This is a genomic window from Paenibacillus sp. FSL H7-0442 (genome assembly GCF_038593105.1).
Lineage (GTDB): Bacteria > Bacillota > Bacilli > Paenibacillales > Paenibacillaceae > Paenibacillus > Paenibacillus polymyxa_D.
Window position 1 is genome coordinate 2,250,931 of record NZ_CP151963.1, and the last position, 57,671, is coordinate 2,308,601.

Annotated in this window: 52 protein-coding genes and 3 pseudogenes (2 of these 55 only partly in view); 44 read left to right on the top strand and 11 right to left on the bottom strand. The window is 45.6% G+C overall.

The window, feature by feature from the left end; all coding sequences use genetic code 11:
• Positions 1-296: the 3' portion of a helix-turn-helix transcriptional regulator gene (locus MHH57_RS10350; protein WP_013310011.1), read on the top strand. Its footprint begins 67 nt before the window's first position; the window shows 296 of its 363 coding nt (coding positions 68-363); its start codon lies off the left edge, out of view; its stop codon occupies positions 294-296.
• Positions 297-315: 19 nt separating this feature from the next.
• Positions 316-1,320 carry a Gfo/Idh/MocA family oxidoreductase gene (locus MHH57_RS10355; protein WP_061830313.1) on the top strand — a complete coding sequence of 335 codons (1,005 nt, stop codon included), beginning with the start codon at positions 316-318 and terminating at the stop codon, positions 1,318-1,320.
• A 114-nt stretch (positions 1,321-1,434) separates the two neighbouring features.
• Here MHH57_RS10355 and MHH57_RS10360 read toward each other — a convergent pair whose 3' ends face one another.
• Positions 1,435-2,004, bottom strand: coding sequence for a TraR/DksA C4-type zinc finger protein (locus MHH57_RS10360; RefSeq protein ID WP_340955275.1), 570 nt, complete (start codon positions 2,002-2,004; stop codon positions 1,435-1,437).
• 144 nt (positions 2,005-2,148) lie between these two features.
• Between MHH57_RS10360 and MHH57_RS10365 the strand changes: the two genes are divergently transcribed.
• From MHH57_RS10365 to MHH57_RS10395, 7 genes and pseudogenes are all read left to right on the top strand, one after another.
• Entirely contained in the window at positions 2,149-2,526 is a 378-nt protein-coding gene (locus MHH57_RS10365) for a DivIVA domain-containing protein (protein WP_023988297.1), read from the top strand.
• 97 nt (positions 2,527-2,623) lie between these two features.
• Entirely contained in the window at positions 2,624-3,058 is a 435-nt protein-coding gene (locus MHH57_RS10370) for an Rrf2 family transcriptional regulator (RefSeq protein WP_342435065.1), read from the top strand.
• A 24-nt stretch (positions 3,059-3,082) separates the two neighbouring features.
• Complete coding sequence (locus tag MHH57_RS10375; protein ID WP_342435066.1) at positions 3,083-3,583, top strand: metallophosphoesterase family protein; 501 nt, start codon at positions 3,083-3,085, stop codon at positions 3,581-3,583.
• 35 nt (positions 3,584-3,618) lie between these two features.
• A complete protein-coding gene (locus MHH57_RS10380; RefSeq protein ID WP_061830316.1) occupies positions 3,619-3,945 on the top strand; it encodes a (2Fe-2S) ferredoxin domain-containing protein in 327 nt (108 codons plus the stop codon).
• Positions 3,946-4,075: 130 nt separating this feature from the next.
• Positions 4,076-4,354, top strand: a complete 279-nt coding sequence (locus MHH57_RS10385) for a hypothetical protein (RefSeq protein WP_342435067.1) — start codon at positions 4,076-4,078, stop codon at positions 4,352-4,354.
• A gap of 106 nt (positions 4,355-4,460) precedes the next feature.
• Positions 4,461-5,063 carry a nitroreductase family protein gene (locus tag MHH57_RS10390; RefSeq protein ID WP_342435068.1) on the top strand — a complete coding sequence of 201 codons (603 nt, stop codon included), beginning with the start codon at positions 4,461-4,463 and terminating at the stop codon, positions 5,061-5,063.
• Between the two features lie 295 nt (positions 5,064-5,358).
• Positions 5,359-6,223 (top strand): annotated as a pseudogene (locus MHH57_RS10395) (NAD(P)/FAD-dependent oxidoreductase).
• 10 nt (positions 6,224-6,233) lie between these two features.
• Here the strand turns inward: MHH57_RS10395 and MHH57_RS10400 are convergent.
• Together MHH57_RS10400 and MHH57_RS10405 are read right to left on the bottom strand one after the other, a co-directional pair.
• Positions 6,234-6,563, bottom strand: coding sequence for a hypothetical protein (locus MHH57_RS10400; protein WP_342435069.1), 330 nt, complete (start codon positions 6,561-6,563; stop codon positions 6,234-6,236).
• 142 nt (positions 6,564-6,705) lie between these two features.
• Positions 6,706-7,026 carry a helix-turn-helix domain-containing protein gene (locus MHH57_RS10405; protein ID WP_007430161.1) on the bottom strand — a complete coding sequence of 107 codons (321 nt, stop codon included), beginning with the start codon at positions 7,024-7,026 and terminating at the stop codon, positions 6,706-6,708.
• Between the two features lie 290 nt (positions 7,027-7,316).
• Between MHH57_RS10405 and zwf the strand changes: the two genes are divergently transcribed.
• The 8 genes from zwf (at position 7,317) to MHH57_RS10445 (ending at position 15,174) form a co-directional block, all read left to right on the top strand.
• Positions 7,317-8,819 carry a glucose-6-phosphate dehydrogenase gene (zwf, locus tag MHH57_RS10410; RefSeq protein WP_069010238.1) on the top strand — a complete coding sequence of 501 codons (1,503 nt, stop codon included), beginning with the start codon at positions 7,317-7,319 and terminating at the stop codon, positions 8,817-8,819.
• Positions 8,820-8,871: 52 nt separating this feature from the next.
• Positions 8,872-9,765 (top strand): phosphogluconate dehydrogenase (NAD(+)-dependent, decarboxylating), encoded by an 894-nt coding sequence (gnd, locus tag MHH57_RS10415; protein WP_069010237.1) that lies wholly within the window; start codon positions 8,872-8,874, stop codon positions 9,763-9,765.
• Between the two features lie 159 nt (positions 9,766-9,924).
• Complete coding sequence (locus tag MHH57_RS10420) at positions 9,925-10,599, top strand: SOS response-associated peptidase (protein ID WP_209948064.1); 675 nt, start codon at positions 9,925-9,927, stop codon at positions 10,597-10,599.
• A 380-nt stretch (positions 10,600-10,979) separates the two neighbouring features.
• Entirely contained in the window at positions 10,980-12,188 is a 1,209-nt protein-coding gene (locus MHH57_RS10425; protein WP_069010235.1) for an MFS transporter, read from the top strand.
• 55 nt (positions 12,189-12,243) lie between these two features.
• Positions 12,244-12,690 (top strand): OsmC family protein, encoded by a 447-nt coding sequence (locus tag MHH57_RS10430; protein WP_069010234.1) that lies wholly within the window; start codon positions 12,244-12,246, stop codon positions 12,688-12,690.
• 69 nt (positions 12,691-12,759) lie between these two features.
• Entirely contained in the window at positions 12,760-13,845 is a 1,086-nt protein-coding gene (locus tag MHH57_RS10435; RefSeq protein ID WP_039273468.1) for a lactonase family protein, read from the top strand.
• 490 nt (positions 13,846-14,335) lie between these two features.
• Positions 14,336-14,491, top strand: a complete 156-nt coding sequence (locus MHH57_RS10440) for a hypothetical protein (protein WP_023988309.1) — start codon at positions 14,336-14,338, stop codon at positions 14,489-14,491.
• A gap of 173 nt (positions 14,492-14,664) precedes the next feature.
• Positions 14,665-15,174 (top strand): hypothetical protein, encoded by a 510-nt coding sequence (locus MHH57_RS10445; protein ID WP_029519055.1) that lies wholly within the window; start codon positions 14,665-14,667, stop codon positions 15,172-15,174.
• Between the two features lie 147 nt (positions 15,175-15,321).
• Here the strand turns inward: MHH57_RS10445 and MHH57_RS10450 are convergent, their stop codons facing one another.
• Positions 15,322-15,948 (bottom strand): FMN-dependent NADH-azoreductase, encoded by a 627-nt coding sequence (locus MHH57_RS10450; protein WP_029519056.1) that lies wholly within the window; start codon positions 15,946-15,948, stop codon positions 15,322-15,324.
• Between the two features lie 291 nt (positions 15,949-16,239).
• Between MHH57_RS10450 and murI the strand changes: the two genes are divergently transcribed.
• Together murI and MHH57_RS10460 are read left to right on the top strand one after the other, a co-directional pair.
• Positions 16,240-17,043: a glutamate racemase gene (gene murI / locus MHH57_RS10455; RefSeq protein WP_029519057.1), complete on the top strand. Its 804-nt coding sequence runs from the start codon at positions 16,240-16,242 to the stop codon at positions 17,041-17,043.
• A 98-nt stretch (positions 17,044-17,141) separates the two neighbouring features.
• Positions 17,142-18,005, top strand: a complete 864-nt coding sequence (locus MHH57_RS10460; RefSeq protein ID WP_069010233.1) for an aminoglycoside phosphotransferase family protein — start codon at positions 17,142-17,144, stop codon at positions 18,003-18,005.
• An 84-nt stretch (positions 18,006-18,089) separates the two neighbouring features.
• Here MHH57_RS10460 and MHH57_RS10465 read toward each other — a convergent pair.
• Both MHH57_RS10465 and MHH57_RS10470 read right to left on the bottom strand, forming a co-directional pair.
• Positions 18,090-18,320, bottom strand: a pseudogene (locus MHH57_RS10465) (MFS transporter); the annotation flags it as partial.
• 112 nt (positions 18,321-18,432) lie between these two features.
• Positions 18,433-19,446 (bottom strand): LacI family DNA-binding transcriptional regulator, encoded by a 1,014-nt coding sequence (locus tag MHH57_RS10470; protein ID WP_165147398.1) that lies wholly within the window; start codon positions 19,444-19,446, stop codon positions 18,433-18,435.
• A gap of 306 nt (positions 19,447-19,752) precedes the next feature.
• Between MHH57_RS10470 and MHH57_RS10475 the strand changes: the two genes are divergently transcribed.
• The 6 genes and pseudogenes from MHH57_RS10475 to MHH57_RS10500 all read left to right on the top strand — a co-directional run bounded on the left by MHH57_RS10475 (position 19,753) and on the right by MHH57_RS10500 (position 24,864).
• Positions 19,753-21,141, top strand: coding sequence for a glycoside-pentoside-hexuronide (GPH):cation symporter (locus MHH57_RS10475; RefSeq protein WP_039273459.1), 1,389 nt, complete (start codon positions 19,753-19,755; stop codon positions 21,139-21,141).
• 417 nt (positions 21,142-21,558) lie between these two features.
• Positions 21,559-21,732 (top strand): annotated as a pseudogene (locus MHH57_RS10480) (metallothiol transferase FosB); the annotation flags it as partial.
• Positions 21,733-21,809: 77 nt separating this feature from the next.
• Positions 21,810-23,204: an MATE family efflux transporter gene (locus MHH57_RS10485; RefSeq protein ID WP_069010230.1), complete on the top strand. Its 1,395-nt coding sequence runs from the start codon at positions 21,810-21,812 to the stop codon at positions 23,202-23,204.
• Positions 23,205-23,405: 201 nt separating this feature from the next.
• A complete protein-coding gene (locus MHH57_RS10490; RefSeq protein WP_029519069.1) occupies positions 23,406-24,386 on the top strand; it encodes a S8 family peptidase in 981 nt (326 codons plus the stop codon).
• Between the two features lie 149 nt (positions 24,387-24,535).
• Positions 24,536-24,718: a tetratricopeptide repeat protein gene (locus MHH57_RS10495; RefSeq protein ID WP_029519070.1), complete on the top strand. Its 183-nt coding sequence runs from the start codon at positions 24,536-24,538 to the stop codon at positions 24,716-24,718.
• Positions 24,715-24,864, top strand: a complete 150-nt coding sequence (locus MHH57_RS10500) for a hypothetical protein (protein WP_239645263.1) — start codon at positions 24,715-24,717, stop codon at positions 24,862-24,864. The genes MHH57_RS10495 and MHH57_RS10500 overlap by 4 nt, the downstream gene beginning before the upstream one ends.
• Positions 24,865-25,020: 156 nt before the next feature.
• Here the strand turns inward: MHH57_RS10500 and budA are convergent, their stop codons facing one another.
• Together budA and alsS are read right to left on the bottom strand one after the other, a co-directional pair.
• The gene (gene budA, locus MHH57_RS10505) at positions 25,021-25,767 is read right to left on the bottom strand and encodes an acetolactate decarboxylase (protein WP_029519072.1); all 747 of its coding nucleotides are present in this window, start codon (positions 25,765-25,767) and stop codon (positions 25,021-25,023) included.
• A 163-nt stretch (positions 25,768-25,930) separates the two neighbouring features.
• On the bottom strand, positions 25,931-27,640 hold the full coding sequence (gene alsS, locus MHH57_RS10510; protein WP_029519073.1) for an acetolactate synthase AlsS: 1,710 nt from the start codon (positions 27,638-27,640) through the stop codon (positions 25,931-25,933).
• Between the two features lie 517 nt (positions 27,641-28,157).
• On the opposite strand from alsS, the gene uxaC reads away from it, so the two are divergent.
• From uxaC to MHH57_RS10525, 3 genes are all read left to right on the top strand, one after another.
• Entirely contained in the window at positions 28,158-29,582 is a 1,425-nt protein-coding gene (gene uxaC / locus MHH57_RS10515; protein WP_342435070.1) for a glucuronate isomerase, read from the top strand.
• Positions 29,583-29,757: 175 nt separating this feature from the next.
• Positions 29,758-31,158, top strand: coding sequence for an MFS transporter (locus tag MHH57_RS10520; protein WP_029519077.1), 1,401 nt, complete (start codon positions 29,758-29,760; stop codon positions 31,156-31,158).
• Between the two features lie 87 nt (positions 31,159-31,245).
• Positions 31,246-32,250, top strand: a complete 1,005-nt coding sequence (locus MHH57_RS10525) for a LacI family DNA-binding transcriptional regulator (RefSeq protein ID WP_029519078.1) — start codon at positions 31,246-31,248, stop codon at positions 32,248-32,250.
• A 99-nt stretch (positions 32,251-32,349) separates the two neighbouring features.
• Here MHH57_RS10525 and poxB read toward each other — a convergent pair whose 3' ends face one another.
• Positions 32,350-34,074, bottom strand: coding sequence for a ubiquinone-dependent pyruvate dehydrogenase (gene poxB / locus MHH57_RS10530; RefSeq protein ID WP_029519080.1), 1,725 nt, complete (start codon positions 34,072-34,074; stop codon positions 32,350-32,352).
• Positions 34,075-34,388: 314 nt separating this feature from the next.
• On the opposite strand from poxB, the gene MHH57_RS10535 reads away from it, so the two are divergent.
• The 4 genes from MHH57_RS10535 (at position 34,389) to MHH57_RS10550 (ending at position 39,010) form a co-directional block, all read left to right on the top strand.
• A complete protein-coding gene (locus tag MHH57_RS10535; RefSeq protein WP_340955290.1) occupies positions 34,389-35,882 on the top strand; it encodes a tagaturonate reductase in 1,494 nt (497 codons plus the stop codon).
• A gap of 17 nt (positions 35,883-35,899) precedes the next feature.
• Positions 35,900-37,399 carry an altronate dehydratase family protein gene (locus MHH57_RS10540; RefSeq protein ID WP_069010226.1) on the top strand — a complete coding sequence of 500 codons (1,500 nt, stop codon included), beginning with the start codon at positions 35,900-35,902 and terminating at the stop codon, positions 37,397-37,399.
• Positions 37,400-37,524: 125 nt separating this feature from the next.
• Positions 37,525-37,971, top strand: coding sequence for an acetyltransferase (locus MHH57_RS10545; protein ID WP_029519084.1), 447 nt, complete (start codon positions 37,525-37,527; stop codon positions 37,969-37,971).
• Positions 37,972-38,152: 181 nt separating this feature from the next.
• Positions 38,153-39,010 (top strand): DNA-binding protein, encoded by an 858-nt coding sequence (locus tag MHH57_RS10550; protein WP_165147354.1) that lies wholly within the window; start codon positions 38,153-38,155, stop codon positions 39,008-39,010.
• A gap of 245 nt (positions 39,011-39,255) precedes the next feature.
• On the opposite strand, the gene MHH57_RS10555 is transcribed toward MHH57_RS10550, so the two are convergent.
• Positions 39,256-40,146 (bottom strand): hypothetical protein, encoded by an 891-nt coding sequence (locus MHH57_RS10555; protein ID WP_029519087.1) that lies wholly within the window; start codon positions 40,144-40,146, stop codon positions 39,256-39,258.
• Between the two features lie 253 nt (positions 40,147-40,399).
• Here MHH57_RS10555 and MHH57_RS10560 point away from each other — a divergent pair, with 253 nt between their 5' ends.
• The 6 genes from MHH57_RS10560 to MHH57_RS10585 all read left to right on the top strand — a co-directional run bounded on the left by MHH57_RS10560 (position 40,400) and on the right by MHH57_RS10585 (position 47,649).
• A complete protein-coding gene (locus MHH57_RS10560; protein ID WP_029519088.1) occupies positions 40,400-41,362 on the top strand; it encodes an ABC transporter permease subunit in 963 nt (320 codons plus the stop codon).
• Positions 41,363-41,376: 14 nt separating this feature from the next.
• Positions 41,377-42,264: a carbohydrate ABC transporter permease gene (locus tag MHH57_RS10565; RefSeq protein ID WP_029519089.1), complete on the top strand. Its 888-nt coding sequence runs from the start codon at positions 41,377-41,379 to the stop codon at positions 42,262-42,264.
• A 26-nt stretch (positions 42,265-42,290) separates the two neighbouring features.
• Positions 42,291-43,937, top strand: coding sequence for an extracellular solute-binding protein (locus MHH57_RS10570; RefSeq protein WP_029519090.1), 1,647 nt, complete (start codon positions 42,291-42,293; stop codon positions 43,935-43,937).
• Between the two features lie 46 nt (positions 43,938-43,983).
• On the top strand, positions 43,984-45,945 hold the full coding sequence (locus MHH57_RS10575; protein ID WP_341070762.1) for a sensor histidine kinase: 1,962 nt from the start codon (positions 43,984-43,986) through the stop codon (positions 45,943-45,945).
• Positions 45,917-46,705, top strand: a complete 789-nt coding sequence (locus MHH57_RS10580; protein ID WP_341070763.1) for a response regulator — start codon at positions 45,917-45,919, stop codon at positions 46,703-46,705. Before MHH57_RS10575 ends, MHH57_RS10580 begins: the two co-directional genes overlap by 29 nt.
• Positions 46,706-46,836: 131 nt before the next feature.
• Positions 46,837-47,649: a DUF3891 family protein gene (locus tag MHH57_RS10585; protein WP_069010222.1), complete on the top strand. Its 813-nt coding sequence runs from the start codon at positions 46,837-46,839 to the stop codon at positions 47,647-47,649.
• A gap of 104 nt (positions 47,650-47,753) precedes the next feature.
• Here the strand turns inward: MHH57_RS10585 and MHH57_RS10590 are convergent, their stop codons facing one another.
• Positions 47,754-47,891 carry a hypothetical protein gene (locus MHH57_RS10590; RefSeq protein ID WP_023988334.1) on the bottom strand — a complete coding sequence of 46 codons (138 nt, stop codon included), beginning with the start codon at positions 47,889-47,891 and terminating at the stop codon, positions 47,754-47,756.
• A 255-nt stretch (positions 47,892-48,146) separates the two neighbouring features.
• Here MHH57_RS10590 and MHH57_RS10595 point away from each other — a divergent pair, with 255 nt between their 5' ends.
• The 6 genes from MHH57_RS10595 to MHH57_RS10620 all read left to right on the top strand — a co-directional run.
• Positions 48,147-49,292, top strand: a complete 1,146-nt coding sequence (locus MHH57_RS10595; RefSeq protein ID WP_029519096.1) for a glucose-1-phosphate adenylyltransferase — start codon at positions 48,147-48,149, stop codon at positions 49,290-49,292.
• A 23-nt stretch (positions 49,293-49,315) separates the two neighbouring features.
• Positions 49,316-50,419, top strand: a complete 1,104-nt coding sequence (glgD, locus tag MHH57_RS10600; RefSeq protein WP_029519097.1) for a glucose-1-phosphate adenylyltransferase subunit GlgD — start codon at positions 49,316-49,318, stop codon at positions 50,417-50,419.
• A gap of 45 nt (positions 50,420-50,464) precedes the next feature.
• Positions 50,465-52,918: a glycogen/starch/alpha-glucan phosphorylase gene (locus MHH57_RS10605; RefSeq protein ID WP_342435071.1), complete on the top strand. Its 2,454-nt coding sequence runs from the start codon at positions 50,465-50,467 to the stop codon at positions 52,916-52,918.
• 190 nt (positions 52,919-53,108) lie between these two features.
• Positions 53,109-53,660 (top strand): DUF2062 domain-containing protein, encoded by a 552-nt coding sequence (locus tag MHH57_RS10610; protein ID WP_049817076.1) that lies wholly within the window; start codon positions 53,109-53,111, stop codon positions 53,658-53,660.
• 210 nt (positions 53,661-53,870) lie between these two features.
• Positions 53,871-56,546 carry a YhgE/Pip domain-containing protein gene (locus tag MHH57_RS10615; RefSeq protein WP_342435072.1) on the top strand — a complete coding sequence of 892 codons (2,676 nt, stop codon included), beginning with the start codon at positions 53,871-53,873 and terminating at the stop codon, positions 56,544-56,546.
• A 403-nt stretch (positions 56,547-56,949) separates the two neighbouring features.
• Positions 56,950-57,671, top strand: the 5' portion of a protein-coding gene (locus tag MHH57_RS10620) for an aldo/keto reductase (protein ID WP_029519103.1). It continues 253 nt past the right edge of the window; only the first 722 of its 975 coding nucleotides appear in the window; the start codon lies at positions 56,950-56,952; the stop codon falls past the right edge of the window.

Genomic DNA, 57,671 nt, shown 5'->3' on the forward strand with positions numbered 1-57,671 from the left:
GCGGTTATGGATATCAGATGCTCGAATCGATGAAGGATGAGTTTAGTGGCTTTGGATATGTTCCGCCTCAGAGCGAGGTTTATCGGGCGCTGCATGAGCTGGTACAGGAAGGCGTTTTTTACCGTACCAAGCGATTGAAAGGAACAGACCCGCGCGTGGATTTTCAGGAGATTGTACTCTATCACTTTACAGATGATGGGGAGGAGAAAGCCCGACTGTACAAGAAGCAGGTCAAAGCTGATTTGGACCGTTGCTTAGGTATGCTGCATAAAGCGGAACAAGACAACTATTCCTAACCACGAAAGGATGAGAATGATGGGTAGAAAGCTGAAATGGGGAATTTTAGGCACTGCGGAGATCGCCCAAATCGCTGTAATTCCTGCGATTCAGCAATCCGAACGCGGAGAAGTGCTTGGGATTGCTAGCCGTAATGCGGATAAAGCCGCTGAGGCCGCCCGGGAGTTCGATATTCCAAAAAGTTATGGAAGCTATGATGAACTGTTGGCTGATCCCGAAATCGGAGCGGTGTACATTCCGTTGCCGAACCATCTGCATGAAGAGTGGACCATTCGGGCGGCGGAGGCTGGGAAGCACGTTTTGTGTGAAAAACCATCTTCTCTTAGCTCGGCCGGTACAAGCCGCATGATTGAAGCATGTCAACGTGCAGGAGTGATCTTTGCAGAGGCTTTTATGTATCGCTATCATCCCAAACATCGAAGAATTAAGGAAATTATCAATAGTGGGGAAATTGGTGACATTCGCGGCATCCATTGCACGTTTACGTTTAACAATACCGATCAGGCAGATAATGTACGCTTTAATAAAAACATGGGCGGCGGCTCGCTATATGATGTGGGCGTCTATCCAATATCAGCCGCTCGTATGTATTTGGATCGGGAGCCAGAGGCAGTGACGGTACATGCCTTATTTTCCCCGGAGCATGACAACGTCGATATGATGGCTTCCGGCTTGCTGGAGTTTCCAGGTGGAGTTAATCTTACTTTCGATTGTGGCATGTGGGCAGCCAATCGTTCCAACATGGAAATTCTCGGTAGCAAGGGTACGATTGCGATGCCCAAAATGTTCGGTTGGGAAAGAACGTCTGTGGTACCGCAAATTTTCGTCCACGTCGGTTCGGTTACGCGTGAGGAACGTCTGAAAGGTTTTAATTCCTTTGAACTGCAAGCGGATGCTTTTGCTAAAGCAGTGCTTGACGGTGTCCCGTTGCCGTATGAGCCGGAAGATGCGGTGAGCAATATGAAGGTGATCGATGCTTGTATTGAGTCAGCTCGCAGTCGGAAACGGATAGAAATTGGATAAGCGGTGTACCGTATTCCTAGAAGACATAAAAAAGCAGCCTTGTCAAAAGGACAAGCTGCTTTTTTAGATGACAAATACATAGGTATTTTCAATGAGTCTTTGGACATTCGAGCATCACATATTTTCATCATAATCTGTGACATCACGCTTGGCGGAAGTTGCAGGCGAATTCGATGTACCGTATTTTTCCACGGCGTCCCATGCGCCTGCATCGTCAAATCGTCCTGCATTCCGTTGGCGAACCTCACCTGCACCCTTGGGCGGCGGAGTCATGACCTGTTCCTCTACCGGACGGTCATTCGATAATTCTCGAGTTGGCGTGTGCTCGACGGTATAGGCTGTATATGGAATGGCTTGTAACCGTTCAAAAGGAATTTCTTCCCCGCTCTCCACACATATTCCGTACGTCCCGTCCTTTATCCGCTGAAGGGCTGCATTGACTTGCTCCAGCTCGTTTTGCAGCGAATCATTAATCGCCAGATCACGGGACCGTTCAAAGGTTTCTGTCCCTATATCAGCGGGGTGATTGTCATAGGACGAGAGCTCACCTGTGGAATCTGTCAGTGTTTCTCCCAATTGAGTGTTTGCCTGACCGTTTTGTTCAAAATGCTTTTCTAAATCCTTTTTCTGCTCCAACAACATATGTTTCAGCTCTGCAAGCTGCGGATCGTTCAAATGATTCATGATCATCTCTCCCCTTCGTGGTCTGTATAAGTGACACGTATGCTCTTTTATACCCGTTCATAGGGCCGGGCAATCAGCAGAGACTTTTATTCCCAGCCTAGAATGTGATATAAAAAGAATAGTGTGTTAAGGAGGGAATAACCGATGGATGAACATATGAAGCGTCGTCTGGATAAGCAAAAGCAGTTGTTTAAACAACTGGGCATTCAGCTGGACGCGCTCTCCATTCATGAGAAACAGTTTAAGAATAAAATGCGGGGCTATGATCCGGACGAGGTAGATGCCTTTCTGGATGAAGTGATCAAGGATTATGAACGCTTTTATGCGAATATAGCCGACCTGATGGACAAGTGGCAGGAGCAGCAGGCAACCATACGTGATTTGAAAAATGCACCCAAGCCAGCGGCCGACCTTAATGGACTTGACCGTCGTCAACTGGAGGATATCGTAAAACAGTTGGAATATAGTGTGCGCCAATTAAAGGTGCGAGTACGTCCTGAAAATGACTATTTTCCGGAGTAAGGTGCAGTTAGCACTGTGTTGGTGCCTCTATTGTGGTATGATGGAAACAAGTATTTTATCAAACATTTAATGAGGCACACACATAAAGGTGGTTAACATGAGTACCCATTTTTCCGTTAGTATCCATTGTCTGCTTCTTCTGGCTGAAGGGGCACCGGAGCGAATGATATCGTCACTTATAGCTTCCAGCATCAATACAAACCCGGTAGTTGTGAGAAGGATTATGAGCCGACTCAAGCAAGCGGGTTTGGTTGATTCATCGCCTGGAGCACGCGGCTTTCGTCTAAGCATGTCCAGTTCAAACATCAATCTGAAAATGATCTATGAAGCGACTAAGGATGAAGGTCCGTTGTTCGCCATCCACACCGATAGCAATCTTAATTGTGAGGTAGGCAGGAACATAGACGCATTGTTGGATGGTTTATATACCGTGGCAGAGCAGAAAATACAGACGTTTTTCGAGACCGTTACGCTGCGAGATTTGGAGCAGGCACTTCAGCAGCGCGTGGGGCAACAAAGTTCATCTGTGTAAAGACGCTGGTAAGGAGCAATTAATATGAAAATCATCGTACTTTCAGACACTCATATGCCGCACAGAGGCAAAACACTGCCTAGTCGACTGGTACAGGAGTTAAAAGGCAGTGACCTCATTCTCCATGCCGGAGACTGGACGGATTGGTTCGTATATGAACGTCTAGCTGAGTTTGCGCCTGTGCAAGGCATTGCCGGAAACAATGATGGAATGGACATCGTGGAGCGTTTAGGCTATCAGCGAATCGTTGAAGCCCAAGGCAAGCGGATCGGTATGGTTCACGGTCACGGCTGGCGAGGAACGACAGAAAATATCGCATTGAATACGTTTAAGGGAGAAACGCTGGATTGTCTGATTTATGGACATTCGCATATTCCGGTGGTCAAAACGATTGACGGTCAGCTTGTCCTTAATCCGGGGTCTCCGACGGACAAACGTGGCGAAGACGAATATTCATTTATCGTGCTGACGATTGAAGCTGATCAGATGGAAGCACAGCTTGTTCTTTATCCAGATAAACATTGATTTAAAACCAACAACTGTTGATTAAAGGGGAAGCTATGGCTATTTTTGAATTAGAACCAATGAAGCATCATGTGTTGATCTGCAATGGAGGCACATGTATGCGACATGAGGGTGAAGAAGTTACACAGGCAATTCGGGATGAAATTCGTAAACAAAATGCAGAAGCATATATTCACACGACCAGAACTCGCTGTAATGGGCGTTGTCATGATGCTGCGGTTGTGATCGTATATCCTCAAGGGGACTGGTATGGTCAAATGACCCCCGACTCGGGGACTCAACTGGTGCAGAAGCTCGTAACGGGAGAGAAGCTGGAACCTCATCTTTTTCATGAGTGTACAGGTCAATCCAGTTCGGAATAATTCAATCAACCATCTATAAGTACATGAGTAGAGAAAATCTTTGCAGAGATTTTCTCTTTTTTGCGTTTAATCCCCGATGTGAAAGGTAAAAGTATACTGTGGACACCAATCCGATAGGGAGGGAAGTAAAATGGCCCCATTTGAAGATAACCTGTACGATCAGAATCAGCAGAAAGGACAGACGGGGAAAGGAACAACGGAGTCTAAACATCAGAAACAGTCGATCAATCGAGATCATGCAGAGCAGTATCCGACAGAGCAGGAAAGCTTGTTCGACCGTTTTGAGATCGAGCAGACGGTAGACGCCATTCCTGTAGAGGATTTGAAGATGGAAAGACAGGAGGAGAGAAACAAGGATGCAACCAAGCACACCTCTTCCAGTGAGAAAAAATATAATAGTGGCGTATAATTATCAACTAACTGGTAATATTTAAAAAGAAAACTCTTGACTTTAAGATATATGTAATATATATTAAGTTACGAAAAGTAATTAATTTTTCTCAGGAGGTAACAAAATGGCTAAAGACTTCTTCACAGCTCTGAAAGACAGACGCTCCTATTATGGTATTAGCAAAGAACAGGTCATTTCTGACCAACGAATTCAAGAGATTGTAGAGGAAGCTGTAAAGTACACACCTACCTCGTTCAACTCCCAAACTTCACGCGCCGTAGTGTTGCTTGGAGAACATCATGACAAACTGTGGAATATTACAGAAGATATTTTGCGGGAAGTGGTAGGCAATGAAGAACAATTCAAATCTACTGCTGAGAAAATGAACGGTTTCCGCAGCGGTTACGGAACGGTCTTGTTCTTTGAAGACAATAACGTGATAGCTGGTCTGCAACAACAATTCGAAGCCTATGCGGACAATTTTCCAATCTGGGCTAACCAATCTAATGGTATGTTGCAATTGGTTGTATGGACAGCTCTGGAACAAGAAGGATTGGGCGCATCCCTTCAGCATTACAACCCTTTGATTGATGAAAAAGTGAAAAACGAATGGAACATTCCTGAGCACTGGAAACTGATTGCTGAAATGCCATTTGGTAAACCGACATTCCAACCAGGTGAAAAAGAATTCCAGCCTATTGAAGAACGTGTAAAAACATTTAAATAATTTTCACGATAAAATGACGTTTCAAGTTCAGCCTGATTAGAGCACTGTGGGTATCTACAGTGCTCTTTGCCATTCCATTTTTAAGATATGTAAGCTTTGATATATACAGACACAGCGGTTAATTCATCCGTTAGTGGGTGATATTATGTTTAAAATTGGATGAGAAGTTTACATAGATGTGATTGCGGTTTTATGCAGCTGTCTAGGATAACGCGCATTCAAAGGAGGAAAAGTGATGAACTATGATTGCATTATTGTTGGCGGGGGAATTGCCGGTTTGCAAGCAGCCATTCAATTGGGAAGATACAGCAGTCATCGGGTGCTGGTAATAGATTCCGGCTATGGTCGGTCTACGCTGTGTCATCAATATCATAATATTTTGGGATTTCCTGAGGGAATTTCTGGTGAAGAGCTGCGACGGCGTGGACGTAGCGAGGCTACGAAACTAGGAACTGAGTTTGTTGAAGAAAAGGCGGTCAAAGCCGTCAAAAGGGATGAGCTTTTTGACATTCAAGTGGAGGAAGGCTCCATGTATTCGTCAAAGACGCTGCTGTTGGCGACAGGGCTAACGGATCGTTTTCCAAAACTGGATGGGTTACAAGCTTGCTTGGGCAACAGTGTATATGTGTGCCCGGATTGTGACGGTTATGAGGTTCAGGATCGCAGTACGGTCGTCATGGGGGCTGGCAAAAGCAGGAGCTTCCATGGCTCTGATTTTATCAGAGCGCACCGATCAACTTGTATATGTCAATCATGAGCGTTCAGAGGTGCCGGACGAGCTGAGCGAAAAGCTGTGGGAAAAAGGGATTGGCTATAAGGAAGCCGCTATTTCTGAGATTATAACCGGAGAACCGGGCTGTTTTGAAGGAGTGCGACTGGCTGATGGACAAGTAGTTCGAGCAGAGCGGGGCTTTTTAGCTTTTGGCAGCAATCATGTTCATTCAGAGCTGGCAGAGCAACTGGGTGTACATCTGCTGCATAATAAGCACATTGAAACTCATCCTCGCAGCAAAATGACAAATGTGGAAAATGTGTGGGTAGCCGGGGACTTAGGAGTTCATGCCGAGCAAGCGACTGTGGCGATGGGAGAAGGAGCTATGTCAGCGATTTGGATACACAAGGTATTAACGGGTATGAAAACAAAAGTACCGCAGCTCTGAGAGCTGCGGTTTAGAACGATGGGCGTGTACTCGTTGGAAGATGAAGTTCAAAGCGTTTTAATTGATCGCTCATGCCGTACTTACGTAAAATTTCTGTCTGTTTGTTGCCGATAAGATCAAAATGCGGATAGGCCTGACGTTGATGAATATATTGGGGGTCCAATCCGTTATGGTTGCACCATAAGCGCAGCTTGTCCAAATTAGAACATCCCACCTTGGTGACGGTTGTAATGCCTGGAAAGCGATCATCCAGCCAGTAATGTGTCAGAAAAGCAATTTCACCACGACTGACCTCTCTTTTCCAGGCCATAAGCTCCTGCCGGGTAATGCCAAATGCCATCGTTCTCTTCCCTCCTTGGCTCAGACTGAAATCATGAGCTGCTGCGTGGTTGTTCCATTATTTTCGTACTGTAGTCTGTATTATGATCCACATGGGGTAACACAATAACAGGAGACCATGTGTGACGATCTCCTGTTAGAAGTTAAAGCCATCTCTCGGCCCAGCTCTCCACACCATTCAATGCATCACCTAGCTCTTTACCCTTGCGTGTCAGCGAATACTCGGTACGCACAGGCCGCTCTGTGATGACATTGCGAAGGATCAGGCCGGAAAGCTCTAGTTCCTTGATGCGTTCGTTCAGCATGCGTTTGCTAAGATCGGGTATGGAGACGTGAATTTCACTAAATCGTTTGGGATGTTCCATCAAAGTATGAATGATGAGAGCGGTCCATTTTTTGCTGATGATCTGAAAGGACTGTTCCACCTTACCGCACAAAAGCTTAGGCTGCCTGTCGTCGCTCATCTGAATCCCCTCAATTTCATTGTTGTTTTAAACAGTATACTAAAAGTAACTCTGTATACCAATAGTAACTATAACGCTTTGTGTCAACTGTGACATATTTAACATTTTTTTCTCTTTCCTTTCGTCAATCATACCACAGAAAACGTTATCATTACAGGATATATCGAATGTTCACGATTTCGCTAAAATTTGATTGACTTGCCCCTTATTTTGGGTGTATTATGGGTTACGTTAATTCCTCAGGTAACTTTTAATAACCTCATCTTTATAATGGGAAGAAGGAATATTTCATGGATTCAATGACATTTGTCTTATTTGGAGCGACAGGGGATTTGGCTAAACGCAAAATTTACCCTGCCTTGTATAATTTGTTTGTAGAAGGTAAAATTCCGGCTTCCTTTTCTGTAATTGGGATGGGGCGTCGTGAAGTGGCAGACGAGCAATTTCAAAGTAATGTAGAGCAATCCATTAAGGATTTTTCCAGACACGTGAATGAAGACCGTGCACAGATGGATCAGTTCTTAAGTGCTTTCCGTTACAGCGCATTGAACGTCAACCACCCGGAAGATTATAAAAAGCTGCTACAGCTTGCTGAGCAACGTGAAAATGACTTGGGAATTCCGGGGAACCGCATGTTTTACTTATCGGTGGCACCGGAATTTTTTGATGTGATTGCCCTCAATATTCGAGAGAGTGGTTTAGCTGAAACAAAGGGTTGGAAACGGCTCATTATCGAAAAACCATTTGGTCACGATCTGGAATCCGCACGTGAGTTGAATGATCGTCTGAGCAGAACCTTTGCTGAGGATGAGATTTATCGTATTGACCATTACTTAGGCAAGCCCATGGTTCAAAACCTTGAAGCCTTAAAATTCGCTAATCCGTTGCTTCAAGGAATATGGAACAATCAGTACATCGCCAATGTGCAAATTACCGCTTCTGAGACTGTAGGAGTAGAGGAGCGAGCAGGATACTATGATCACTCCGGCGCTATTCGTGATATGGTACAAAATCACATGCTGCAGGTATTGATGATGGCGGCTATGAACAAGCCGGGACATGTCACGGCTGACCAGGTGCGTGACGAAAAAAGCAAGGTTATGGACGCGCTTCGTGCACTTGATCCTTCTGATATTGCTTCCAGCGTGGTTAGAGGCCAATATACCAACGGTGAGATCAACGGAAAAGCAGTTCCTTCCTATAAAGAAGAGCCGGATATCGGACCTGATTCGCAAAATGATACTTTCATTTCAGCTCGCCTATGGATTGACAACGAACAATGGTCGGGTGTGCCGTTCTATATTCGTACCGGCAAACGCATGAAAGAAAAATCTACTCGTATCGTCGTGGAATTCAAAAAGGACAGCACAGATCCTTATGCCGCTCAAGGGCAACCGACTGACCCGAACCTGCTGATCATCCATGTTAACCCGGATGAAAAGGTAACGCTGCGTCTGAACAGTAGAGACCCGCTGAACAATGGTCAACTGGAGACGGTTCTGATGAATTATCATTCCGAGGCCAAGGATGTACCAGAAGCCTATGAGCGCCTCATCTTTGATGCGCTACGCGGCGATTCCACCTTTTTTGCTCATTGGAACGAAGTTGAGCTTTCGTGGGTGTGGGTTCAACCTGTACTGGAAGCTTTTGCTCGTGGTGAGGTTCCACTTCACACGTATGCAGCAGGCTCTTACGGTCCAGAAGCTTCAGATCAATTGTTAGAGGAGCAAGGCTTTACATGGTGGTTGGATGAAAAGTCCGAAAGCTCTGAGAAAGCAGTCGTTCGTTCTTAACACTTTAAGAAAGTATATACAAAATATGTTTCTATGGCAGGAGGCCTTTACTATGCAAGTAGGATTAATTGGTTTGGGAAAAATGGGCTTGAATCTCGGAAAAAATTTGATCGATCATAAGCATGAACTTGTCGCTTACGACGTCAATGCAGCCGCAATCCAAGAAATGAAGGATTATGGAGCTAAAGGTGCTTCTACATTGGAAGAGCTTGTACAGGCAACTCAATCCCCTAGAGTATTGTGGATTATGGTTCCTCACCAAATTGTTGACTCTGTGCTGGATCAGCTTCAACCGATGTTGTCCAAAGGGGACATCATTATTGAAGGTGGTAATTCCCATTACAAAGAGTCAATTGCTCGTCATGCCCGTCTAAAAGAATATGGTATCAGCTTCATGGATGCCGGAACCTCAGGCGGGATGGAAGGCGCACGCAATGGCGCTTGTTACATGATCGGTGGCGATCCGGAAGCTTGGGCGGTTGTTGAGCCTGTTTTCCGCGACACAGCAGTGGAAAATGGATATCTGTATGCAGGTAAATCCGGAAGCGGACATTTTCTGAAAATGGTTCATAACGGTGTGGAATACGGCATGATGGCTTCCATCGGTGAAGGATTTGAAGTGCTAGAAAAAAGCAGCTTTGACTTTGATTATGAACAAGTAGCGCGTGTGTGGAACAACGGTTCTGTTATTCGCTCTTGGCTGATGGGCTTGACTGAACGTGCATTTTCCAAAGATGCAAACCTGGACGAAATTCGTGGGGTTATGCACTCTTCTGGTGAAGGAAAATGGACGGTTGAAGAAGCGTTGGACATTCAAGCTGCAACTCCAGTCATTGCTTTGTCCCTGCTGATGCGCTATCGTTCTCTTGATGCGGACACGTTCAACGGGAAAGTGGTTGCTGCGCTGCGCAATGAATTTGGCGGTCACGCGGTAGAAAAGAAGTAATAACAATATAAGCTAGTATCTATCCCCGTAGTAGCTTCACAACTGCGGGGATATTGCTATGTGTTTTGGCGTTTATTGGATTTTAGCAAAACCTGTATATGCATATTTTTCCTTGTATATCCGCACAATAGGTGAAAAAGGCGGAAGGATGAATAGCAAATGTGCAAAAGGTTTTCGTTATCGGCTGATTTGGATGAGGTAAGGGATCACTTTGGTATACAACGGGTGCTGTATTATTACAAAACACGCTATAACATGAGTCCCACTCAGCATGTACCAATTGTGCTGCATCAGGATGGAGAACGGGTACTTGATGAATTTCGCTGGGGATTTATTCCCTACTGGGGCAAGGATTGTGTCAATGCAGATTTGAATACGGTTCGGGTAAATCCGAGTTATCGCAAGATGGCCGAAACCCGGCGCTGTATCATTCCATGCAATGGATTTTATTACTGGAGAAAATTGGGTAAACGCATGTGTGCTGTACGGGTGGTACTGCCGGAACAGAAGATGTTTGCGGTCGCGGGGCTATATGAAGTATGGCAGGATAGTCGTAAGGAGCCTTTACGCACCTGTACGATGATGACCGTTCAGGCCAATACGGATATACGTGAATTCGATACCCGTATGCCAGCTATTTTGGAAGCTGATCATATAGATTCATGGCTAGATCCGTCTGTCCAGAACATAGATGAGCTGTTGCCTCTACTGCGCACGTATGAGCAAGGCGACATGAGCATCTATCCAGTGACCCCACTGGTGGCCAATGATGAACATGATAACCGTGAATGTATTCAGGAAATGGATTTGCAGTGGTCCTGGATTAAACCTTAAACGTATGAAGATTTTCATCCATTATTGATCATAAGCTTCCCGCCACCTGCATAGGTATGTATTGGGGAACAAGCGTCATGATCCGGGGAGAGGGGAAACGGCCGAAGGAGTATCTCATATGGGATGGAGGCGATTGGAATGAGTAACGATACACTCATCCAGCTGCTGGTGCTCATGGTGACGATCATCGGTCTGGTCCAAAACCGGTAAGTGGCAGGTTCCAGAAGGCGGGAGAATTGCCGTAGGCAATCTTCCGTTTTTTTCTGTGTTAAAAAGCTCGCAGATTAAGGAAGCTTACGGTACAATAGATGCTAGGCTACAGGTGACAAGACACCTGAATATACGTCTACATACGATATATTTTTAAGGGAGAGCAAATCATGAGTGAATTAACTTCATTACCACCAGCCAAAAAAAGAAAATTGCTGTTTAGCGCAGGGCTTAGCTGGTTGTTTGATGCTATGGATGTGGGGCTGCTTTCATTTATAGTCGCAGCGTTGGCAAAGGAGTGGCATCTGGGATCTGAGCAAATTGGACTGCTGACTGCAATGAATTCGATAGGAATGGTGTTCGGAGCCGCTATGGCGGGGATTTTGGCTGATCGTTACGGCAGACGCGCCATTTTAGTGTGGACATTGTTGATCTTTTCTATTGCCAGCGGCTTATCAGCTTTGGCGACAGGCCTCGGAATGCTGCTGGTGCTGCGTTTTATTGCTGGTGCAGGCTTGGGCGGGGAATTGCCGGTTGCTTCGACGCTGGTGTCAGAATCAGTGCCTGTGAAAGAACGAGGGAGAGCGGTTGTGCTGCTGGAAAGCTTCTGGGCGGCAGGCTGGATCCTTTCGGCTCTTATTGCTTATTTTGTTATTCCAAAGTATGGTTGGCAAATGGCATTTATTCTCGGCGCAGTACCTGCGCTGTACGCTCTTTATCTGCGTAGAGCTATTGATGATTCACCGCGTTACAAGCTGCAAAGCGTTAAACTTCCGCTGCGTGCACGATTGGCTTCGATTTGGTCGGGACCTAATCGCAAGTCTACGCTGATGCTGTGGATTTTATGGTTCACAGTTGTATTTTCATACTACGGCATGTTCCTGTGGCTGCCTAGCATTATGTTTATGAAAGGCTTCGAACTGGTTAAAAGCTTTGAGTATGTGCTGATCATGACGCTTGCCCAACTCCCAGGTTACTTTACCGCCGCCTATCTAATTGAAAAGCTGGGCCGCAAATTCGTACTGATCATCTACTTGCTGCTCACAGCCGTGTCTGCCATTTGGTTTGGCACCTCGGAAACGGCGGGAATGCTGCTAGCTGCTGGTATCTGCTTGTCCTTTTTTAATCTCGGTGCATGGGGAGCCATGTACGCCTATACACCAGAATTGTACCCGACATCCGTCCGTTCAACCGGTGTGGGTATGGCGGCTGCGTTTGGTCGTATTGGAGGCGTTATCGGGCCTTTTGCAGTCGGTATACTCGTAGGACAGGGCGTAGCGTTACCATCTATCTTTGTGATTTTCTTCGTAGCTATCTTGATCGGAGCAGCGGCTGTATGGTTGCTGGGTACGGAAACCAAAAATCAAGAGATTGACTAACCTTTACATTCACCTGTGTGAAGATTCATAATATAAGAGAGAGGAGTGACCTGAAATGGAGCATACCTTTCTGCTCAAGGCAGACTGGAACGGGGGGCGCAACAGTGACGGTCGTATTGAGGCTGGACAGTTGCGGACTGCAATTTCGATCCCGGCCGAGATGGGAGGCCCTGGTGTGGGCACCAATCCAGATGAAATGCTGCTCGGTGCCGCCGCTACCTGCTATTTGATTACTTTGGCGGCGATGATGGAGCGCGCGAGTCTCCCGGTGGCGTCACTGGCGCTGAAATCCGAAGGGATTGTCGATGTAACGAACAATATTTTTACATATCGCCGAATTGTGCATCGTCCGCAGGTTCAATTGGCCGCCGATGCGACAGAATCGCAGATCGAACAAGCATTGCGACTGGCAGAGCAGGCAGAAACCTCATGCATGATCTCGCGTGCTGTAGCGGGAAATGTGACGTTGTCCACAGAGCCCGTGGTGGAGCGCGCCTCTTAAAGCGATATCTGTAACAGGAGCAATCATTCTAATTGCCCATCATTTTTTTAATCCAAGGAGGACACAACCATGACAGCGCAACAAAAATTGCTCGTATTCGCAGGCTCTTACGCCGAATTGGAAGGTAACGGAGTTTATTCGTATACTTTTAATGAACAGACAGGAGCACTTACACTACAGGATGAGTTCTCCGGCTTGAAAAATCCTACATTCCTGAATGTGGACGTCAAAAATCGGAAGCTGTATTCCATTGGGGAGACGACTTCTGCTGCAGGAGCAAAAGTAGGCGAAGCTTCTGCTTTCGAAATTGATCCAGTTAAAGGAACATTTACATTGCTGAATCGTGCGGAAAACGTGGGTGCAACAACTTGCCACATTCAGCGTGATCCATCTGATCGTTACCTTATTGTAGTCAGCTACCACGGAGGTATGGTGGGACTGGTGTCTCTGACTGAGGACGGACGTATTGGTGAGTTGCTGGATGTTAAACAGCACGAGGGCAAAGGAGCGCACCCTGAACGTCAGGATCGTCCACATCCACATTCCAGTTTCTTTAGTCCAGATGGTCGCTTCCTGTTCGTACAAGATCTCGGTCTGGATCTGATCCGTGTTTATACCATTGATGACAGCAAAGGACAACTGGTGCTTCATGGTGAAACGAAAACCCATGCAGGTGCAGGTCCACGTCATTTGACGTTCCACCCAAATGGTAAATTTGCTTTTGTCATTAACGAAGTGGATTCTTCCATTACTTCTTTTGCATATGATGCAGAGGCTGGTAAGCTCACTGAGCTTGAGAGCGTACCGACATTGCCGTCTGACTTTACAGGTGAAAACACAACTGCTGAAGTTGCAATTTCGGAGGATGGAGCTTATCTGTACGGTTCCAACCGTGGGCATGACAGCATTGTGGTATACGCTGTAGACGGAGCAACTGGCAAGCTGAGCTTGGTGGAGCATGTATCTGCCGAAGGAGAGCATCCACGCCATTTTGCATTGACTCCAAATGGTAACCATATGCTCGTGGCCAACCGCGACACCAATAACATCGTTACGTTCAAAGTGGACAAGGCAAGTGGACGCTTGACCTACACCGGGCAACAAGTAACCGTGTCCAAGCCAGTATGCGTACAGCCTTTTTACTTTTCTGTATAAAAATTAGGAAATGCCCCCAGATTTCTTGTTTGTAATGTTCAAGGGTAGAAATCCAGGGGCAAAGGCGAACGCTCCGCTGCTTTAATGCTTTGACAGCCATTGAATATGTATATGTTGATGGTACTAATAGATTAACCAAGCATAGTAAAATTGTTAGTGAAAACGGCTCGTAGGATAACCTACAGCCGTTTTTATTTTAGGGCTTAGTCATTTCTAAAGAAGTCACTAACTACGAAAATAAACTAAAATTTTAAGGTTACAAATAAGATACGAATAATATCGGTAGGAAAAGGGTACATATGTTATAAGCGGGACAAGAAGCCCTCAAGCACTCCGATAATGTAAATCTAGGACAAGCATTGCGAGTTCCATATAAGAGGTAGAGGCTTTAAATAAAAGTATTATATTTGACCTACCATCTGTTCGCGTAGTGGGCCACACAAATCGACAGCGTTGGATTGCATGTATTTCTACAGGAGGAGGAATTCTCATGAAAATTATCATTACACAAAAGGAAGCCGTCGACAAAGGAATATGGACAGAGATCATGGGGATGTTTGCTGTAACCAAAGAGGACGAAGTATGGCAAAATGAGGAGTTTATTCTCACCGAAGAACAGGCACGTCAGGTCGGGTTATTAAGATAGCAAAGATAAATAGGACATGTTATCAAGTTTTAAGACCAAGTCTTAAAAAATCGTAACTTCTTTTTTATGTATCTGATACACTTTTTAACCGTGCAACGTTTATGATAAGTACACAAGGGTAATGAAGCTTACAGACACCGTGTACATACCCAAACGGCAAGGAGAGATCAGACATGATGAAACTAGCTTCGAAATGGACCGTATTGGCTTTAATGATGATGCTGATTACGACGGCAGGAGCAACAGCGCAAGGCTACACGCCTGTCGCAGCTGCTGAAAATCAGGAGACCGTATATATAAACCAAATGGAGATTCGTGACGGACAAATTTATTTGTCGGCAGACCCGATTGAATGGTATGAAGGCGCGGCGGCAGACAAAGCATTTGTGGAGCATGAAGGAAATACAGGATTGGATGGAGCGCCGGATGGCTACTACATCGTAAACAATTCCGTGCAAAATGACGTGTATCAGGTTGCACCAGATGCTTCGGTAGAGGTGCAGATTTATGATCACACGGGTAACATAGAAGATACAGACGTACAATGGAACGAATCGATTCCGCTGACACAGTTTGAGAAGGATTTTGCAAAAAAGGACGTTCTGGACCTCAGTCAATTTCCATACCATGTTACGCTTCGTGACGGTAAAGTTGTAAAAATCGTGCAGCAATTCATTCCTTAAAATAGAAGTAATCGTAATCTCATATCACAAACACGTGCTTCACTTGATTACAGATCAGGGGAGCACGTGTTTTTATATTTTATAACAAAAAAGAGGATATCCAGCCCATATAGGGCGCGGATATCCTCTTCCCTTCATAATATATGATTAGAACGATTTTGCTGTGTCTACTGCACGTTGTACAGCAGAAGCAACGATTTCTTGTGCTTGATCTGGAGCTTGGTTATGTCCTTCCAGTACAACCTTCACGATGTCTTTCACGCCGAAGAAGGTTAAAATGTTACTCATGAAGTTCAAGGACATTTCAGCTGCAGCAGCTGGTCCTTCGGAATAAACGCCGCCTCTTGCATTCAACAGGGCTACTTTAGTTTCAGTTACAAGACCCACAGGACCCTCAGCAGTGTATTTGAATGTTTTACCAGCTTGGTTCAGGTAGTCAATGTACGTATGCAGTACAGCTGGAATCGTCATGTTCCAGAGCGGGAAAGCAAATACGACTTTGTCTGCTGCCAGGAATTGATCCAGGTAGCCATTAGCGATGTTTGCCAGGCGAGCTTCTTCTGCGTTCAGCTCCATGCCTCTAGCGGATTTGAACGTGCCGTTGATCATGTTAGCGTTCAAATAAGGAAGCTCGACGGAGAACAGGTCCAGCTCAGTGATTTCATCAGATGGGTGGGAAGATTTGTAGCTTTCCACGAATGCGTTATACAATTTAACTGTTGCAGATTCTTCAGCTGTACGATCATTAGCTTTGACAAATAATACTTTAGACATAATTTATTTCCCCCTAAGTAAGTTGAATAAGTAAGTTAAGTTAGTAAGTTACCATGTAATATTACAATATAAAGATAATATCTGTCAACGCTTTTATATTAAATTTACTTTGAAAAGCTACTTTATTTTTTACACTGTAAAATTCAAGTGTTTCTTTTGCAAAATATCAGTTTTGCGGTAAAATTTAAATGTAAAGTCTAATGAAGAGAATAGTTTAAGTAGGCGAAGAAGGAAATGAACATGGTGCCAGCAAGATTTGGCACCATAGTTGAATGAAAAAAGGTGAGTAGCTTGAAGATAGGTTTTTTTGATTCAGGATTGGGTGGAATTACAGTATTGTCCGAGGCACTAAGACGTTTGCCAAACGAAAATTTTGTATACATGGCGGATACCCTTCATGTGCCTTACGGGACGAAAACTCCCCAAGAGGTGCTTGGTTATGTCAAGGCTTCAGTGCAAACGATTCTAAAAGAAGATGTTAAGGCACTGGTGATTGCCTGCAATACGGCTACAAGTATCGCGGTTGCGGAGCTAAGGAAGGAATATCCTATTCCGATTATTGGTATGGAGCCAGCTGTGAAGCCAGCGGTCGAGATGAACCGGGCTAATGGTAAAAGAGTTCTGGTGTTAGCCACACCATTGACGTTGAAACAATCTTGTTATGCAGCACTCGTATCCAGAGTTGACGATCATGGGAGCGTGGACTCACTACCTCTGCCGGAGCTAGTACATTATTGCGAACAGTTGAATTTTGACCGGGCAGAAATGTCCGCATATTTTAACCGTGAGTTGTCTTCGTTCAATCTCGACATATATGGTACGGTGGTATTGGGATGTACTCATTATCCTTTTTATAAGGAAATTCTAAGGGAACTACTGCCTTCTCATATTCAGTTAATTGACGGGAGCCAGGGAACAGTTAGACGGTTGAAACAGGTGTTGTCTGAGCGTAATTTGCTGGAACCTTCGCCAAAATCCAGTCCATCGCAGGCGGGACACATTACATTTCTATGTTCTAGTCAGGATGAGGCCTATGTGCGTAAGATGGAGCGGGCGCTTGAAATCTATACGGAGCATGAAAAGATTTATTTTTAAAAGAAGAGCGGCTGGCGAACGTGTGGGATTATCTTAATGAAATTATCCAAAAAATCGCCAGCCGCATTGTGGATCAGACTCACGGAGGGAGGCGTGAAATGGACGTTCAACTAATCCTGAATGAGCTTTATGCAGCAGGCGTGCTTGAAGGCCATATGCAAAATCTCAAACCGCTGACCGGCGGTACTTCGAGCGAAGTGGTTGTTGTCATGGATGGTACCAGGCCTCGATATGTGATTAAGCAAAATGATCATGTGATTGTAAAAGCCGAGGCGGAGTTTTTACATACCTATGTACAGATTGAGAAACTATCGCGTTTGGTTTATGTAGATCCGTTGCACCGTTATTTGGTATACACGTTCAGGTCAGGGCTCACACAGTATCATGGACGAAACAAAAGCAATTTGTTGCTTCATCTGGCGACGGAGGTGATCTCGCACTATAAGCCTTTTGGTGAGGAACGTCATTATGGTTATCCGGACCACCCGTTTGTGGAATGGAAAGATTTTCTGCTGCACAGAACGAAGGAATCTGGAAAGATCATACAAGACATTTTACCCCGTGAGGATCATCGTTTCGTTCATACCCTTGTGGCTGGATCGCCGCAACGGAATATTAAATATTTGCTTCATGGCGACTGTGGAGTACATAATTTTGTGTTTAACGAAAATGGCACATTGACGGGTATTATTGATCCTGATCCCGTGGTGGGAGAACCCCTATATGATCTGATATACGCCTTTTGTTCTTCACCGGATAGGCTGACCATCGATACCATTTTGCCTTCCTTAGAGAAGCTTGAGCCGGAGATGACAGGGGAATACGAGCTAAACAGGGAAGTGTTACTGGGACTATACTTTCGTATAGCTACCTGCATTCGTCATCATCCGGAAGATCTCGATCAATATACAGAAGCGTGGGCCTATTGGCTGAACAGGATTCGCTGTAAGGAAGAGGGATAAAAGCATACAAGGAAGGATCATATTTTCTTTTCGGTACATCAAAAAACTTGATTTTTAACCCAATGCAGATAGATGCAAGCACAGAAATAATACTCCACTCCAGGTAATCAGGTGTGTTCCCATCTGTGATAGAAACCATCCGCCTAAGGTGGTGCCAATCGTGACACCTAAATTTGCAAAGGAGACAAACAAGCTATTAGCAAATTCAGGTGCTTCTGAGGCCTCCGAAGTTAACCAAGTTTGACTTACAATCAGGCCGCCGGTAAAAAAAGCCCCCCATATAATTATTATTATAATCATGGGAATGTAGTAAGCTCTTTTGGGAAAAACTTTGCAAGAGAACGTTTCCATTATTCAGCGTCGGAGCTGACAAAATCCATCCTAGCCGGTGAAGCACTTCCAGCAACCGCGTAGGAACATGCAAAGATTAGGATACCCCATGTTTTACACTGCTGTCCCGAATTTCTAACTGATGCGATATGGACCAGTGGACAGCCGCCAATTCCTCTCCTTTAATAAGCTTAATGAGATTGCGGGCGGCGACCATGCCCAGTTCGGATGCTGAATATCGGACAGTTGACAATTTAGGCCGGATTATTGTAGCCATATCAATGTCGTCAAATCCCAAGAAAGAGACCTGTTCAGGTATTTTCACCCCATTCTCGGTCAGAAAGTTCATAGCGCCTATGGCAATTCGGTCCGTCGCGCAGAACACCGCACTGGGCAATGGGCCTGAATGATAAAGTTTTCTCATAGAGGTTACGCCGTCTTCAACTGAAAAGCCGCTTTCCAACACACGTTCAGGACGTACTGGCAGGTGAGCGGCCTTCAATGCCTGTTCATAGCCCAAAAAACGCTGACTGCCCACTGAAATATCTCCCGCAGCTCCCCGCAGCATCGCGATATCCTGATGTCCCTGCTGAATTAGATAAGTTACCGCTTCAAAAGCAGCCGTTATGTTGTCAACATGTACGGAAGGAATGGATTTGTCTCGAAAATCCCGTCCGACAAGGATGCAGGGAATTCCCGCCGCTTCAATGAGCGCGTATAGCGCATCCCGGATTCCGTCTACCGATATGATAATTCCGCTCGCCTGCATTTCACGGAACATATTGTAATAGTGTATTTCAGAGTCCGCGTCCCCCCCTGACAAGGCGATTATGACATCGAAGCCGTATAGATGCGCTACTTGATTGATGCCTTCAACCATGTTATCAAAGACATTGTTTTTAATCTCGGGCAGAAGTACTCCAATCAGAGATGTATTATTCTTTACCAGTGTCCGCGCTATGGCATTTGGACGGAATTGAGTGGCTTCAAGGACATCTAGAACTCGTTTGCGTATTTCACTGTTCACCGTCTGGCTGTTATTGATCACTCTGGAAACCGTTGAAATGGAGACGTTGGCCATTCGAGCCACATCTTTTATAGTCATTTTCATTGTACACACCGACTTTCAAGCAAGTATTTATTTAGAAAAAGGTTCTCAAAGTCAATTGAATTTATTATATCAGTTTATTGAGTTTAACAAAGATTCCAGAGCAAAGAAAGCGCTTGACCTTGGTTTATAGGGGGAGTATAATCAACTCCGGAAAACGTTTTCTAGTATTTTCTGGAGATAAATGATTGTTTTTACCAAATAACTAGCTGAATTCAAGGTATTTCGGCTTGTTTTTTTGATTATCAAGAAAACGTTTTCCTTATGGCTTGGGATTGTAGAGAATAACAAGGGAAAAGGAGCATGAGCATGAGAAGTTCGAGCGATATTGTTGTAATGGGAAATGAGGCTTCAAAGCAAACCGATTCAAATATTACGCTGAAAGAAAAGATGGGTTATGGATTCGGTGATTTTGCCAGCCAGTTGCTGTTTGCCGCCGCAATGACTTTTCTGTCCTACTTTTACACAGATGTAATCGGGATCAGCGCCGGGGTCATTGGTACTTTAATGCTAGTTGCGCGTGTACTGGATGCGTTTATTGATGTCGCGATTGGGGCTTTGATCGATAAAACGAAGAGCAGACACGGGAAAGCCCGTCCTTGGTTACTGTGGATGTCCGGGCCATTTGCGTTGTCTGGAATTCTCTTGTTCACGGTTCCAAGTGGAAATATGACGATCACTATTCTATACATTTACGTTACCTATCTGCTGATGAACATTATCTATTCCAGCATTAATGTCCCTTATGGTGTGCTTAATTCCATGATAACGCAGGATTCTTACCAGCGCTCTCTTCTTAATATTTTTCGTATGTCTCTGGCGAATATTGGTGCCTTGTTAATTAATTATTTCACCCTTCCGTTAGTGAAGTCGTTCGGCGGCGGTCAAAAGGGGTGGATTTTCACCTTTATTCTGTTTGGTTTGCTCGGAACCTTCTTATTTCTCGTTACCTTCTTCAGTACCAAAGAAAGGGTTACTCCATCTGTTGTACAGAAGCCAATTCCGTTTGGACGTGCTTTTGGAGCGCTGATGCGTAATAAGTATTGGAAATTGATTCTTGGGTTTGCTGTGGTCTATTTCATAAATAACTCACTGGGCACAGGTATGAATATTTACTACGCACGTTATGTGTTAAAAGACGCCAATCTGATTGGGGTGCTCGGCATATCCTTACTCCTTCCTTCCCTGCTTGGTTATCTGTTATTGCCACCCGTCGTCAAGCGGATCGGGAAACGAAATTCATCCATTATCGGAAGTATCCTCCTGATTGTGGGATCGCTTGTTATTGCCGTCAGTCCCGCAAGTCTTATGGCGGTCTGCCTGGGACTCGTTATTAAAGCGCTTGGACATGCCGCTATTCTCGGAACCTTCTTTGCCATGTTGTCAGATACCATTGAGTATGGCGAATGGAAGACAGGGATGCGCACCGAAGGACTGGTGTACAGTGCGGGTAGTTTCGGCACAAAAGCGGGAGGCGGTTTCGGAGCGGCACTCATCGGTTGGGGACTGGCATTGGGAGGATATGCTGGTGGACAAGCTACAATCAGTGCCACAGCGCTAGCGTCTATTCATTTCATGTTTATCTACGTTCCAATTATCTTGGCTGCCCTGCAAATTGTATTGCTGGCATTTTACAACCTAGATAAATTATTTCCCGGTATTGTCAAAGAGCTTGAATTCTTAAAAAACGCTAAATAAGGAGAGGAAAGCAAATGGAGAAGAAATGGTGGAAAGAAGCCGTATTCAAACCATTATCCACTAAAATTTTTCCTGAATTCTTTGCTTCCTTTTCAGTTTCTATTCTTTGAATCTCATATTTATCAGAACTACAAGGTAGGTCAACTAAGTTTATGAAGCTCATTGTCTGAGAAGCCCATACTTTAGGCTTAGGAAACGTTAGCTGAATTAAAGAGCGGTAGTCTAGAATTTAACTATGAAAACCAAGATGTTTTTTTCTTGACCAGTTTTAAAAAAAGGACTATAACATCAATCTTGATGATGTTATAGTCTTTTTTTGATAAGAAATTATTATTTTAACGAGGTCTACCTGAACGAAAACCACAAGAAGGACGTTCTGCAATGGACAATCGAATCATGTTGAATACCACGCTTATCAAGCTGAGAACTTTTAATGTCATCATTTTGTCCGGACGAGAACGGAATGAACAGGACAAAAGGCCAGTCTATTTTACAGATCCAGACGGACATAAGTATGAATTCCACACAGGACAATTGCGGGACCGCCTGGAATATTATAAAATGAAAAAGCATATGACTTTTTTTGAATGAGTAATTGTTATCGATATAAATGATATAAGTAATAAGTAAGTAATGATTGGGTTCGCATTTAGGAGGAATACGAAAGGATGTCACTGTCTCAGGAAAACGCTTCCAAGCAAGCGCAAGTCGTTAAAACGATGACGGTTTTTGCAATCACTTGGCCGATCTTTATAGAGATGTTGTTTCACATTTTGATGGGTAGCGTGGATACGTTCATGCTAAGCCATGTTTCTGATGAGGTTGTATCGGCTGTGGGTGTGTCCAGACAGTTGATTGAATTTACGATTATACTTTTCAATCTGCTTGGTCTTGGTGTAGGTGTGATCATTGCTCAGCTATTGGGGGCGCAAAAGCATGTGGATGCAAGCCGTGTTACGGCTTCGGCACTAACCTTTAATCTGGTGTTTGGTCTGGCATTGAGCTTGATGTTTATTGTCAGTCGGGATTTTTTGCTATCCTTTTACCATATTACTCCGACGATTAAGGAAAATGCAGAGATTTATATGATGCTGGCAGGGGGTTCGCTGTTTCTGGAAGCGCTCATGCTAACCGCGGGTCCGGTTATTCGATCGCATGGTTTTACTAAAGATACGATGATCGTGGGCATTGGTATGAATATTTTACATATTACAGGAAATGCATTGCTCATTTATGGCTGGTTTGGTCTGCCGCAGATGGGAGTGGCGGGAGCAGCGATTTCAACGGTTATTAGCCGTGTTGTAGCATGTGTCTGGATTTTTCTACTGCTGTACAAGCGTGTAAGTGCGCCGATTCGCATCCGGTATTATGTACAGCTACAATGGAGTAAGCTGGTAGCCATTCTGAAGATTGGTATTCCTGCCGGGCTGGAATGGTTGTCTTATCAGCTTAGCCAAATGATGGTGACCCGGTTTGTCAGCTTTATGGGTACAACGGCAATCGCAACCCATTTTTATTCGAATACAATTGTGTACTTTTTTATGGTATTTGGAATGGCTGTAGGGGAGGGGACGGAAATTATTGTTGCCCGCCTGATTGGAGCAGGAGACAAGGAAAAGGCCTATCATCAACTTTTACGGAGCCTGAAATGGTCTTTGATCATTACGATTGCTGTAATCGTGGTAGTATCCTTTTTCCGATATGAAGTGATGGCGATCTTTACAGATGAGCCGGCGATCATTCAATTAGGGGCAGCGATTTTGCTTTTCTGTATATTGCTGGAGCCGGGCCGAGTGTTTAATCATGTTGTCATTAACTCCTTGCGAGCAGCGGGAGATGTTCAGTTCCCGTTAATGATGGCCATAATTTCAATGTGGGGGATTAAAATCCCGTTAGCATATGTGCTGGGCATTCATATGGGATATGGAGTGCTGGGTGTGTGGATTGCACATGCCTGCGATGAGTGGGTACGAGGCATTTTCCACTATTTACGCTGGAAGGGCCGGAAATGGCAGCACAAATCGCTGTTATCCAAGGCTGAACTTCAGGCGGAATCCGTCTAAGGCTGATAGAGAACCTACAACAGACATTCTCCAAGTGAATTGGGGGATGTCTGTTTTTTTACAAAAATAAGCAAAATGGGGATGTTCAAAGTTTTCAAAAATTGCTAGAATATAGTAACCTCGAATGTAGTAGAGGTTTTCAAAGTTTCATAGTTTCAAAGACGGGTGGTTTCCGATTGAATCCATGAAGGAGGGAATAGGATGGAACGTAAAGTGCATATCATTCCTTACCAAGTGATCAAGCAGGAGCAACAAGTGAATGAAATACCGCGAGGTGTAGAGCTGATTCAGGCTCCTGCGGTATGGAACCAGACTCGAGGCCAAGGCGTGAAGGTGGCGGTGCTGGACACGGGCTGTGATTCGGACCATCCTGATTTGAAGGCGCGCATTATTGGCGGACGGAATTTCACGGATGATGATCAAGGTGATCCGGAAATTTTCAAGGATTATAACGGTCATGGCACGCATGTGGCAGGAACCATTGCGGCAGCAGAAAATGCGGATGGTGTCGTGGGTGTTGCTCCAGAGGCAGACCTGCTCATCATCAAAGTGCTAAACAAGCAGGGCTCCGGTCAATATGACTGGATTATTCAAGGCATCTATTATGCGATTGAGCAAAAGGCAGATATCATATCGATGTCACTTGGCGGTCCTGAAGATGTGCCAGAGCTGCATGAAGCAGTAAAAAAGGCTGTAGCTAGCCAAATCTTGGTCATCTGTGCAGCTGGAAATGAGGGAGACGGTGACGACAGAACGGACGAGCTTGGCTACCCCGGCTGCTATAATGAAGTGATTAGCGTAGGCGCTATCAATTTTGACAGGCACGCCTCAGAATTCAGTAATTCTAATAATGAGGTGGATTTGGTTGCACCCGGAGAAGATATTTTGTCCACCGTTCCGGGCGGCAAATATGCGACTTTTAGCGGAACTTCGATGGCTACTCCGCACGTAGCAGGTGCATTGGCGTTGATTAAGCAGCTGGTAAGTGCGAGCTTTGAGCGTGATCTCACCGAACCGGAATTATATGCACAACTCATCAAACGCACGATTCCACTTGGCAATTCTCCTAAGCTGGAAGGCAACGGTCTATTGTACTTGACGGCAGTAGAGGAGCTCTCGCGTATTTTCGACGCACAGCGTGTAGCAGGAATACTAACTGCAGGATCATTGAAGGTTAAATAAACCGTAACTTCGGATATATAGCGGCTCTCCTGTAAGGAGAGTCGTTTTTTTGGATTTTAAATCTTAGGAAAAACTCCATTTACATTGCATTCAAATGTCGGGTAACATATATCTCAAAGATAGGCATGAGTCAGAAGTGGAGGATTAATATGAACGATATCATGGCGCAAGCTGGCGAGCTTAGACGAACAGGGCAAGCAGAGGAAGCACGAAAGCTTCTTTTGAAGGCATTAGAACAGCAGCAAAATGATGCAGAATTGTGGTATCAGACCGCTTGGACACAGGAATGGACGAATTTCCGGATTACAGACCGTTTCGGGTATTTTACGTGATGGTATTATATAATCTGGGGGAATTCGGGAAAGCCATGCAGGAGCTGCTAATGGAGGTGGCTGAGACGACCTCGGATTTATCTACACAGGAGTACTCACGTGCCATTCAATATTATGCAGATAAACTGGATCAGATCGAGACATAGGTGGACCGGAGTGAGAGCATAAGCAGTAACGTATATATACGCTCGTACATAAAAAGATCACAGTCAGAGAGCAGTAATTCTCTTTCCTGACTGTGATCTTTTGCTGTTTATTGTTTGGCTATAGGGTCTGTAAATTGATGAGTTAAATAGCTGCGATTACTGCGCACCTTCAGTAACGGCGATTTCCTTCTCCAGGTTTTCTCTGGACAGGTTGGCCTTCAAGTAATCCGGGGTATCGGGCAGGACCAGGTGCAGATTGGATTTTTGACAAATGCGGATGGTGCACTTTTCGACGATAAAATCAAAGACATGCCCACCCCCAGTGCGTTCATCGTTAATAAAATGCAGATGAAATCCGGCTACCCCAATACCTTGAGCATAGGCAGGTGTCCAAAAACCTGTAATCACCCCAGAAGCGTCGTTAAAAGAGAACGTAGGCTGAGATTTGGTCGCTTCGATAAAAGGTTTGTAAGGCTTCACCTGGTGAGGGACGGTACGTGTCTTTACTTCACGAAAAGTGCCATCCATACGGAAGGCATAGAACAGATTACGGCTTGGAAACAACTTTAACAGCAGAGCTTCCAGCTCTTCACGATGCATGGGGCGGTCAATAGTATATGTGAAATCTTCATGGAAAAAGGTGACGGTGGAAAAAGGTGTGGTTTCTTCCGGTTTTACGCGATGGGCCGTACCGTCTGGAAGCAAGTGATAGAATTCACCATCGAACGCGATCATCTCGCCATTCAGTTGATCAAAGGTACCAATCCCAAAATCCCCGTGCTTTTGCAACTCCTCAAAGGCAACAACTCCGTCATAAAGACCATCTAATAGAGCGAGCATAGTGGACGTTTGGTAAATATCATGGTCAGTTTCTTGCTTGGTTTCCAGTCCTGCAACGGTCATGGTAATACACTTCCTTTTGTAATTGTATGCATTTATTTTCTTTCTTTTTCAATAATAAACGTAAATTTTCAGTAAATAACGAGAATAACTCAAAAAAATCATAAAAAATAACGTTTTGCTCCATAATTGTCACGAAAACGTCACGAGTAAGTCTTGGTAAAGGTTAGTTTAATTGATTTGGCAGCAGTTTACGTCCCAACTGGATATTATCTTGATAATTAATCGGGATATCAACAACCACAGGACCATCCGTATGAAGTGCCTGCTGCAATACACTTTCCAGTTCTTCAGGAGAGTGCACGCGTAATCCGGTGGCCCCGAAGCTTTCAGCATATTTCACTACATCAACATCTCCAAATTTTACACCGGAAGTTCTGCCATATTTAATCTGTTGTTGAAATGCGACCATGTCATAGGTACCATCTCTCCATACGATATGCACTAGCGGAGAGTTAAGACGTACAGCGGTTTCGAGCTCCATGGATGAAAACAGAAATCCTCCGTCTCCAGAAATAGAAACGACTTTTTGACCGGGGTTGACGAGTGTGGCAGCAATCCCCCAAGGCAGTGCTACGCCCAACGTCTGCATTCCGTTGCTGAATAGAAGGCGCCGCGGTTCATACGAACGGAAATATCGTGCCATCCAAATGTAGTGTGAACCAACATCACAGGTGACAGTGACATTATCGTCGATCAGGCTGCGCAGTGTACGAATAAATTGTAATGGATGAATCAGATAATCGTGACTGTGTACAGGAACAGCTTCTTGCTCGTTTAGATCATGACGAAGACGATTTAATTGGTCGCAGGAGGCTTTAGGTAGCTTTAAGGTAGGCAATTCTTCTGCAAGGCCACTCACAATCAGGGCTATATTCCCGATAAGCTCGTGATCAGGTTGATAATCATGATCAATATCTGCTTGATGATCATCCAGATGAATAAGGGTTCGGTTCGCAGGAATATTCCAGTTTTTTGGATCATATTCAATAGGATCATAGCCAATCGTCAGTACCAGATCTGCCGCTCCAAGAAGCATGTCACCCGGCTGATTATGGAACAGACCGACTCTCCCAAAATAGTGGCTTTCCAGCTCCCGGGAAATGGCTCCAGCGGCCTGAAAGGTTTCAACCACAGGCAAATCCGTGTTTCGAATCAGTGCACGGATGGCTGCTGTAGCTTCGGGTGTGCTGGCTTTCATACCGAGAAGGAGTACGGGCAGCTTGGCTTTTTTGATTTGGCCTGCAACTTGTTTGATGAGCTCGGCGGGTGCGGTTCCAAGCTGGGGAAGGGAAACCTTCTCAATGGCGGTTACTTCGGATGACGAAGTCAACACGTCCTGCGGCAGACTGACAAATGTGGCTCCAGGCTGGGCTGAGGTCGCAATCCGAAATGCATTAGTAATTGCTTCCGGTACACTATCAGGATGTTCTACTTCTACACTGTACTTGGTGATGGGTTCGAAAAGTCCGGCGTTATCCATAGATTGATGCGTGCGTTTCAGGCGTTCTGATCTTGGGACTGCACCAGCAATGGCGACGACAGGATCACTCTCTGCATTAGCGGTGACAAGTCCTGTCGCCAAGTTAGACGCGCCTGGACCGGAAGTAACAATGCATACGCCCGGTTTACCTGTTAAACGACCGACCGCTGCTGCCATAAAGGCGGCATTTTGTTCATGACGGCATATGATCAATTCTGGACCCCGATCTTGAAGAACATCAAAAACAGAATCGATCTTGGCACCTGGAATGCCAAAAATATGCGTAACCCCTTGCTTGATCAAACAATCGACAACAAGGTCGGCTCCTTTTGTATCGGATTTGGTTTTAGTTTTAGTTTGAACAGCTTGAACTTTGGTACTCAATGCTACCACCTCTTCTTTTCATCTTTGAAATAAACCAATGAAATACTTTCAATGTAAAACAATGGATGTATATTACAATTATAATGCAATAACTGGTATTTTCAAGAAAGAAATTTTCTGAAAAAAGAGAAAAACACATAAAACGTTTTCAAAGTTTGATTTATCGGGGAAAATTAAAAATTGTAGAATTTTCTTTTGGTATCAGCTATCGGGAAAATATAGAACAGATCTGCTCCAAATGGCAGTAGGCCATTTTTTTTATTCGCTCACATGATAAAAATCACTTTCGTCTACAAAGGATAGCGGTTACAATGTAATTGTTGTTAACGTAAACATTAAATTTAAAGTGAAGTAATCCGGCTTGAAATGATGTGCAGGTATCGTATTACAGCTATATCATCTTGCCTAATCACGAGATCTGCTATGTGGTGGAGAATGCTATTATTGAAAACGAGTACAGTACAAGCATTTTTGTTAACGTTAACAATTTGTTGAGAAACACGATTATAGAAGGGATGAGAAAGTAATGACTAAAGCGTTTTTAGACGAAAACTTTTTGTTGAGCAATCCAACGGCTGAAATCTTGTATCATCAGTACGCCAAGGATATGCCGATTATTGACTATCATTGTCATTTAAGTCCACAAGAAATTTATGAAAATAAAGCGTTCAAGAATATTACGGAAGCTTGGTTGTACGGAGACCATTACAAGTGGAGACTTATGCGGGCCAATGGGGTTGAGGAACGCCTGATTACGGGGGATGGCGAAGATTATGACAAGTTTATGGCTTGGGCCAAAACCGTACCTACACTAATCGGCAATCCGCTGTACCATTGGACGCATTTGGAGCTTCAACGCTTTTTTGGTGTCTTTGAGCTGCTGAATGAACAGAACGCACCAGTGATCTGGGAAAAGGTAAACCAAAAGCTGCAGGGAAAAGGCTTTGGCGCACGTGATCTGATTGTGAACTCGAAGGTAACTGTGGTGTGCACCACGGATGATCCGACAGACCATCTCGAATACCACAAACAAATCAGCAAGCTGACCGATTTCCCAGTCGCAGTGTTGCCAAGCTTTCGTCCCGACAAGGCTTTGGAGATAAATCGCGAAACTTTCCGGCCTTGGGTGGCTCGGTTGGGTGAAGTCAGCGGACTGGATGTTTCTGGCCTGGAAGGATTTTTGAATGCGCTGGCGAGCCGGGTGCGCCATTTCCATGCTGCCGGAGGCCGAGTATCTGATCATGCGCTGGATACTGTAGTCTATGAAGAAACGACACGGGAGGAAGCTGCAGCCATATTCAATAAGGCGCTGGAGGAAGGCCATGTGACTCCTTTAGAGGAGGCGAAATATAAATCGTACGTTCTGGTTTTCCTTGGCAAACAGTATGCAGAACATGGCTGGGCTATGCAATACCATATCCACGCACTGCGTAATAACAACACTACTATGTTCCGTCAATTGGGACCGGATACAGGCTACGATGCCGTAAATGATGGCTCTATCGCTCGTCCATTGGCGGCATTGCTGGACGCACAGGAGCTGGCAGGAGGATTACCGAGGACCATTTTGTATTCGCTTAATTCGGTTGATTATCCAGTACTGGCAAGTCTCGCGGGTTGTTTCCAATCCGGTGGAAATGTGGGGAAAATCCAGTTTGGCACGGCATGGTGGTATAACGACCATATCGAAGGTATGCAAGAGCAGATGAAGTTGCTGGCTAACTACGGGGTGCTGTCCCGCTTTATTGGTATGCTGACGGATTCCCGCAGCTTCCTCTCCTACACACGCCATGAATATTTCCGCCGTATACTCTGTGACTTAATTGGAACGTGGGTTCAGGAGGGTAAGGCGCCTGAGGATCTGGAGCTGCTCGGAGCCATGGTACAAAACATTTGCTACAACAACGCCGAGCAATATTTTGATTTCCCAACGGTTGTTCATAGTAAGTGAAACTACGCCCTAAGGCGAGGACTCACTAACTTCATAAGAAAGGGCTCTTGCCGGGAGCTTGTTTCAAAACTCCCGGCAAGAGCAATTAAAAATAAAATAGTTATCAACTGGGGATTTTGCAAAATCCAGAACTAATTTTGTGAAATTAATTACAAACATAGGGGAGTGTGTAGGTATGGGAGTGCCTATCGTGCAGGAGAACGTCCAAACTGACAACAAGACAGGCGAGCATATTAGCCTGAAAGAAAAGATTTCGTATGGTATGGGTGACTTTGGAAACGGATTCATGTTTGATTTGGGGCAGTTGTATTTGCTGAAATTTTTTACAGATGTAGCAGGGGTTTCTGCAGGAGCCGCCGCAGGCATTTTCTTGGTCAGCAAGCTATTTGCCGCCGTCTGTGATCCCATTGTCGGGTCCTTTGTTGATTATCGCAAACATATCGGTACACGTGGAAAATTTAGACCTTTTCTTATTGTTGGAAGCGTTATCCTTGCAATTCTTACGGTTCTAACCTTTATATCGCCGAATATTTCACCCACAGGAAAACTCATTTACGCCTATGCGTCCTATATGATCTGGGGGATCGGCTACTCTATTGTAAACATTCCATACGGCTCGCTAGGTGCCGCTATTACACAGGATACTCATCAGCGTGCTTCATTGTCATCTTTCCGTCAGGCGGGATCGCTGGGCGCATTATTCGTCACCAGTGTCGTTGTCATGCCGCTTATTTTACTATTTCCTAACCACCATGTTGGCTATCCGGTTGTGATGGGGATTATGTCACTCATTGGTGTGATCGCTTTCATCATATGTTACCGAGGAACGAAAGAACGTATTATTAGCCAGTCCGGGCCAAAAGAGAAGCTATCTATAGGCGTTATTGTGCATACTTTTACGAATAACAAGCCTTTGCTGGTGCTCGTTTTGATGACGATTTTCACTATATCCGCGTACAATATTAAGTCCGCTCTGCTGATCTATTTTGCCGAATATAACTTGGGGCATGTAGAGTTAATGGCTTATATGAATTTTATTATTATCGGTTCGTCGCTACTGGGTGTATTGTTCCTGCCCAAGCTGGTACGGCGTTTCGGTAAACGAAAAACAGCCATACTGGGGATGCTGGTTAGTGTCATTGCCGACTCCATTAACTTTTTTATGCCTTCAAATGTATACATTTTCACAATCCTGGCCAGTATTTCGTTCATTGGTATTAGTATTCCTAACGGGGTGACCTGGGCATTCGTGTCCGATATTATTGATTATGGCGAATGGTCATCCGGGGAGCGTAAGGAAGGGATTACTTACTCGTTATTTAACTTTTCACGTAAGTTGGCTCAATCCTTGTCTGGCTTTCTATCGGGTATTGGACTAGCGCTCATCGGGTATGTTCCGAATGTGGTTCAGTCCTCTGGAACCCTGCTTGGGATCAAAGCATTACTTTGTCTCTATCCGGCTGTTGCCCTGGCTTTGGCCATGCTGGTCATCGGTAAAATGTACAAGCTGACGGACAGCAGACATGCAGAAATGGTTCAAGAATTACAGCGTCGACATGCGGACAACCGCGTATAATTTGTGAAAGTCTTCTTTTCCGGGCGGCTCCTGTGGTATGGTGGGTATATAATTTTTTTAGAGCCTCACTAAGGAAAGGATACGTATATGGCAGCTACCATTAAAGACATTGCCAAATTGGCTAATGTTTCCCATACAACCGTCTCCCGGGCGCTCAATAACAGCCCGCTGATTAAAGAAGATACGAAACGCAAAATTATGGAGTTGGCAGAGCAACTCAATTACATTCCAAATTTTAATGCCAAAAGCCTAGTTCTCCAGCGCTCGCATACGATTGGCCTGTTTTTCACCAGTATTTCAGAAGGCACAAGCTCCAGTTTTTTTGCCGATACCATCCGCGGTGTTAATCATGTCATTGGGGTAGATTACAATCTGTTTGTGCGAGGAATTGACGATTACGCTGATTTTTCGGCCATACACCGCAAACGTTTTGATGGTATCATTCTGATGAGCCAGAGCGAGGCGGACAACCCTTTTATTTATCATGTGCTCGGTCAAGGCATTCCGCTTGTTGTTCTGAATCGGCAGGTGTCCGGGGCGGGGATTGTAAACGTGATTTCTAATGATAAAGAAGGGTCCTATGAAGCGGTCTCCTTTCTCGTTGAAAGTGGGCATGAACGCATTGCGATCATCGAAGGGGTAGAAGGCTTCAAGTCTACCCAGCAACGCCGCGAGGGTTTTATGAATGCGTTGATTGATAGTGGTAAGCCCATTCGACATGAATATATCGTGCAAGGTCATTATGATACTGAAAGTGGTAGCCAGGCAATGAAGCAATTGCTTTCCTTGCAGGAGCCGCCGACAGCGGTATTTTGCTCTAACGATGATATGGCTATTGGGGCAATGAATGCGGTATTCGAAAACGGCTTGAAGGTACCAGAGGATATCTCTGTCATTGGTTTTGACGATATCGGGTTCTCAATGTATACGACTCCACCGTTAACAACAGTCAAAAGACCGATTGAACAGATTAGCGAGCGCGGAGCCGCCTGCATTCTGGAACGAATTCAGTCACCGTCCAATGAGGGCGAGCTTATATTTATGGAGACCGCGCTCATGAAGCGGAAATCAACGGCAGGCAGACCACACTAAGTTTCGTTTGATTAACAGGCAGGCCAAAGGGGCAGAAACCATGCGAGACTTATGGTTTCTGCCCCTTTTAGGCTGAAATGCGTTCTGCTTCGTCTATATTTAACGAAAGAGATTGGTTTTAGCCAGTTCTACAATCTCGTCACCACGTCCGTTTAGCATCGCTTTCATCATCCACAGTGTAAATCCTTCTGCTTGTTTAAGATTAATTTTGGGTGGCATGGATAGCTCCTGGCGGTTCACCACCACGTCTACCACAACAGGGCCATCATGAGCCAATGCTTGCTGAATGGCATCTTCCAGCATGGTCGGATCTTCAACCCGGATGCCCTTGAGTCCCATGGCTTGCGCTACAGCACCAAAATCAGGATTCACCAGTTCAGTACCGTTTTCCAGAAATCCGGCCGCTTTCATTTCCAGCTCGACAAAACCGAGAGCGCCATTATTGAAAACAATGACTTTGATAGGCAGATGATGCTGCTTCAGGGTGAGCAGGTCGCCCATCAGCATCGTGAGTCCGCCATCGCCTGAGAGGGCAATCACTTGTCGGTCAGGCTCAGTGGCCTGTGCTCCAATCGCTTGTGGTAACGCATTTGCCATCGTACCATGGTTGAACGATCCGAGAAGCCGGCGCTGACCGTTCATCTGCAAATAACGCGCCGCCCATACAGTGGGAGTACCGACATCACAGGTGAAAATAGCATTTTCCTGCGCGGCGTCACTGATGACCTTGGCGAGATATTGCGGATGGATCGGCGTATGACCTGGTTTACCGACAGCAAGGTCATCCAACTCCTGGCGTACCTTGGTATAGTGGGAGACGGTTTTCTCTAGATGCTTGGAATCATGCTCTGATGTTAAATGCGGTAGCAGCATTTCCAACGTGGCTTTTACATCCCCACATAAACCATACGTTAACGGAGTACGTCTGCCAAGATGGGCTGGCTCTATATCTACCTGTAGGACAATCGCATCTTCAGGGTAAAATTGTCTGTAAGGGAAGTCTGTTCCGAGCATAAGTAGGACGTCACAATCCATCATCGCATGGTACCCGGAAGAATACCCGATCAGTCCCGTTAATCCAGCATAATAAGGGTTGTCATACTCCAGATATTCCTTGCCTCGCAGAGCGGATACCATGGGGGATTTTAACTTGTCACATAGCTGCATGAGCAATTCATGAGATTGTGAACAGCCGGCGCCGCATAGTAGCGTAATTCGTTTGCCTTGATTCAAATATTCGGCCAGTCGGGAAATTTCGGAAGCTGACGGATGCACTACAGGTGTAGTGGGATGGTAGACATGTTCAGGGACGGGTACCTTTTCCGCCCCCAATGCTGCTACATCACCGGGAAGAACAATGACGGAGACACCTGAACGTGAAACTGCCTGTTGAATGGCCATGGTCACCGTTCTGGGAATTTGACGCGGTGTCGTAATAACTTCACAGAAGTGACTGCATTCTCCGAAAAGATGCTCAGGATGCGTCGCTTGAAAATATTCGCTTCCGATTTCGTCACTTGGAATGTGAGCGGCAATAGCCAGTACAGGCACACGATTGCGGTGACAATCATATAAACCATTAATCAGATGCAAATTTCCGGGACCGCTGCTTCCGGCACATACAGCAATGCTGCCACTAAGGTCAGCATCCGCTCCGGCTGCAAAGGCAGCCACTTCTTCGTGCCTTACATGAATCCATTCGATTTGACCATTGCTGCGAATGGAATCCACCATATTATTTAGAGAATCTCCAACAATGCCATAAATCCGCTTGACCCCTGCATTGACCAAAACTTGTACAATAGTATCTGCAATTGTCTTCATAGATGTTCCTCCTGCCTAGTAAGTAGTGTTATCCTGCCCGTGCTTTCTTGCGTCTATTCTCCTGAAAAGTATATAAGGACAAGGTCTCGGATAGGGTGATAGTTAGCCTTAACCGTCTTGGCTCAGCAGCGAAACAACAGAAAGAGGTCCATATACTTGCCGGTTGTTATGCAAAACTCTTATGTTAACGTGTTCATATTATTGTCATTATTATTTTTATAAAGTAAAAATGTTGAGAAAACTATTTTGTTAACGTGTGCATTATGCTAAAATAACGTTGAAATCATTATGGTAATAGTGGGAGGATACTCCGGATGAAAAAAGTAGATGCATTAGATCAATTAAACAGAAAAAGCTTTATCGTTACAGACCCGCATCCTGTGAGGGTGATGCAATTCGGGGAAGGGAACTTTCTGCGTGCTTTTGTAGACTGGCAATTTGACAAAATGAATAAGCTGGCAGAATGGAATACGGGAGTTGTGATTGTACAACCGCAGCCAGGAGGCCTCGTGGAGAAGCTTAACGAGCAGGATGACCTGTATACGGTTATTCTTGAAGGGATTAAGGATGGGAAGGCCATGAAGGAGCATACCGTTGTGGAGTGCGTCTCTCGTGGGATTAATCCGTACGGCTCGGACTTTTTGGAGTATGAAGCACTATCCCAAAAGCCGGAGCTGCGTTTTGTTGTGTCGAATACGACGGAAGCGGGGATCGCTTATGCCCCAGACGATCAGCTAGAAGATCGTCCGCAAAAGAGCTTCCCGGGCAAACTGGCTGCCTTTCTGTATAAGCGCTTTCAATTTTTTGGGGGCGATCAGAGCAAGGGATTGGTCATCATTCCATGCGAGCTCATCGACCGTAATGGAGACGCTCTCAAGGAAATCGTACTGAAATATGCGGACCAATGGAAGCTTGGAGCTGAGTTTATTGCATGGATAGAGGAAGCAAATACGTTCTGCAACAGTTTGGTGGATCGAATTGTACCTGGTTATCCCAAAGACCGAATTCATGAAATCCAAGCGGAATTGGGTTACAAGGACGATTTGGTTGTTGTGGGCGAACAGTATCATTTATGGGTTATTGAAGGGCCACAGTGGCTTAAAGAGGAATTACCTGCTCATTTGGCCGGATTGAATGTCCTGATTGTCGACGATATGGCGCCATATCGTACACGGAAAGTGCGTATTTTGAATGGAGCACATACGGCGCTTACACCTGTAGCTTATTTATATGACCTGGACACAGTGGGGCAGGCGGTTGAGCATGATATTATGGGCAGTTTTATCCAGTCGCTGATTCGAGAAGAAATTATTCCGACGCTGGACTCACCAGAAGCGGAATTGAATGTATATGCCGACGATGTTATTGAGCGGTTCCGTAATCCATATGTAAGTCATTATGTTATGAGTATTGCGTTGAATTCGGTGTCAAAGTTCAAGACACGGAACTTGCCATCCTTGCTCCAGTATGTAGAACAACGTAAGGAGCTGCCTGCCAAAATCGTGTTTTCACTGGCGTCCTTACTCGTATTTTACCGGGGTGATAGAAATGGCGAGTCGATTGCGTTGGCAGACGAAGCTGAAGTGTTGAGCACGTTTGGTGAACTGTGGAGTAAATATGACGGTACTCTCGCCGGGGCGAAGCAATTGACTGAGCGGGTACTCGGCAAGCAAACATGGTGGGGTCAAGATTTGAACCAGATCGAAGGGCTGGCTGAACAAACGGCACAGCACGTGTATGAAATTACAAGCAGAGGAATGAAGGAGACGCTCGATTCTCTAACCGGGAACAGCGTGCCCAGAGCATAAGCAAGGAGGAAACCGGAATGCTGGAATTCATTCAAATTCATAATCAAGATAACGTGGCTGTCGCCTTGCGTGATTACAAGCAGGGAGAAACACTGGCATGGGGAGCACAAGAAGAACAACGGGTGGAGCTAGCCGAGGATGTAGCACGTGGGCATAAAATCGCCTTGCAGGATATACCTGTAGGTGGGCATGTTCTGAAATACGGATATCCCATCGGTCATGCCATTCAGCCCATTCAGGCAGGTCAGCATGTGCATACGCATAATACGAAGACGAACCTGACAGGCGTAGAAGAGTACACTTATAAGCCTAAGCCAGCTCCTCATTTATATGAACAGGAGAGTCGTACGTTTCAAGGTTTTCGGCGAAAGGACGGTCGTGTGGGGATTCGCAATGAGTTGTGGATTGTGCCGACGGTCGGCTGTGTGAACGGGATCGCTGAACTTATTTTAAACCGTTTCAAGCAGGAAGTGGGAGATATTTCACCTTTTGAAAATGCACTTGTGCTCAAGCATAACTATGGTTGTTCTCAGTTGGGTGACGATCATGCACATACGCGCACGATTTTGATCGATGCCGTGAAACATGCGAACGCAGGTGGCGTACTTGTACTGGGTTTGGGCTGTGAAAACAATGAAATGAAAGAATTTAAGGAAGCCATCGGGGAATATGATTCGGAGCGGGTAAAGTTTTTGCTTTCCCAAGATGTGTCGGATGAAGTAGAGGAAGGGGTAAGGTTGCTTCATGAAATTTTTGCGGCCGTGCAAGAAGATCGGCGGGAACCTGTACCATTGTCTGAGCTGAACATCGGCTTGAAATGCGGTGGATCTGATGGCTTATCGGGTATTACTGCCAACCCACTACTCGGACGATTGTCGGATTATATGGCAGCGCAAGGTGGAACAACGGTATTGACAGAAGTACCTGAAATGTTCGGCGCGGAAACGATTTTAATGGAGCGCGCTGCCGATGAGCAAGTATTTGGTAAGATCGTACATCTGATTAACGATTTCAAACAATATTTTCTGGATTACAAGCAGCCAGTATACGAAAATCCGTCACCGGGCAATAAAGCAGGGGGCATTACGACGCTGGAGGATAAATCACTGGGCTGTACGCAAAAATCCGGGTCTTCCACGGTCACTGATGTCATTCAGTACGGGGAACGTCTCAAGACCAAGGGACTCAACCTGCTCAGCGCGCCGGGCAATGATCTAGTGGCATCTTCAGCTCTCGCCGCAGCGGGCTGCCAACTCGTCATTTTCACAACTGGACGCGGTACGCCGTTTGGCTCCTTTGTTCCGACGATGAAGGTATCAACCAACTCGCCGTTATATAAGGCTAAACCTCATTGGATCGACTATAACGCCGGTTCATTGGTGGAGGATGTCAGTATGGAAGATGCGCTCCGCAACTTTGTCGATTACATCGTCGATGTAGCCAGCGGAACATGGGTGAACAATGAGAAAAACAATTTCAGGGAGCTCGCTATTTTTAAAAACGGTGTTACGTTGTAAAAGGCTGTAGTCTAAGGGAGGCGGAATTACTCCGCTTCCTTTTTTGTGTTTGTATGCTTCTAAATAGGCATGTTAGACTTACTGCAAAACATGCAATATCGATATTTAAATAAGGGGGAAGTACCGTGCAAAATGAAATTGTTGCTTATCGGGAAGAAAATCATGATCAACTCGTTGATATTTGGCAGCGGGCTGTACGCCGGACGCACACATTTTTGGCGGAAGAGGACATTCAATTTTATCATCATATCGTACGCAATGGTGTTTTAAGAGAACTTGAAGTTTGGATGGAATGGAATACAAGTCAAGAACCAACAGGTTTTATCGGGCTGGACGGATTAAAAATAGAGATGCTGTTTGTGGACCCTGAACACCATGGGCAGGGCATAGGCAGCCGACTCATCCAGCATGCTGAAAAAATAAAAGGGAAACACCTAAAAGTGGACGTGAATGAGCAGAACGAGAAAGCGTATGCTTTCTACAGACATTACGGCTTTGTACAAACGGCGCGTTCTGCACTGGATGGATCAGGTAGGGCATTTCCTTTGCTTCACATGGAATTGAACAAGTGAACGATCTACTTTCGTTGGTATTTTAAAAATGGAATATATTATCATAATGCACTTGTCATATGTTTGAATTCATGGTATAACTTAATTACGTAATAAATACGTAATTAAGTTATTTTTAGTTAAGGTTTAGAGCTTGCTTTTGTTTGGTGAATATAAAAAGTCAGACAAGGAGGCGGGAATAGTGGATGATCTTGTTCACTCCGACATCACAGATCTAGACACACTTGTCAACATGATTAAGCTGTCTTTTTCATTTGCGGACGGTGCCAATATGATTGCTTTATGCGACCGGCTGTATAGCCATGTCAACCAAAAGTATCAGGAATTGCAGCTCTACAAAGCGCGCAAGAAACCTATACAACCCATACATACCAAACGGCCGCTAGTCTACTACTACGGCTACAGTCATCTCATGAAAGGCATGGCTTTCCAAAAACAGGGCAAGTATGAGGCCGCTCGCGATTGCATCGAAAAATATGCAGAATTGGGCTGGTTTAATGGTCTTGATCAATATGGGGAAGCAGAGGTGGAATATTACCGCTATGCTGCCAGAGCTAATTTGTATGCCCTTGATATTTTGTCAGGCCATGCCGAAGTGTTGCAGGAATATATCCAATTTCTTCGTAACAATCCGGAAGAGCTGTTACCGGGGCTTCTTTCCATCGTTGAGGGAGCGTCGAGATACGACTATTCTTTAGAGGCTGTGCTGGAATCATTTGCCGAACAAATTGAAGGTTTTAAATATTTTGAAGAGCCTGTGAATGTATCTTATTATTTTCGCTTCTGCTATCAACTGGCTCTTTACTATATCAAGCAACAACAGTTTACGGTTGCGTTGGGCTATATCCTGCAATCTCTCATGCTGTCCGATACCCTGGGTATGGAACATGAACATGAGTTTAGGAAATGTACCGCTGTATTTGAAATTTTCAGATCCCAAGCTACAGCAACACAGCAAGACCAATATATAACTATTTTAAAAGGAGTGTTAAAGGATGAAAAAATTGATTTCACGCCCTCTGTCGCTCAGTCTGTTTAGTTTGCTAGTGTTTGTTACAAGTCATGATCTCATCACGGTGTTTTATCATGGAGCCAATCATTAAGAAGGCAGAAGTACAGTAGAAAATTAGTTGTTTTAACAGGTAGGTAGTTGATTGGAAAATATGATGTGGAAGTACACCCAATAGCAAGTAAGCTCATTAAGGTCAGGGCTTACTTGCTATTTGGCGTATGATGAAGACCGATCATACCGTATATATAACGCGGTACATGTCCCAACAATATTTAAGCTGTCGTAGGTTTATGTAGTAAACCCTGTTCTGATGGATGCAATGAAATCCTTGTCTGTTGGTAAACCGGGAATGGTTCTTCCGTACTGTATGATCTGCTTTTTAACGCTGCATCCAGTGCCCGTAGCAAGGAACCTATAAATTGCTCTGGAGAAAAGAAAATGCTTTTTCCGACCATATGAATGTGAAGCTCGTTATGGTCACGGTTGCTTACGGACAGCAATATACCTTGACCTTGAAAACCCGTACCGATGGCGCGTATTTTGTTTATACCCGAGAGTAACATTTCCGTCTTCACCGCACGCCCCTGTTCCTCCACAAATACAGAAATCAGGCGTTTGTCTGTAACGATAACAATTTGGTTACCCCGAAATGTATGACTCAGGTGTAGAAAATCTTTATATACACCAATAGTCTGCTCATGCGGAGAAACAATCCCCATCCGTACAAACTCCTCCAGCTCAGTGACATCGGGTTCCTGATGATTTTTAATTCGTTTTTTGATACTGAACTGAATAGTCAGGATACCCAAGATAGCAATGAGAAAAGCACTAAGTCGGACGTTAAATATAAAGAACATCAGGACAATAAGGCCGCCTACTAACCACTGTCCCCAAGTTAGATAGCGCAGCTTTTGTTGTACCGTACGGCGATAATAACCGTAGCCCTTTCCCGGTTGATACTCTTTAGTAAACTTCGTCATACCACGCATCATGGTTAACCCATAGATTGATAAGACTGTCATCCCGAGTGACAGGAGCGTCATAAGCCATTCCTGAGCTGCAATGCCAACTAAAGTACACAGACCAAACATGATGAGCCCCGCCCAGCAAGCAAACTTTTTAATTCGAACCTGTTTCTGAATCGAACGAACCAATTCTTCCATTCTTAATCCTCCTGATCTAGGTATATAGGTAATGATTGGAATCACATATAGTCTTATCGTACCATCTGATAGTCTTTTTCGTAAATTAATAGATGTAAAAATCCAAAGTATGGAAGAAAATTCTCGCCTATAGTCAGATTCCCACCTGAACTTTAGATACCAAAATCAAAAAATCCAGTACTACTCATACGAAGCAGAAGCCTTTAAAATAATAAATGTAAGTGCTTACATTACAAAGAAAGGAGGTCTTCGTATGAGTACAGGAGGGAAAAATCCGCAGCCACAGCCGCCGGTTCGATCGGGAAGAGGAGCATCACTAGCGCGCAAATGGGTTCAACAAAGACATTTGCAGACTATGGCGCTGCTTGGGGTGGTATGGATGATTATTTTCCATTACATTCCGATGTACGGTATTTTAATTGCGTTCAAACATTTTGACATCATTGGAACCATATCAAGCGCACCTTGGGCAGGGTTAGAGCATTTTCGGGCCTTTTTGGAGGATGATAACTTTTGGTACATTGTCAAAAACACACTGGGCATTAGCCTGCTCAAGCTGGCGATCGGGTTTCCGTTACCTATTGTATTTGCTCTGTTTCTGAATGAGATTCGGTCTACACGGTTCAAAAAATCTATTCAGACCATTTCGTACCTTCCGCACTTTTTATCTTGGGTCATTCTTGGCGGGATCTTAACGACGTGGCTGGCAGATACCGGGATGATCAATCAACTGTTGCTAGCCTGGGGGTGGATTGACCAGCCGATCAGTTATTTGGCAGAGCCGAGCTATTTTTGGGCTATCGTCGTTAGCTCGGATATCTGGAAAGAGCTTGGATGGTCAGCTATTATCTATTTGGCAGCCATGGCGGGGGTATCTACGGACATGTACGAAGCGGCCACCATTGACGGGGCCGGACGGTTTCAGAAAATGTGGTACGTCACACTTCCCGCTATCAAGGGGACCATATCCATTTTGTTTATTTTGGCGGTCAGCGGCATATTGAACTCCAACTTCGATCAAATTCTCGTCCTGCGTAACTCGCTGAATGAAAGTGCAAGTAATGTAGTTGATATTTATGTATATCAGGTGGGCATTCAGCAGGGCCGTTTCTCGTATTCTACCGCGGTGGGTTTGCTGAAATCGGTTCTTGCTCTCATTTTGCTGCTAATTGCCAATTCGGTGACCAAACGGGTGAATAATACATCCCTATTTTGAAGGAGGACGGGTGCATGCAGCTATTGCAACGTAGAACAGCAGGCGAAGCGATATTCGATTTCATGAACAACGTCTTCATGCTGATCATTTGTTTTGTGACATTGTATCCCGTGTGGTATGTGCTGGTGAACTCCTTTAACGAAGGAGCAGACGCTATGCGGGGTGGCATTTACTGGTGGCCGAGAGTCTTCAGTCTGGGCAGCTATCAGGCCGTATTTGCTAACAACGGTATTATGACTGCGATGGGAGTGACTATTGCCAAGACGCTTATCGGCACGATTGTTCATGTGTTTTTTACCGCTATGATTGCATATGCATATTCCCGTAAGGAGCTGATCGGGCGCAAGCTGTATATGCTGATTGGTACCATTACCCTGTTTTTCGGTGGGGGATTGATTCCAACGTATTTGCTGATTCGTGATCTCGGACTGCTGGACAGCTTTTGGGTGTACATCATTCCTGCGATGTTCAGCTTTTTTGATCTTATTATTTTTATGGCTTTTTTCCGAGAACTGCCGGATGCACTGGAAGAGGCGGCGAAAATAGACGGTGCGAATGATTTCGGTATCTTCTGCCGAATCGTGCTCCCTGTATCCATGCCGGTAGTAGCGACGATTGCGTTGTTTCATGGGGTATACCAGTGGAACGATTATTTTACCGGAATGATCTATATTAATAATACGGATCTTCAGCCGATTCAGACGTATTTGTACCGGGTTGTTGCCCAATCCAGCTCTAATCAAATGATGGCTGCTGCACCGGGGGGCGTTGCCCAGTCCGTCACTTCGCAATCGATCAAGCTGGCGACGATGGTCGTGACGACACTGCCCATTGTACTGGTATATCCTTTTCTGCAGAAGTATTTCGTCAAGGGTCTGATGATCGGATCGATCAAGGGTTAGCACATCATCCAAGGGGGAGATTTATGATGAACATTCGCAAATGGCAGAAAGGGCTGTTGGCCGTCGTGCTGCTGATAGGACCGCTCGCGGGGTGTACGTCCGGTGGAAGTGGCGCTGTCACGGAATTGAAGGACGAGAAAACTAAGGCTTCGGCAGATACGCCAGGCTGGAAGGCGGATACAGAGCCGATTACGTTTGACTGGTATTTGAATTTTTCCTGGTTCCCGAACAAGTGGGGAACGGATATGACCTCGAAGTATGTGACGCAAAAGACTGGGGTCAGCGTTAATTTTATCGTACCCGCAGGGAATGAAAATGAAAAACTGAATACCATGCTCGCCTCGGGCAAACTGCCTGATTTTGTCACGCTCAGTTGGGGGGAAGATGCGATCAAAAAAATGATCGAGGGCAAGATGGTGCTCCCACTTAACAAGTTGGCTGAGAAATATGATCCATATCTGATTAAAGTGGCAGACCCAGCTAAAATGTCATGGTATCGTCAAACGGACGGGAATGTATATGGGTATCCTAACGCGTCCTCTTCACCACAGGATTACCAAAAATACGGCCAAAATTTTGTCTCCAATCAAACGTTTATGGTTCGGAAGGATATGTACGAGGCGATTGGCAAGCCGGATATGAGAACACCAGAGGGATTCCTGAAAGCGCTTCAAAAAGCAAAGGAGAAATTCCCGGAGATAAACGGTCAACCGCTGATCCCGATAGGGTTCCACGAATTTACGGATAACGGAAATTATTCTTTTGAAGACTATTTACTTAATTTTTTAGCCGTTCCACATGAGAAGGACGGAAAGCTGTACGACCGTCGATCGGACGAAGAGTACATTCGCTGGCTCAAAACATTCCGTCAAGCCAATGAGCAGGGTCTGATCGCCAAGGACGTATTTATCGACAAACGTCCGCAAATGGAGGAGAAGGTGGCACAGGGACGGTATTTTGCCATGCTATATCAGCGCTCTGATTTTGCTACACAACAGGTGACGTTGCATGCGAAAGATCCCAACTCCGTCTACATTGCGGTGGATGGACCTTCCAACAGTAAGCTGGACCCGCCGACGCTGGCCGGGCCGGGCATTTCCGGGTGGACGGTGACGCTTATTTCGAAGGATGTCAAAGACAAGGAGCGGGCTATTGAATTTCTGACTTATCTGATTAGCGAGGAAGGGAATCGTGATCTGTATCTAGGGGAGCAGGGAAAGCTGTGGGACACAGTTAACGGTAAGCCAGCCTTCAAGCCGGAGGTACTGGAGCTGCTGAACAAGGATCGGTCTGCATTTGACAAAAAGTATGGCGCCTCCTTCACTTTCTGGATGCTGATGGATACAAATATGAATTTGCAGTGGGCGCCGCCCAGTGTCGAGCCGTATAAGCAGCCTGAAGATTGGACGAAAGGCAAGACCCACAGTTTCTCTCAATATGAGAATATCAAACCGACCGGAACCTCGGCAGAAGGCATTGCGTCAGGCCAGATAGACAAAATTTGGGGCAAGGCATTACCGAAACTGTTGCTGGCTTCCTCGGATGAGGAGTTCGATCGGCTGTTTGCCCGCTTTTTGGAAGACCGCAGAAAAGCAGGCTATGACAAGGTATTGGCTTATCAGCAAAAAGCCTATGAGGAAAACCTTAAGAAAATTGAACAGTTCACCAAATGATTTAATTCAATAACTTAATCTATTGAACCCCTAAGGATGTGATTACATGCCAGGCCGTGCACGTTCACAGATGAAGAGCCTGCTGCGCCGCACGATATGGCAGTGGATGACGGGAACGACCGATCGGCTTGGCGGTTGTTCCCTTCAAGTTAAGCTCATTGTCGCGTATATCGGCGTCATTTTAATCCCGGTGGTATTGTTCTCGCTATATACCTTTCACCAACTGTACGAGAATACAATGAAAGACATTACCGTACAAAATCAGTATGTGTTGGATACAGAGCTGGCCCATATTCATAGCAATATGGAAATTATGGAGCGAACCGCACAGCTTGCGGTCTCAGATCGCAACGTGCTTCATTATCTAACCGAGGAACGTGAAATAAGCAGCGATGAGCTAGTCCAATTCAACTTGAATGTGTTTCCAAATTTACAGCACTTGCTGTACAGTAATCCCAATGTAGAGAACATTCGACTGTATACCAATAATCCCCAGACGCATGAAATATGGCCGATGATTTTCAAAGAATCACGATTGCCTAAGGCTTCCTGGCTGAAAGCGGCTCAACTCCGACAAGGGAAAATATGGTGGGATATGTACAAGGGGCCGAAAAGCTTACTTGGGGGACAATCCCGCCAGGAAAGTGAGACAGTGCAGTATATGGCACTGCTGCGTGAAATTCAGTCTACTGGAGGAAGACACGCGGGGTTGGTAGAAACAAATATGAGGCTGGAGCTATTTTCACCTAGGGTATTTGGAATCCCGCAACGTAATCGCGCATGGCAAATGTTCATTCTGAACGGCGGGGATTCCATCTCAAACGGTGGAAAATTAGTGTCTTCTACCGATATAGCTACAGCTTCCTTTCAACCTGATCCCATTCCGATCCCTCTGTCCCATGTGCACCATCTGTTACAGTCCCGCGTTCAGGGACAGGGTGGTGTTTTTGACTTTACCTATGGGAATAAGCCTTATCTTGGTTTGTATCGTTATATAGAAGGGTTGGACGCCTACCTGCTAAATGTGGTGGCGCTGGACGGTCCGCTGGGTGATCTCCGTCAGAAACGCAATGCTATGCTGCTCATTATTAGTATGCTGATTTTGTTTATGTCCGTCATTTCCTATACCTTGCATGCCTTCATTCTCAAGCAGCTACATACCCTGCGTGAATCCATGAAAAAAGTAGAGCAGGAGGGTGACTTTCAGCTTAAGATTCCAGTATATGGACGGGGAGAAGTGGCTGAGCTGGCTTTATATTTTCGCAGTCTGCTGAGTCGAATTAACGGGCTCATTGCCGAGGCAGTACACAAGCAGGCCACTGCTCAAGAAGCTGAACTGCTAGCGCTCAAGCATCAGATTGATTCCCACTTTCTCTATAATACATTGGAAAATTTAAAAATGATGGCGGAGATAGAACGGCAGTACCCGCTGTCGGATGCCCTTACCTCCCTTGGCTCGATGATGCGTTATAATCTCCAATGGTCCGGGTCGTGTGTTACGTTGCGGGATGAAATCCGACATATCCAGCATTACGTGGCCATCATGAACATTCGCCACGATAACCAAATTGGATTGGAAATTCATCTATCGTCGGCGTTTATGGAACTGGAGATGCTGAAAATGTCGCTGCAGCCTGTAGTCGAAAATGCTATCAAGCACGGGTGGAGTACATTGCAAAGCCCATTCAGCATCACGATTGAAGCCTGCTCTAAGCAGGATATCATAGAATTGCGTATACAGGATAACGGAGTGGGGATCTCTGAAGAAAGAAGAAACGCCATCATGGCTGGTCTAGCGCGAACGGATATGGATTCCCTCGAGCCCGGGATGAATGGGGGAATCGGTTTGTATAATGTGCATCGCCGTTTAAGTATGCAGTATGGCGCAGAGTATGGCATAAGACTGGACAGCATCCACGGACAATCGACGACAGTGACCCTGATTTTGCCTAGACGTTACATGATGAGGGGGACGGACCATGACGACCAAGCTGTTGATTGCGGATGACGAGAAAAATATTCGAATGGGACTTCAAGCTATGATCGAACGGGAATTTTCCGGTCTCTATGAATGTGTACTGGTCAAGGACGGAAGGGAAGCCTGGCAGCATGTGAAGCAGTTTTTGCCCGAGTTGGTGATAACGGATATCCGTATGCCTATTATGGATGGCATTATGCTGATGCAGCATATTCGTGAGCTGGAGCCGGAACGCAGGCCGTTGGTGATCATTCTCAGTGGATATGACGAGTTTCAGTATGCGCGCGAAGCGATTCGCTGTGGGGCACGGGAGTATTTACTCAAGCCGATCGTAAGGGAGGAACTGTTCGGTGCGCTGGCAGTTTTGAATGAGGAATTGAAGGAGAGGAACCCCCTCACATACGATAGTGTTGTCGGCGTAGAGAAAGATAGACTAGCTGGCGCGAGTGCCAACGTCGATAGAAGTGGTAGTATGACACGTGCTATCCAATATATCCACGCTCATTACAGCGAGGATTTGAATATGGCAGTAGTATCCAACTCAGTATCCTTGAATTATACGTATTTTAGTCAGGCGTTCAAAGCTTATACAGGCCTCAGCTTTGTTCAATATGTAAAAAGGCTGCGCATTACAGAAGCCAAAAAGCTGCTGGAGTGTCAAGGGGGCAGGATCTATGAAATTGCGGCTAACGTGGGCTTTGACAATGCAAAGCACTTTAACAAAGTGTTTCGTGAGCTGGAGGGGATGAGCCCGCAGCAGTTTCGAGTGCAGAATCAAAGGGGTAATTAGATATAAAGAGGGGGAAAACTCCACTGCCTTTTTACCCTTATCCTGATATAATAAACGTATGCATAACCATGACCTTCAATCAGAGAGTTTGTACACAATCACACGAATCGCCGAACGGAAGGGGAGAGCATATGGTTATTTATGAAACGGACCAAGCTTATATCATGACGACGCAGCATGACCATGCCCATATTTCAGGTGAGTTGGCTTTACAATGGGAAGAGAGTGCCTTCAAGAATAGACGTCATAAGCAGGATTTTGTATATGCAGCAAGGGAGCATGATCGGGGTTGGATACAGTTAGACGCTGCTCCTTTCTGGAATGATCATATGTCAGCACCTTATACATTTATTGATTTTCCACTCAGTCCACGTTTTGTTTTCTATCGTCTTGGGATTGATGAAGTCGAACAAGGAAACACGTATGCTGCGTTGCTGTGTAGCTTGATGTACAAGGAGCTAGTCGGGCGGACCGAGCATCAAAATGCTCAGGACAAGCAGATTACGCATGCTTATCAGGAAGCGGAGGAACAGCGTCGTCTGAGGCTCAAACAGGAGCTGGCATGTGGCGTAACCTTCGACCATCAAGTGCGGACGGATGTACGGAGAATGTTGTTTTGCGACGAATTGAGTCTGTTTTTGTGCAGTCGAGAGCCGGGTACGCCTACAGTAGAATATGAATGGTTTGCTGAAGGTTTGAGCTTCCCGGCTGTTCGTCATGAAAGCGGGCGAGTTTGGGCCGAGTGGCTATCGGATCAGACTGTAGGTCTCTCCTTTTTTCCTTTCAAGGGCAAGGTAGGGATTACTCATACCTTTAAAAAGGTGGACAAGGAGAAAATTCGTACCTTCGGTCTCCTAGAGGCTTACCGTTCTTCCGAATGGACGCATCGAACCTTTACCGTTGAACATATCATGGAAGTAGAAGAACATAAGGAGAATGCCTGACCGTCTACGGATACAGCCTCGAACAATAATTTGTTTGTAGACGCAGAGAAAAGCCTCCCTGAACCATGATTCAGAGAGGCTCGCTTTTTTCTAGCTTTAACATTTTACGATTTTGCAGAGGTTTTCGCACGATTGACAATAGTCTGTACCTTATTCAATACCTTATCGCGTGCCCCTTTATTTTTCATCAGATACGTCACACCCATTCCCAATGCTGCTACCACCCATTTCTTATTCTTCATAAAGTACGCCTCCTTATGATCATGTTGTCATACCCAAATGCTTAAAAGCATCCAAAATGTGAAAAGATGAACGGGATTTTACGATTTAGTGATTCCTTGCACTCGTTCCGCATAACTATGATTTACCCTTCTCCATCACATCTTACCCGTTCCTTCGCCAATGAAACGATTACGACTGTCTTTTCATGTTTAATGGATATTATCAAATATCCCGCCACAATGGCTTCAGACGCACATGACAGGGAGGTCTTTGTTATGAGAAAGAAGGAAGTGGTTGCCATGCTGCTCGCCGGCGGACAAGGCAAAAGACTCAAAGGACTTACCCGTACACTAGCCAAACCGGCAGTATTTTTTGGGGGAACTTACCGCATTATTGATTTCCCTCTCAGCAATTGCACTCATTCTGGTATAGACACCGTAGGCGTATTGACCCAATACGAGCCGTTGGTGCTTCATTCCTATATCGGCGTAGGCAGCGACTGGGATTTGGATCGTCTGGATGGAGGAGTGTTCGTTTTACCTCCGCACGAGAAAGAAGATGGAAACAACTGGTACAGGGGCACGGCGGATGCAATTTATCGAAACCTGCATTTCTTGGATCAGTATGACCCGGAGCATGTACTCATTCTGTCAGGGGATCACATTTATAAAATGGACTACAGTCGAATGCTCCACTATCACAAGGAGAAGGAAGCAGACTGCACCATTTCTGTTATCAATGTCACGATTCAGGAAGCTAAACGATTTGGAATCCTGAACGCTGACGATGATCTGAAAATATATGACTTTGAGGAGAAGCCTGAACAGCCGAAAAGTACATTGGCCTCCATGGGTATTTATTTGTTCAAATGGGAGGTGTTGCGTCGCTATTTACTGGAAAGCGCAAGCGATTCTGAATCCTCACATGATTTTGGCAAGGATATCATTCCATTGTTGCTTCAGCATGGCCGGTCGCTGTATGCGTACCCGTTTGCTGGGTACTGGAAGGATGTAGGTACCATTCAGAGCTTGTGGGAGTCCAACATGGATCTTCTGGTTCAGGATCCGCCTTTGGATCTGAACGATCCTTTCTGGCGCATCTATACTCGCAGCCCCAATCAACCGGCCCAGTATATAACCCAACGGGCGATCCTCAAAAACAGCATTGTAAATGAAGGTTGCATGGTGGATGGAGAAGTAAGGCATTCTGTACTATTTTATGGGGTCGAAGTAGGTGAAGGGAGCGTCATTACCGATTCTGTCATCATGCCGAACGTAAAAATTGGGCGCAATGTACGTATTCACCGGGCTATCGTGAATGAGAACATCGTTATTGAAGACAACGCGTTTATTGGACCTGAAGATAGTTCTGATGAGATTATTTTGTTCGATCAGGAAAGCCAGCTTCATGCACGAATTTAACCCGGATAAGGACGGTGTCTGCTATGAGTCGACTCATTGGAGTTATCAACCTGGATCACGAACTGGATCAGTTGAAGGAGTTGACCTATTTCCGGTGCGGGGCCGCAGTCCCCTTTGCTAGTCGATATCGGCTCATTGATTTTACCTTATCCAATATGATGCATGCAGGGGTGCATGATATTGCACTGTTTATCCGCCGCAAATACCGTTCGCTGCTGGATCATCTGGGCGAAGGTCGGCCTTGGGATTTAGACCGCAGACGGGGCGGGTTGTTTATTTTGCCACCGGACTGGAATGATCCGACGGATGCATCGCGTGGAGATTTGCAGCATGTGCACAACAATCTGGATTTTTTTCATCGCTCATCGGGGCAAACCATTATTCACGCAGGAACTCAGCATGTCAATAAGGTGGATATCGAGGATGTATACCGTTATCATCAGGAGAAAAATGCAGATGTTACCCTTGTATATAAACCCATAGACCAGCTAGAATCTGAGCATGATCCTTGTGCACGACTGGAGATTGATGAGAACGGACGAGTGACGGGTATTCATCAGGAGCAGGATCATCATAACATTTATTTGGAAATGTTTGTGATGGACAAAGACTTGTATCTGGATCAGGTGAAGCATTGCATTGCCCATCAGGATAATCATTTCTTTCGTGATGCCATCCAGAAAAACCCAAGTGGACTGCGTATTTATGCGTATCGTTATGAAGGTTATCATGCGGTTATTAATTCTATTGAGAGCTACTATAAAAATAGCATGAAGCTGTTGGATCAGCAGCAGTATCAAGCCCTGTTTCAGAATCAGCCGGTACACACCAAAATCAAGTATGAAGCCCCGACCCGCTATACGCACAGCGCCGAGGTGGATCATTCACTTGTTGCCAATGGCTGCACCATTGGAGGCAAGGTCGAGAATAGTATTCTTTTCCGTGGAGTGCGGGTGGAGGAGGGCGCGCGGGTAAGCAACTCGATTATTATGCAAAAATGTGTCATCCGTAAAGGGGCAGTTGTGGAGAATGTGGTTTTAGATAAAGATGTACAGCTTTCACCAGATCGAACTCTGATTGGAGACATTAGAGTTCCCTATGTCATTGCCAAGAATAGCGTAATTTAAAGGATATACTTAGCCATTAAAACGGAAATAACAGGAGGTACAACTTTGTTCAGCAATAAAGAAGCATTTAAGCAGGCTTTTCGAGAGCAACTGGTCGGAAGGCTGGGCAAACCGATGCAGGAGGCTCAGTCGGAAGACGTATATAAGGTTTTGGGTGGCATGATTCGTGAACAAGTCGGCAAGAATTGGGCAGAAACGAACCAAGCCTATAAAGAAGGACAAGAGAAGCAGATTTATTATTTTTCCCTGGAATTTTTGATAGGTCGTCTACTGGGCAGTAATCTGCTGAATTTGGGCGTACTGGATATGGTTCGGCAGGCATTGGGTGAACTGGGCTGGGATCTGGAGGAAATTGAAGAACAGGAGGCGGACGCGGGGCTAGGCAATGGGGGTCTCGGCCGTCTGGCGGCTTGCTTCATGGACTCGCTGGCATCCCTTGGCTATGCAGGACATGGCTGCGGCATCCGGTATAAATATGGTCTGTTTGAACAGCGTATTGTGGACGGCAATCAGGTTGAACTGCCGGATTACTGGCTACAGAAAGGGAATGTCTGGGAGGAACGTCGTCCTGATAAAAAGGTCGAGGTTCATTTTTGGGGAAGAGTGGAAACCCATGAACAGGAGGGACATCTTGTATTCGAGACAAAGGATGCTGAAACGGTCTGGGCTGTCCCTTACGATATTCCGCTGGTAGGCTATGGTCATACACAGGTGAATACGCTGCGGATTTGGAGTGCGGAATCAGCGCTTGATCCCGTTCGAGGACCGATTCGAGGCGAGGGCGGTTATTACCGCTTTCTCGACTACAATCGATCGGTGGAATCTATCTCCGCATTTCTATATCCGGACGACTCCAATTATGAGGGAAAGCTGCTTCGCTTGAAGCAGCAGTATTTCCTGTGCTCGGCCGGATTACAAAGTATTTTGCGTACGTTTGAGAAGCTTCGTTTACCTTATAGCCATTTGCCCGATAAAATAGCACTGCACATTAACGATACACATCCGACCCTAGTTATTCCGGAACTGATGCGTATTCTGATGGACGTGAAGGGCTTGGGCTGGGACGAAGCATGGGATATTACGACGCGAACCGTTTCATATACGAATCATACGATATTAAGTGAGGCGTTGGAACAATGGCCTGTTAATATGGTACGGGAGCTGCTTCCTCGTATTTCTTTAATCATTGAAGAAATTAACAAACGTTATTGCGCTATGCTACTGGAGCGTTACCCAGGCCAGGACATCAAAATTGGTGAAATGGCGATTATTCACGGTGAACAAATCCGTATGGCCCACTTGGCAATCGTCGGCAGCTACAGCGTTAATGGGGTGGCTGCGCTGCATACGCAAATATTAAAGGAACGAGAGATGAAGTCGTTTCACGAGCTGTACCCTGACCGTTTTAACAATAAAACAAACGGGATTGCCCATCGCCGCTGGCTGATGCACGCCAACCCGGAGCTGGCAAGCTTGTACGATGAGACGATCGGCACACGCTGGAGGACCCGTCCAAGGGAGCTCATCGACCTGCTTCGTTACAGTGGGGACGAGACGTTCAAAGAACGGATACAGGCGATTAAGCGAAATAATAAAGTCAGGCTTGCTGAGCATGTTTTTGCAAAACAGGGCGTGCGATTGGATACGTCCTCCATTTTTGATGTACAGGTCAAACGGTTGCATGGTTATAAGCGACAGCTGCTCAATATTTTGCATGTGATGCATCTATACAGCCAGCTTAAAAGTAATCCGGGCCTGGATGTGACGCCACGCACATTTATTTTTGGAGCCAAAGCCGCCCCCGGTTATTTTCTCGCCAAACAGACGATCAAGCTCATTAATAACGTGGCGGACACGATCAATCGAGATGTGGAAGTCAAGGACAAGCTGAAAGTCGTTTTCCTTGAAAATTATTCGGTCTCACTGGCGGAGCTGATTATTCCTGCGGCGGATGTCAGTGAGCAGATTTCCACGGCAGGCAAAGAAGCTTCAGGCACAGGCAATATGAAATTTATGATGAACGGTGCGCTCACAATAGGTACATTGGACGGAGCCAATGTTGAAATGCATGAAATGGTAGGCGATGCCAACATGTTCATTTTTGGATTGAAGGTGGATCAGATCGAGGCATATTACCGGAACGGCCAGTATTCGGCGCGCAAAACAGCCAACAGTGACGAAAGACTGCGTGAAGTGCTGGATCAACTCGTGAACGATGCTCCTTTTACGCGGCATGAACGGGAATTTGAGGCCATTTATCAATCCCTGATTGATCATAATGATGAATACTTTGTGCTCAAGGACTTCGCAGCCTATGTGGATACGCAGGTTCATATTGAACAGGTGTATCGGAATCCCTCGGAGTGGGCTCGGCGTGCTATTGTCAATATGGCACACTCCGGTAAATTTTCTAGTGATTGTACGATTCAGCAATACGCGGCTGAGATTTGGGACATTGTACCTCTCCAGAACGATGTCTACAAGCGAATTCTGTCCTAAAACGGCGAAACAGGCGGAATAGCATTGCTTTTCGAACGCTGAGGGTTATAATGACAGTATAGACATAAGTAAGGATGGGAGCTGTAAATACTCATTCCTGAACTTGAATTGTACTGTTGAAGGAGTCCTCCTATTGATAAAGTTCAATCCGAAAAGGCTCAAACCTCATAAATCGAAGAAGAACTATAATATGTTTCAAAATATAGGGCGTGCGATTCGGCTGAATTTCATCAAGCTGTTGCGCGCCCCTGGAGGAGTCAAAAAGATCTCCTTGGGCTTCGCCATTGGCTTTGCGCTGGAGATGATTGTGATTTCCACGGCTTCTCTGGTATACCTTGTTTTTTATCCGATTGTTCGTCTGTCTGGCGGCTCGCTGCCTGCGGCCATTGTGGGTAACGTTGTAGGTAAGCTGACCTTTTTGCCAATTGTACTAATGCCATTCGCCAAGCAAGTGGGGGCTTGGATTTATCCATCTCATTATCCGGTACATGTCAGGGGCGGACGACTTCACGAGCATTCTTTTATGGAGCTGTTTCACGGCAACTGGTCTGTATTCAGAGACTTGTTGCACGGAGGCTTGCACATCCTGATCGGCATGTCGATTTTCGGTGTGGTGCTGGGCATTATCTCGTATTTTGTCATTCAGGTTCTGTATAATCGTTCGCTGCACAAACGGTTGGAGAAGCGGAAGTTGCGTCATGGCGCAGCATTTTCGGCGGCCAGACTGCTGAAGAATGGATAACTATGTATAAGAAAGAAGCTCTTCGAGCCTATTTATTAGGTCTGAAGGGCTTCTTTGAGTTGGGGCAAGAAAAAGCCTATGATCTCTATAAGACCCATACGCTTTTGGCATATATTGTAACAGGATTGGCTTCATTCGCTCGAATCGTTTACAATACGTGTGCATACAACAATGGACGACAGGTTAATGTACATACAAGGAGTGATGAAGTTGCGGAAGATATGGCAAATCTACTTAACAGACTGGAGAAATGTATTCAAAGTATCGACCGGGACTTTATTAGTCATTGGCATCATTCTTTTGCCTTCCGTCTATGCATGGGTGAATTTGAAAGCGATGTGGGATCCGTATGCGAATACATCTGGAATTAAAATTGCAGTAACCAGCCAAGATCAGGGTGCAGAAGTAAATGGTAAGAAGATTAATATCGGCGATGAGGTTTTGCATAACCTTCAAAATAACAAGAAGCTGGGTTGGACTTTTGTCAATGAAGCGGAAGCACGGAAAGGTGTGTTGGATGGTGATTATTATGCCAGCCTGCTGATCCCAAAAGACTTTTCAGAGAAAATTACGAGTGTGCTGACGGAAAATCCGCAAAAGCCGGAAATTGATTACGCCGTAAATGAAAAAATTAATGCAGTAGCTCCGAAAATTACATCTTCGGGGGCAACCTCTCTGACGAACCAGATTAGCCAAAACTTTATTGAAACTGCCAGCCAGGCGGTATTGACGAAGTTGAAGGAAGCTGGAGTAAAGTTGGAGGAGGAACTCCCGACAATTCGTAACATTGAAAACCGGGTGTTGGAGCTAAATAATCGACTACCGGATATCGATAGGTTGGGCAAACAGGCCTTGGAGCTGGAGCGAAATTTGCCGAAAATTAAGGCGCAGGGACAAAAGATTATCGCATTGAAGGAGAAAATTCCTGAAATTAACCGCGCCGGTGACCTGGTGCTCAAAATTGACAAAAACATGCCTGAGCTGGACAAGGTAGCCGCTGTTATTTTAGATATCCAAAAAAGACTACCTGATATTCAAAAGGCTGGTGATCGAATTGTTGAACTGGATCAAAATTTTAGCAAGGTAGAAAGCGCACTGACCACCGCCCTGGAGGATACGCAAACGGCTCTTAAAGTTATTAATGCTGCCCAGAGGGCACTGCCAGAAGTACAGCAGATAGCGGACACAGGCAAGGACTTTACAACCGGTTTACTTGAATTTCTGGACAAAAATGAGGGTGCGCTTGATTCGATAGGTACAGTAGTTAAAGAAGATTTACAACTGGTACAACAAATTGCGAATGAGGTTTCTCAGATTACAGACATCATTCGTGGTGTGGATTTTGATCCTAAAGCAGCACAAGCTGCGGTGAATCGTGTCAGCGGTAGGCTGACAACTGCCGTGGGGGTGCTGGATCATATTTCTCAATTGCTGAACCGTGTGAACGGATACTTGCCAAGTCAACCTCTGGATTCACTTATTTCCCGTGTGGGCGGGGTGGAGGATCGTTTCCGCCGTCTGAATAGCACAGTAACTAGTATCGGGAATGCCATCCAGCGCGGTGAAAAGCCTGCGCAAAATCTGCTGGATGACACTGATCGCCTTGCTGGAGAAATCAGTAGCGGAATTGACAACATTTTGGGCAATTATGATACGGAGTATGCACCCGCCATTCAAAAGGCGCTAGATCAGATCAAATCCGTAGCCCGCAATTCTGCCAATGTGCTGACTACAGCTCAAGAGCAGCTACCGAATATTGAAAAGCTATTAAATGACGCACAGGCTGCAGCAGAATTCGGCCAGCAAGAGCTAACACGTCTCCAGCAGGATCTGCCACAATACCGTCAGAAACTGCATGAAGCGGCGACAATGATTCAGGGACGTATGGGCGAGTTTACGAATGCTGTGAACAAAGCAGCAGACTTCGTAAATAACGATTTGCCGACGGTTAAAAGTAAAATTCATCAGGCGGCAGATTTTGTGCGTAATGATTTGCCCAAAGCGGAACAACAGTTTGTCAAAATGGCTGACTTAATTGAAAATAAATTTCCTGAAGCGGAAAAAGCGGTGCACCAAGTGGCCAATTTTGTAAGGACCGATCTTCCAGCTGCCGAGGATTCCATACGTCAGGCTGCAGACACCATTCGCAAGCTTAAGGGCGAAAATGCACTCGGACGCGCTATTGCATTGCTCAAGGGGGATGTGAAAAAGGAAAGTGAGTTTCTCGGCAGTCCGGTATCATTGAAGCAGGAACGGATATATCCAATCCCTAACTATGGTTCTGCGATGTCACCTTTTTACACTACATTGTCGATTTGGGTAGGTGCGATGCTACTGGTATCAATGTTCAGGGTAGATGTGGATGACCCGGAAGGACAATTTAAAAGCTACCAAGTGTATTTCGGACGGCTGATGACATTCTCCACAATTGGTATTTTTCAGGCGCTGAGCGTATCTCTCGGTGACTTGTTCCTGCTCGGGGCGTATGTGGATGCCAAAGTAGCCTTTGTACTATCCTCTATGCTGATCAGTCTGGTGTTTACGGCGATGACCTATACACTAGTTTCTGTGTTCGGCAATATCGGCAAGGGACTGGCGGTCATCCTGCTGGTGCTTCAATTCTCCAGTTCAGGAGGGACGTTTCCGATTGCGACGAGTACACCATTCTTTCAGGCGCTGAATCCATTTGTACCATTTACCTATGCGGTTAGTCTGTTACGAGAGACAGTAGGAGGGATGTTGGCTTCAACGGTGATACGGGATGTGGTGATGCTGTTTGTATTTATCGGTGTTTGCTTCCTGTTTGGATTGGTGTTGAAGAAGCCGCTCAGCAAGCATACGAAAAAAATGGCTGAGCGAGCGAAAGAAACGAAATTAATTCCTTGATTGTTAAATAGAGAGTGAGTTACGGTGGATAAACGCGCTCCGCGAAGGATTTGATCTTACGATCGCTGTTGCCACGGGATTCTTTGGATTAGATAGACATGAAAAGGTAAGAATCCCGTGGCAAAGGCGAACGCGCCGCTTCTCCAGATTCAAATCCTCCGCTCTGCTGGCATCCGCCGTAAAGTCACCTTCTTTTAATATTCGGCGGGTAGTACGGGGAGGTGGCCTCCGCATGTTATGCTTCGGCATGGTGCGGAGGCCTTTTTGCATGCGCTCTCCAAACTTTAAATTGCATTTGGGGGTGTTTCAATGCGGTTTGTTCTGGTGAATAAACGGAGTATGGTCTTTTTTGGCATGTAATTTTGCGGAATTTTAAAATCCTTAAGCAAAGGCGGGAGGTAGTATGGAGTATTCATACTTAGGAAAGTCAGGCTTAAAGGTGAGTCGGTTATGTCTGGGGACGATGAATTTCGGACCAGAAACCGAAGAAAAGGATGCGTTTAAAATTATGGATGCCGCACTGGATGCGGGCATTAACTTTTTTGATACGGCTAATGTATATGGCCATGACCGTAAAGGTTGGACAGAGGAAATTATCGGACGTTGGTTCCAGCAGGGCGGCGGAAGACGCGAGAAGGTCGTGTTGGCAACGAAGGTATACGGAGATATGAAAAATGAACATGACGGACCCAATGCAGGATCAGGCTTGTCTGCTTACAAAATTCGCCGCCATTTGGATGCGTCTCTGAAACGTCTGCAGACCGACCATGTAGAGCTATACCAAATGCATCACATTGACCGAAACGTGTCATGGGATGAGCTGTGGGGCGTATTCGAGTCCGTGGTGGATCGGGGACAAGTTGGTTATATCGGTTCCAGTAATTTTGCGGGCTGGCACATTGCGGTGGCGCAGGCCGAAGCGAAGGCACGGCGTTTTTTGGGGCTTGTATCCGAGCAGCATTTGTACAACTTGAACGAACGTTCCGCCGAGCTTGAAGTATTACCGGCAGCTCAGGAGCTGGGGCTGGGTGTGATCCCATGGAGCCCGTTGGCGGGCGGACTGCTGGGACGGAATGCGTTAGCTGGTACAGGTTCCCGCAGCGCACGCGCCAAGGAAAAGGTGGA

What these genes read in the sequence shown, in the direction of transcription:
- MHH57_RS10355 (WP_061830313.1), top strand. Translation starts at nt 316, where the DNA reads ATGGGTAGAAAGCTGAAATGGGGAATTTTAGGCACTGCGGAGATCGCC.
- MHH57_RS10360 (WP_340955275.1), bottom strand. Translation starts at nt 2,004, where the DNA reads ATGAATCATTTGAACGATCCGCAGCTTGCAGAGCTGAAACATATGTTG.
- MHH57_RS10365 (WP_023988297.1), top strand. Translation starts at nt 2,149, where the DNA reads ATGGATGAACATATGAAGCGTCGTCTGGATAAGCAAAAGCAGTTGTTT.
- MHH57_RS10370 (WP_342435065.1), top strand. Translation starts at nt 2,624, where the DNA reads ATGAGTACCCATTTTTCCGTTAGTATCCATTGTCTGCTTCTTCTGGCT.
- MHH57_RS10375 (WP_342435066.1), top strand. Translation starts at nt 3,083, where the DNA reads ATGAAAATCATCGTACTTTCAGACACTCATATGCCGCACAGAGGCAAA.
- MHH57_RS10380 (WP_061830316.1), top strand. Translation starts at nt 3,619, where the DNA reads ATGGCTATTTTTGAATTAGAACCAATGAAGCATCATGTGTTGATCTGC.
- MHH57_RS10385 (WP_342435067.1), top strand. Translation starts at nt 4,076, where the DNA reads ATGGCCCCATTTGAAGATAACCTGTACGATCAGAATCAGCAGAAAGGA.
- MHH57_RS10390 (WP_342435068.1), top strand. Translation starts at nt 4,461, where the DNA reads ATGGCTAAAGACTTCTTCACAGCTCTGAAAGACAGACGCTCCTATTAT.
- MHH57_RS10400 (WP_342435069.1), bottom strand. Translation starts at nt 6,563, where the DNA reads ATGGCATTTGGCATTACCCGGCAGGAGCTTATGGCCTGGAAAAGAGAG.
- MHH57_RS10405 (WP_007430161.1), bottom strand. Translation starts at nt 7,026, where the DNA reads ATGAGCGACGACAGGCAGCCTAAGCTTTTGTGCGGTAAGGTGGAACAG.
- zwf (WP_069010238.1), top strand. Translation starts at nt 7,317, where the DNA reads ATGGATTCAATGACATTTGTCTTATTTGGAGCGACAGGGGATTTGGCT.
- gnd (WP_069010237.1), top strand. Translation starts at nt 8,872, where the DNA reads ATGCAAGTAGGATTAATTGGTTTGGGAAAAATGGGCTTGAATCTCGGA.
- MHH57_RS10420 (WP_209948064.1), top strand. Translation starts at nt 9,925, where the DNA reads ATGTGCAAAAGGTTTTCGTTATCGGCTGATTTGGATGAGGTAAGGGAT.
- MHH57_RS10425 (WP_069010235.1), top strand. Translation starts at nt 10,980, where the DNA reads ATGAGTGAATTAACTTCATTACCACCAGCCAAAAAAAGAAAATTGCTG.
- MHH57_RS10430 (WP_069010234.1), top strand. Translation starts at nt 12,244, where the DNA reads ATGGAGCATACCTTTCTGCTCAAGGCAGACTGGAACGGGGGGCGCAAC.
- MHH57_RS10435 (WP_039273468.1), top strand. Translation starts at nt 12,760, where the DNA reads ATGACAGCGCAACAAAAATTGCTCGTATTCGCAGGCTCTTACGCCGAA.
- MHH57_RS10440 (WP_023988309.1), top strand. Translation starts at nt 14,336, where the DNA reads ATGAAAATTATCATTACACAAAAGGAAGCCGTCGACAAAGGAATATGG.
- MHH57_RS10445 (WP_029519055.1), top strand. Translation starts at nt 14,665, where the DNA reads ATGATGAAACTAGCTTCGAAATGGACCGTATTGGCTTTAATGATGATG.
- MHH57_RS10450 (WP_029519056.1), bottom strand. Translation starts at nt 15,948, where the DNA reads ATGTCTAAAGTATTATTTGTCAAAGCTAATGATCGTACAGCTGAAGAA.
- MHH57_RS10460 (WP_069010233.1), top strand. Translation starts at nt 17,142, where the DNA reads ATGGACGTTCAACTAATCCTGAATGAGCTTTATGCAGCAGGCGTGCTT.
- MHH57_RS10470 (WP_165147398.1), bottom strand. Translation starts at nt 19,446, where the DNA reads ATGAAAATGACTATAAAAGATGTGGCTCGAATGGCCAACGTCTCCATT.
- MHH57_RS10475 (WP_039273459.1), top strand. Translation starts at nt 19,753, where the DNA reads ATGAGAAGTTCGAGCGATATTGTTGTAATGGGAAATGAGGCTTCAAAG.
- MHH57_RS10485 (WP_069010230.1), top strand. Translation starts at nt 21,810, where the DNA reads ATGTCACTGTCTCAGGAAAACGCTTCCAAGCAAGCGCAAGTCGTTAAA.
- MHH57_RS10490 (WP_029519069.1), top strand. Translation starts at nt 23,406, where the DNA reads ATGGAACGTAAAGTGCATATCATTCCTTACCAAGTGATCAAGCAGGAG.
- MHH57_RS10495 (WP_029519070.1), top strand. Translation starts at nt 24,536, where the DNA reads ATGAACGATATCATGGCGCAAGCTGGCGAGCTTAGACGAACAGGGCAA.
- budA (WP_029519072.1), bottom strand. Translation starts at nt 25,767, where the DNA reads ATGACCGTTGCAGGACTGGAAACCAAGCAAGAAACTGACCATGATATT.
- uxaC (WP_342435070.1), top strand. Translation starts at nt 28,158, where the DNA reads ATGACTAAAGCGTTTTTAGACGAAAACTTTTTGTTGAGCAATCCAACG.
- MHH57_RS10520 (WP_029519077.1), top strand. Translation starts at nt 29,758, where the DNA reads ATGGGAGTGCCTATCGTGCAGGAGAACGTCCAAACTGACAACAAGACA.
- MHH57_RS10525 (WP_029519078.1), top strand. Translation starts at nt 31,246, where the DNA reads ATGGCAGCTACCATTAAAGACATTGCCAAATTGGCTAATGTTTCCCAT.
- poxB (WP_029519080.1), bottom strand. Translation starts at nt 34,074, where the DNA reads ATGAAGACAATTGCAGATACTATTGTACAAGTTTTGGTCAATGCAGGG.
- MHH57_RS10535 (WP_340955290.1), top strand. Translation starts at nt 34,389, where the DNA reads ATGAAAAAAGTAGATGCATTAGATCAATTAAACAGAAAAAGCTTTATC.
- MHH57_RS10540 (WP_069010226.1), top strand. Translation starts at nt 35,900, where the DNA reads ATGCTGGAATTCATTCAAATTCATAATCAAGATAACGTGGCTGTCGCC.
- MHH57_RS10555 (WP_029519087.1), bottom strand. Translation starts at nt 40,146, where the DNA reads ATGGAAGAATTGGTTCGTTCGATTCAGAAACAGGTTCGAATTAAAAAG.
- MHH57_RS10560 (WP_029519088.1), top strand. Translation starts at nt 40,400, where the DNA reads ATGAGTACAGGAGGGAAAAATCCGCAGCCACAGCCGCCGGTTCGATCG.
- MHH57_RS10565 (WP_029519089.1), top strand. Translation starts at nt 41,377, where the DNA reads ATGCAGCTATTGCAACGTAGAACAGCAGGCGAAGCGATATTCGATTTC.
- MHH57_RS10570 (WP_029519090.1), top strand. Translation starts at nt 42,291, where the DNA reads ATGAACATTCGCAAATGGCAGAAAGGGCTGTTGGCCGTCGTGCTGCTG.
- MHH57_RS10575 (WP_341070762.1), top strand. Translation starts at nt 43,984, where the DNA reads ATGCCAGGCCGTGCACGTTCACAGATGAAGAGCCTGCTGCGCCGCACG.
- MHH57_RS10580 (WP_341070763.1), top strand. Translation starts at nt 45,917, where the DNA reads ATGACGACCAAGCTGTTGATTGCGGATGACGAGAAAAATATTCGAATG.
- MHH57_RS10585 (WP_069010222.1), top strand. Translation starts at nt 46,837, where the DNA reads ATGGTTATTTATGAAACGGACCAAGCTTATATCATGACGACGCAGCAT.
- MHH57_RS10590 (WP_023988334.1), bottom strand. Translation starts at nt 47,891, where the DNA reads ATGAAGAATAAGAAATGGGTGGTAGCAGCATTGGGAATGGGTGTGACG.
- MHH57_RS10595 (WP_029519096.1), top strand. Translation starts at nt 48,147, where the DNA reads ATGAGAAAGAAGGAAGTGGTTGCCATGCTGCTCGCCGGCGGACAAGGC.
- glgD (WP_029519097.1), top strand. Translation starts at nt 49,316, where the DNA reads ATGAGTCGACTCATTGGAGTTATCAACCTGGATCACGAACTGGATCAG.
- MHH57_RS10610 (WP_049817076.1), top strand. Translation starts at nt 53,109, where the DNA reads ATGTTTCAAAATATAGGGCGTGCGATTCGGCTGAATTTCATCAAGCTG.